This window comes from Actinopolyspora sabaoui (assembly GCF_051225635.1).
GTDB lineage: Bacteria > Actinomycetota > Actinomycetes > Mycobacteriales > Pseudonocardiaceae > Actinopolyspora.
Window position 1 is genome coordinate 1 of sequence record NZ_JBMIHH010000009.1, and the last position, 56,061, is coordinate 56,061.

Genomic DNA, 56,061 nt, shown 5'->3' on the forward strand with positions numbered 1-56,061 from the left:
GGTCGGTGGCCACAGCGGAGGGGACACGCCCGGCATCCATCCCGAACCCGGCAGCTAAGCCCTCCAGCGCCCCAGGTACTGCACCCCCACGGGTGTGGGAGACACGGACACCGCCGACCCAACCCCCACGATGTGGCCCGGACACCACCACGGTGCCCGGGCCACACGTGCATCCCCACCCGCACCACAGGACCCCACCCCGCCGCGAACCCCGCTTTCACCACTGTTCGCATACCATTAGCGTCTTTCCTCGAGTCGCTTTCGGCCCTGCTGTCGATCGGTGCCGACGTTTCGTGGAATGGCGGAGTTGATGAGTCAGAGCAGTGATGCGGGTGGCCCCTCGGCCACACCGGAAATAGGAGAGACCACCGAAACCACCAGAGTTTCCCGGCGTGCCTGGATCGGCCGTTTTCTCGGACCGCTGCTGGCGATCGCCGTCTACTTCGTACTCCCCGGTGGTGAGAACGGAGTCACCGACGCCGGACGCGGTGTCGCGGCGGTCGGCGTGCTGATGGCGGTCTGGTGGGTCACCGAGGCACTGCCGCTGGCCGCCACCGCGTTGCTGCCGATCGCGCTGTTCCCGCTGCTTGGTGTGGGGGATGTCGAAGCCGCCACCACGCCCTACGCCAACGACATCGTCTTTCTGTTCATGGGTGGGTTCATGCTGGCGTTGGCGATGCAGCGCTGGGGGCTGCATCGCAGGATCGCGCTGCGGACCGTACTGGCGGTCGGAACCCGTCCGGTGCGGGTGGTCGGTGGGTTCATGCTCGCCACCGCCTTTCTGTCCATGTGGGTCAGCAATACGGCCACCACCGTCGTCATGCTGCCGATCGGCATGTCCGTGCTGTCCCTGGTGTTCGAGCATCTTCGTGGCGAGTCCAGCGACGAAACCGTGCGGAGCGCGATGAAGGAGCCCGCGGACGACGGCGCCGGAAGGTTCGCGACCTGCCTGATGCTGGCGATCGCCTACGCGGCCAGCATCGGTTCGTTGGCGACGCTGATCGGTACTCCGCCCAACCTGTTCATGGCCGGTTTTCTGTCCGAGACCTATGAGATCCAGATCGGCTTCGGGCAGTGGATGATCTTCGGGCTGCCGCTGGCGGCGGTGTTGCTGCTCATCAGTTGGCTGTTGCTGACCAGGGTGGTCTATCCGACGACCATCACCGACATTCCGGGTGGCCGTGAGCTGTTCCGGAACGAGCTCGCCAAGCTGGGGCCGATGAACCGGGGCGAGCGGGTAGTGCTCGTCGTGTTCGTGTTGACCGCGCTGCTGTGGATTCTGCGTGAACCGCTGACCAACCTGCTGCCGGGACTCGGCCTCTCCGATGCGGGTATCGCGATATTCGCCTCGCTGGTGCTGTTCGCGATCCCGGTCGACGCGCGGCAGGGTGTGTTCACACTGGACTGGGGCTCCGCGCTGAAGCTGCCGTGGGGTGTGCTGCTGCTGTTCGGTGGTGGACTCTCCCTGGCGGACGCGGTCGGTTCCAGCGGTTTCGACGCCTTCATCGGTAACCGGGTCGGCGCGCTCGGCTGGATCCCCACGATCCTGCTGGTGTTGGTCACGGTGGCCGCGGTGATCTTTTTGACCGAGATGACCAGCAACACCGCTACCGCGGCGACCTTTCTGCCGATCCTGGCCGGGATCGCTCTCGGACTCGACATGGATCCGCTGCTGCTCGTGGTGCCCGCGACGGTGGCGGCGAGCTGTGCGTTCATGCTTCCGGTGGCTACCCCGCCGAACGCCATCGTGTTCGGCTCCGGCTACGTGACCATCCCGCAGATGGTCAAGGCGGGCTGGTGGCTGAACCTCACCGCGATCGTCCTCATCCCGCTCGCGCTCTACGGTCTCGGCGCCTGGGCGTTGGGAATCGCCCTCGGCTGACCCTTACCCGTGGCGGTGGGGACGGTCCGCCGACCCCGCCCCACCGCGCGGCGATTTCGCGAGAAATTGACGCCTTCCCACGCCGAGTCCGACTCCCGGTGTTCCTCCCCGAGGTGATCCGGGTTCGGCCGCGCTCTGCCCGGTCTCAACGCAGGCGTCGTGCCCGCAGCACGGTGTCGTGGGTGTGCGGCGTGCCTTCGGGCGGGGGAGTGGTTCGTGCTCGGGTTTCGTTGACCAGCACGATCCAGTCCTCGTCGAGTAGCTCGGCGACGTCGGCGGGCTGGTAGTAGTCGCCCGGATCGAAGCCGTGCTCGTGGTCCGGCGGCAACTCGGACATATCGTGGCTGCCGTGGAGCAACGTGCCGCCGGGTGCCACGGCGGCCAGCAGCCCGCGCAGCGCTTCGTGGGCGGGTTGCCGCTCGAGCGGGAAGTACTGCACCGACACCAGATCGAACGCGTCAGCCGGGGGTGGTGTGCCGGTCGGATCGCCGTGTTGCCAGGAGATTCGATCGGCGAGGTCCGGGGCCGTGGCCTCGGCGGCGCGTCGCAGTGCGGTGCGCGAGATGTCGATAGCGGTAACTCGCCAGCCGCGCCGGGCCAGCCAGCGCGCGTCGGCGCCCTCGCCGCACCCCACTTCGAGCGCCTGCCCGGGGGCGAGCTCGGCCGCCTCGGTGGCGAGCACTCCGTTCACGTTGCCGCTGAAGAGCTGTTCGGTGCCGCTGTACTTGTCTTCCCAGAACTGTTCGTCCATCGTCGTTGCCTTCGGTCGCGGGAGTCGGTGTTCGGTGGCCGTGCTGCCGGGGTCCGTAGCCCGGTAGCGGTGGTGATCACCGCGTATCCGTGACTCGGTTCCGGACATCCGTGGTCACCTCCGACACCACGCTGCCCTCCTAGACGAAACGACGACAAAATTAGTTGCGGAAATCGCAAAGAGTGCGGGTGGAAAGCGTGCCGGCTGCCGTTCCGGTGATTTCGCGCGAAATCACCGGAACGGCAGTACCGCAGCGGGTCGGATCCCTGTCGTCAGACCCTGCTGCGGTAGGCCCAGAGCGCGAGCGGGAAGAACACCACCACCAGCGCGACCATCCACACCAGCGTGGCCGACAGCGGCCCCGCCACCGGCCCGCCGATCATCAGGCCCCTGGCGGCGTCGGCCAGCTTGCTCACCGGGTTCACGCTCACCCAGGCCTGCAACCACCCCGGCATGGTGTCGGTCGGCGCGAACACGTTGCTGCCCATGGTCAGCGGGAACATGAACGACATCGCCACACCGGGCAGTGCCTGCTGGCTCCGGACCAGCATCCCCAACATCACCGAGATCCAGCACACGCACAGCGCGAAACCGATGACCAGCACGATCGCCGCCGCTGCCGAGACCACGTTGGTCTCGATGCGAAAGCCCATCAGCGTGGCCACGATCAGCAGCACCGCTATGGAGACCACATAGCGAACCACATCGCCCAGTACTGCCCCGATCAGTGGTGCCGACCGCGCCACCGGCAGACTCCGGAACCGGTCGAACACGCCCTTGGTGATGTCGTTGTTGAGCTGCATCCCGGTGCCGAGACTGCCGAAGACCATGTTCATGGCCATCACGCCCGGCAGGGTCCGCTGCAGGTACTCCCCGGTGTCCCCGGCGATGGCTCCACCGAGCAGGTAGACGAACATCGCCAGGAACAGGATCGGCTGCAGCGTGACGTCCAGCAGTCCCTCCGGCGACTTGCGGATCTTGAGGACGCTGCGCCCGGCCAGCGTCAGGCCGTGTCGCATCGTGCGCAGCGGACCGACACGGTGTGGTGTGCCGTGTGGCCGTGGGGCGGTCTGTTCGGCCCGCTCGACGGTCGGCGTGCTCATGCCGCGTCGTCCTCCTCTTCGCCTTCCCGCGCCGAGCCCTCGGCGATGGCCGGTTTCCCGGTGATGGACAGGAACGCCTCGTCCAGGCTGGGCAGTCGCAGCGACAGCTCGTCGGCGGTGATCCCGGCCTCGTCCATTCTGCGTACCAACGCCGACATCAACACCGGATCGTCGGCGGGGGTGGTCAGCAACCCGGTGTCGTGGTTCGTCGTGGGTGCCCGCTCGGTGAGTTCCCGCAGGATGGTCTCGGTGGCGGTGACGTCGTCGGGGTCGCTCAGTCGCACCTGCAGCGTCTGGCTTCCGCTGTGACGTTTCAACTCGTCGGCGCGTCCCTCCGCGACCACCCTGCCGTGGTCGATCACGCTGATCCGGTCGGCCAGCTGGTCGGCCTCCTCCAGGTATTGCGTGGTCAGCAACACCGTCACGCCCTCGGAGGTCAACGCGCCGACCATGTCCCAGACCTGGTTGCGGCTGCGCGGATCCAACCCGGTGGTCGGCTCGTCCAGGTACAGCACTTCCGGGCGCCCAACCAGACTCGCCGCCAGGTCCAGCCGTCTGCGCATCCCGCCCGAGTAGGTTTTGATCGCCCGGTTGGCCGCGTCGGTGAGCCCGAAGCGTTCCAGCAGTTCCTTCGCGCGGGACTTGGCGCCGGAACGCGTCATCTCCAGCAGTCGACCGATCAGCACCAGGTTCTCGGTGCCGGTGAGTTCCTCGTCCACCGAGGCGTACTGTCCGGTCAGCCCGATCTTGCCGCGCACCCCGACCGGGTCCCGCAGCACGTCGTGTCCGGCCACAGTGGCGTGACCACCGTCCGGCTGGAGCAGGGTGGCCAGGATGCGTACGCTGGTCGTCTTGCCCGCGCCGTTCGGCCCCAGTACCCCCAGAATCGAACCCGTCGGGGCGGCCAGATCCACCCCGTCCAGTGCCTTGGTCGTTCCGAAACGCTTGACCAGGCCCTCGGCCTGGACCGCCAGTGTCATGCGACCTCCTCTTCTCGGTACCCCAGCATGAACGGATCCACTGACAAAAGACGCACAATCGTCGCACAGCACCGGTGAGGTGCGACACAGCTTCAGTTACCCTTGGTTGTTTTCCGGTAGGTGTGGCGGTATGGGGCGTGAGTCGGCGGACATGCGACAGGGTGATCTCGTAACGGACGAAGCGATGTCCGAACAGCCGGAGTCGCCGGGCAGGCGGAGAGCTCCCGGTGGCCGTCTCCTCACGCTGCTGTTACTGCTGCTGACGGCGTTCGTCTGCGGTGTGGCCCTGGGGAGGTTCGGGGGGCTGGAACGCGGCCAGATCTCCTCGGCGTTGATCGCGTTGACCCCCTACGTCACCGCGGGCGGAGGGGTGTTGTTGCTGCTCACCCTGACGCTGCGGCGCTGGCTGACCGCGCTGGTGGTAGCCGTGGTGACCGCCGTGCTCGCCGTCAGCGTCGCGCCACGGGTGTTTCCCGACGAACAGGCGGGCAGCGGTGCGCAGGGGCACTCGCTGAACGTGCTCAGCGCCAACGTGTACTTCGGTGAGGCCGATGCCGGTCGGCTGGTGCGGCTGGTGCGGCAGAACGACGTGGACGTGCTGAGTATGCCGGAGCTGAACTCCGGCATGGTGGAGGAGCTGCGCCGGGCCGGGTTGTTCGAGACGCTGCCGCACCGTGTGCTCACGCCGGAGCCCGAGGGTGACGGTTCGGGAATCGTCTCGCGCTACCCGCTGCGTGAGCTCTCGTTGGCTTCGAACACCACCATGCGGCAGCCCTCCGCACTGATCGACCTGCCCGGGCAGCGGGACGTGCAGTACGTCGCGGCGCATCCGGTGGTGCCGGTCGGGGGAGACACCACGAGCGCGTGGAAGCGCGAGATAAGCACGCTGCCCGCGCCGACCACCGGTGAGGACCAGCCGGTCCGAATACTGGCCGGTGATTTCAACGCGACGCTGGATCACACGCCGTTGCGGAAACTGCTGGGGCGGGGGTACTCGGACGTCGCCGAGGTGACCGGCGACGGACTGGCCCCGACCTGGCCCGAGTTGGGACGGCCCTGGGCGCCGCCGGTCACCCTGGACCACGTGCTGGTCAGCGGGGACACCGCCGTGCACGACTACCGCACCTTCGAGGTGGGCGGTACCGATCATCGGGCCGTGTTCGCCCAGCTCACGATTCCTTCGGAGTGAAGGTGTATTCCGGCTTGCCGGGGTGCTCGTTTGGCGGAACCTCGGGCACGGCTCTCGCTGCGGGTGCCCCGACCTCGGGTAGCTGCCTACACAACGTCGGGGCCGTCCTCGCGAGAGCCGCACCCGAGAACCCGCGGCGGCGCCGACTGCGAGGGTGGTCGGAGTGCGGCTAGGCGGTGCTGGTGGCCCGGCGATTTCGTGGGAAATTGACGGTGACGGATCCGCCACGCGCCGCTCAGCCGCCGCGGGTGCCGACCGGTGGTTCCGGCCCGCTCACTGCCCGGGGTGGGACTCCGTGACCAGCTCGAACTCGAGCAGGTTGGCCCCGATGGAGACGGGGTCCTTGCTCTCGGTCTCGTGTGCCTCTTTCGCCGGACCGTCGGCCCAGGCGCGAAACGCCTCCTCGGATTCCCATTTGGTGTAGACGAAGTAGCGGTTGTCGCCCTTTACCGGGCGCAACAGCTCGAATCCCAGGAACCCGGGGGTGCCGTCCACGGCGCCGTGGCGTTGCGCGAAGCGGCGTTCCAGCTCCTCGCCCTTGCCTTCGGGGACCTCGATAGCGTTGATTTTGACTACTGCCATAACTCCACACTACGACTCGTCCGGCGGCTTCCGAAGCGGTGAAACCGCTCGGACGGCAACGTGACGCCGAGAACGATCACCGGTCCGTCGCGTGGTCGTTGTCCTCGTCCTCCTCGGTGACGTTGTCCCGCAGTCGGGTGAGTAGTTCGCGAAGCCGGTCGACCTCCTCGGTGTCCAGGCCGGTGCGCAGGCGCTGATCGAACGCGACCGCCGCGGCGCGCATACCGTGGAAGGCCTCCTCGCCGTGCTCGGTGAGCTCGACCAGGTGAACTCGCCGGTTGTGGGGGTCGCGGCGGCGGGTGAGCAGCCCGTCGGTCTCCATGGCGTCCAAGTGGTGAGTCAGCGTCGCGCCACGGATTCCCACGGCTGCCGCGAGTTCGCGCTGATTGGCCGTGGGGCGGTTCTTCAGTGTCATCAGGATCAGCCAGGAGGGGCGGGATCCCCCAGCGGTGCTCAGCGCTTCGTCGAAGGCCCGGCTGACGGTTCGGGCGATTTCGGCCAGCTGCAAACCGAGCGGTGGTCCGGAGGGCGGTGCGGGCATGGTCACATTCTACCGCACTGTTAGCTGTAGAATCGTTTGAAACCTAATGGTTAGTCGTCTATTTTTGGGCTGTAGGGACTCCGCGGGCTCGGACGTGCCGTCGGCCGGGCAGACGGCTGTGAAGGGGTTGCCATGACTACACCCATTCGTGCCATTACCGCTCGAACCGGCGCTGTTCGTCGGTGGCGACTCGGGGCACGTACCAGGAAGGGCGTCCTCGTGCTGCACATCGTCTCGGCGGGGGCGTGGATCGGCATCGACGTGGTGCTGGCGGTGCTCGTCTTCACCGCGCTGCTCACCGAGGACGCGCGTACCGCCGCCGTGGCCTACCAGGCGCTCGGGCTTTTCGCGATCCGCCCGCTGCTCGTCGCGGGGTTGTTTTGCCTGGTCAGTGGCGTAGTGCTCGGCCTGGGCACGAAGTACGGGCTCGTGCGGTACTGGTGGGTCGCGGTCAAACTGGTCATCAACGTGGTTTTCGTGCTGCTGGTTCCACTGGGGCTGGGGCCGACCGTGACCGCGGCCGTGGAGTACGGGCAGGGGATCACCGCGTCGGAGCAGTTCACGTTCGCGATCAACCAGCTGATCTTCCCGCCCGTCGTGTCCCCGCTGGGATTGTTGGTCGCGTTCCTTTTGGCGGTGTACAAGCCGTGGGGGCGGATTCGCGAGCGCCGCTGAAGCCCTTCTTGGGGCGTCAATTTCTCGCGAAATCGCCAGGCCCCTTCGACGCGGGCCGAGCTCCCACCACCCCCGCGGGCCGAGCTCCCACCACCCCCGCGGGCCGCGCTCCAAGCACCCTCGCAGCAGGACCGACCGTCGGGACACGACCATGTGGGTAAGCAGCGGGGGTGTCCGGTGCGTGAGTCGGATGCATTGCGAGGCCGGGCCGCTCGCCGCGTAGGTCGCTACTCAAGAGCCGGCCCAACGCGGCAAGGCGCCGACTCACGTGCCGGCTAACCGGCCAATTACGGAAGCCCCCTCGCGGCTCTAAAGCTCAACGGCGGGGTGGAGTCGGGCTATGCTCCAGGTCCGTTGTCGCCACACCACCAGCGTGGTCAGCACCAGCGGTATCACCAGGAAGCCGCCGAGCACGATGAGATCGCGAACCAGGTGCTCGTTCAACCCACCCGAGATCGTTATGCGCAGCCCGTCCACCAGGTAGGTCATCGGCAGGTAGGGGTGTACCGCCTGGAAGGGCGTCGGCGTGGTTTCCATCGGATAGAGCCCACCAGAGGCGGTCAGCTGTACTATCAGCAGCACCAGCGAGATCCCGTCCCCGATCGCGCCGAACGCGGTGCGCAGCAGGTGGTCGATCGCCACGAACGCGGCGGTGGCGAGCGCCAGTAGCCCGACCGTCGGCCACAGCCGCACGGGATCCAGCCCGAGGCCGAACCCGACCACGGTCAGCAGCACCCCGGCGCCGAGCATCCCCAGCACGGTGGCGGGCAGCCAACCCGCCAGCGCCACAGTGGCGGCGCGGGTCCTGCCCGCGAGGGCGCGCAGGTTGACGGGCTTGAGTAGCAGGTAGGCGAACAGCCCGAACACCCAGAGGGCGATGGCGAAGAAGAACGGTGCCAGCCCCCGCCCGTAGACGTGGGCGGGGTTGAGGTTGCGCTCGGTGATCCTGGTGGGGGAGCCGAGTACTTCGGCGGCCTGGGCCACCTGCCTGGGATTGGTGGGTGGAATCCGCGACAGGCTGTCGTCGACCAGGGTCGACAGTTTCCGGGCCCCCTCGTTGAGCTGTCCCGCACCCGTTTGCAGTGTCCGACTGCTGGAGGTGAGGTTGTTCAGGCTGCCGCGCAGTGCCTCGGTGCCGCTGGCCAGTTGCGTGGTGCCCGAGGCGAGCTGGTCGGCGGGCTCGGTCACCGCGAGGGTTCGCTGCCGCAGCGTTTCGAGGCTGCCACGCAGTGCCACCGCCTCGGAATTGGCCTCGCGGGCCAGGCTCAGCACTTCGTTGGCACGCTGGTCCGCGTTCTCGGTGGTTCCGGACAGCTGTCGCGCGTCGCGCAGGGCGCGCTGGTAGACCGGGTCGCCGGACAGTGCCGGGTATTCGCTCGCGAGTTCCCGCAGGCTCGCCGCGCTCTGATCGGCGCGGTCGGAGATGAAGGCGGTCGCGGTGGCCAGCGTGGTGAGACCCTGCACCACCGAGCCGCTGGCCTCGGCGGCGCCGTTCACGGCGGTGGGCAGTTGTTCGGCGGTCAGGTTGGTCAGGGCGGTGAGGCGTCGGTCCAGCTGGTCGGCCGCGTCGGAGAGCTCGCCGACGCCCCGCGAGATCTCCCCGGTCGACGAGGCGGCGTCCGAGAGCCCGCTGTGCAGTCCTTCCGCGCCCTGTTCACCGAGTTTGGTGCCCTCGACCAGTTGCCCGGCGGCCTGCGATGCGAGTCGCAGTTTCTCGCGTACCTTGTCCACCTCGTCGTACAGTGCCCGCGCGTAGGCGCTGTGCGCGGCCGCGTTGACCTGGTTCTGCAGCTGGGCCTCGACGGTGTCGGCCATGATTCCCGCGATGTAGCCGTTCGCGTCGTTCTTGGTGATGTGCAGCGAGGCCCGTTGCGGGAAGCTGCGGGTGGCGGTGGCGAGTTTGCCGCTGAAATCCCTGGGGACGGTGATCGTGAAGTAGTAGTCGCCCTCGCGGAGCCCGCGCCGCGCCTCACCGGAGTTCACGAAGTGCCAGTCGAACAGGTCCCGCGCGCGCAGTTGCTCGGTGAACTGCTCGCCCGCGTCGATGAACTGCCCGGAGGCGCGCACCGGTCGGTCGTTGTTGACCACGGCCACCGGGACCCGGTCTAGCCTGCCGTACGGATCCCAGTTGGACCACAGGTACAGCGCGCCGTAGAGCAGCGGCACGAGTATCAGCGCCACCAGCACCAGGGGGCGTAGTTTTCCGCCCCGGAACCTGCGCAGTTCCAGTATCGCGAGTTTGACGGTTTTCATCGCGGATCTCCGTCGTCCTCGGAGTCCGGATCGGTCGGTTCCGCCTCGGTCGATGCCCCGGTCTCCTCGGAATCCCCGTCGGAATCTCCCTCAGAATCCCTCTCGGGACCCCCGTGGGGATCCGGCGTGTCGGGTTCCGGTGGCTCCGTCCGCACGGGCTGTTCGAACAGCGCGAGCTGCGCCGGATCGGACGAGATCACCTCGGTGTCGAACGTGTGCGGTTCGGTGGTCTCGTCCTGCCGGGGCAGGAGCACTGTCGCGGCGTTGAGCTCCACCGTGTTCGGCTCCTGGCCGGGGAGCAGATCCGTTTCCGGTGCGGTTCCTCGGTCGCCGTGGGGCGCGACCCCGTTCGGGCCTGACAGTCTGATCACCGGGCCCGCTTCGAAGCGGGGTGGGTCGGTATTGCTCACCAGCACCGTCGTTCCCGCCTCGGCGATCGCCTCCAGCGCCGCCCACACCCTGGTGCGCGCGGCTCCGGGGAGCCCGAGTTCCACGTCGTCGACCAGCAGCCCGGCGGGCAGCGCCGCCATGCCGAGCGCGACGGCCAGCAGCAGCTGTTCGCCGGGGTGCAGCGAGTCGATCAGGGCTTCGGGTTCGGGGTCTATGCCGACCAGGTCGAACGCGTCCGAAATGTCGTCGTTGTCCACCTTTGTGGTGATGCGGCGTTCACGTACGGCTTCCCGCACGCGCCAGCGTCCCTCCAACTCGAATCCGGGGCGCAGCCGTGCCGGTGCGATCAGGGTGCGTGCTCGCTTCGCGCCCTTCGGCAGCGATCGTCCGTCCACCTCGATCGTGCCCGTGATCGGGCGGAGCCTGCCGGACAGCGTCAGCAGCAGTGCGGTTCTGCCGGTTCCGGACGGTCCCGTCACGGTGGCCAGCTCCCCGGGGCGGATCTCGGCGTCGACATTGCTGAAGACCGGCCCCAGCGGTCCGCGCACACTGATTCCGCGTGCGGTGATGGCCACCCCTTCGGTGCTCATCGACCCCCCTGGTGAACGGATCGGCTGCTGATCCAACGTGGACCCCAGTGCGATCCTCGGCAACTCGAGATCCGCCGGATCACGTCCGCGAACCGGTTGTCGGGAAGGTCGTTCGGTGTCGAGCCCCCCGGGGTGATCATTCCTCGGCGGAGCGGGCCGGCTTTCGGGCGAGCAGGAATGCCTGCCGGGTTTCCTCCGGGAAGTCGCTTTCCTCGTCGGGTTCGCGCAGCAGCCGTGCTCGTGGGACGAGTCCGGCGCGGCTCAGCAGCTCGGCGACGTGTTCCGGTCGTCGCCGGTGGAAATCCAGCGAGACCTCGTGGCCGCCCGCCTCGGTTCGGTGCTTGATCCGGTCGCCGACCTGGAAGGCGAGCTGCAGGTATCCGCCGGGCGCCAGCACTCGGTGGAACTCGGCGAACACCGCAGGCAGGTGCTCGTCCGGAACGTGGATGATGGAGTACCAGGCCACGAGGCCACCGAGCTCGCCGTCGCCGTGGTCCAACGCCCGCATCGATCCCTCGGTGAAGCGCAGTTCCGGGTGGCTCCGCCGTGCCGCGGCGATCATTCCCGGTGACAGGTCCATTCCGGAAACGTCCAGGCCGTGCTCGGCCAGATACGCCGCCACCCGCCCCGGCCCGCATCCCGCGTCCAGCACCGGTCCACCCGGGTTCCGCGCGAGCTCGGCGAAGCCGTCGAGCACCGCGCGGTCCAGCGGTTTGGCGGCCAACTCGCCCCGGATCCACTCGGTGTAGGTATCGGCAGCCGCGTCGTAGGACCAACGGGTGCGATGCACGAAGTCGAGTTCATCCACGAACGGGGATCATAGTGCTCGGCAAATTCGTAGGACGAGCCGAGCGCGGGTTCGACAGTGTTCCGGGGCCGCAAGGAAAAGATCACTCGTGTGGGGTGGGGTTCCGTCGTGGTCCCCGTGTTTTCCGAATCTCGAGTTCATTGGTGGGGTTCTCGTCATGGGGTATCGGTACCGGACCGGTACGAAACCGGTAACCGATCGATCGGAGATGCCTGCACTCAAAGTAACTCAGCACTATGGTCGAGACCGCTCCGGCCAGATTCAGCGTCACCCAAAGCCACAGGGGTACTTCCTCGGAGGAGCCCGTAAAGAGCTCCCGGCCGGTTACCAGCAGCATGAGGGAGGTGGTGCCGAACGGTGCGAGCAGTGGGTGGGTGTCGTTTATCCAGAAGCCGGTGCGTACGCCCCAGTAAACCGTGCAGTAGTCGAAGATCAGAAACCATGCGAAGAAGAAAACGGCCGAAAGTGCTGCGGTGAACAGGAGGAGTATCACCACGGGCAGGAGGAATCCCATTCTATCCGGAAGATTGATGAAGCGGCTGTTCGTCAATTTCGAGACACCCGCGACCCACACGAAGGGCCACGAGAGTAAACCCAGGGCGAGCGCTGTACGTCCCAGTTGAAGCAGTGCGCCGCGCGCGAGAGGGGCACGGTAACCGGGTTTGGTGATGCCGAGCATCACCAGGAACGGCAATGGCAGCGCGGTCAAGGCAAAAAGCGCGGTTTGCAGCGACTTCGTTATGGACTCGAACCAGACGTGGTAAGGTGCCTGGTAACGGTGGGTCACGAACATGATCAATCCCAGGCCGAGCACCGATCGCCAGAAAGCGAGTCGGTCCAGAACTCGATCCCTCCCGAGTGGTCCGACTCGGGGCTTGAACAGGAACTTGGCGGTGAACCACGGTAGCAATGCAGTGGCGACGATACGCCCGCTCGACATGTAATCCGACGCGGATGTTGACTCGTGGCCATGTTTCGGACTCACCGTGGACATGAGGCTCCAATGTGCCGCCGAGGTTTTCTCGATAACCTCTGTCAGGAAATCACGAACGCTGTGGCCGGTGAGCCGTTTTACCTATATTCTACCGCGGAGGTTCGTCCGTTCAGGGGAAATTGGAGTCCAGTTCGGGAGAGGGACGGGAGGTAGGGAAAACTCGCCGCACGGGATTTCTTCTACGGGGCTGTCACACGGCGGGGCGAGGTTCGTCCCCCGGGGCGAGAGGCACTGGTGTCACTCCTCGCCGGGCAGTCCGAACCTGCCGTCCTCGGTCTGTTCCAGCAGCCCGTCCACCAGCAGTGAGTCCAGCGCCCGGTCGCGTTGGGCGGCGTCGTGCCACACCGCGTCCAGTTCGGGGCGCTGCACGGGCCCTTCCGAACGGCGCAGCACGTCCAGCAGCAGCCCGCGCACCTGGCGGTCGGTCCCGGCGAAGCGCTGGACCTTCTTCGGCGGTCCGGCGTAGGCGGGGCGACCGGCGTGTTGCCAGGCGCAGTCCGCGACGATGGGGCAGATCTCGCAGCCGGGCGACTTCACGGTGCACACGGTCTGCCCGAGTTCCATTAGCGCCGCCGACAGCCGGGCGGCGTCGCGGTCGTCCGAGGGAAGCAGCGCGTCGACATCGGCCAGGTCCCGGTTGGGTGAGGGGTTACCGGCGTCGCCCTCCCCGTGCACGGCTCGCGCGACGACCCTGCGCACGTTGGTGTCCACCACCGGAGCCCGCTTGCCGTAGGCGAAGGCTGCCACCGCGCGGGCGGTGTAGGTTCCCACCCCGGGCAGCGCCAGCAGGGTGTCCACATCGGAGGGAACGGTGTCGTCGTGTTCCGAGGCGATGGCGCTCGCCGCTTCGTGCAGCCGCATCGCGCGACGCGGGTACCCGAGTTTACCCCAGGCGCGCAGCACTTCGGCCTGGCTCGTCGCCGCGAGGTCGGAGGGCTTGGGCCAGCGCTCCATCCACTCCCGCCAGATCGGCATGACCCTGGCGACGGGGGTCTGCTGCAGCATGGTCTCGCTGACCAGCACACCCCAGCCGTCGACCTCGGAGCCGCGCCACGGAAGGTCGCGGGCCTCGGCCGCGAACCACTCGATCAGATCCTCGGTGTTGATCGTGGTGGTCCGCCCTGGGGCGGAGGTCTTCGTGACGGATCCGGCCGGGTACGCGTTCTGCTCAGTCATGACCCCTCGATAGTGCCACGCCCCGGATCCTCACCCGCCCACGCCTCGGGAGCGACAGCGCCCCGGCATCGCCGCGCGGCGCCGAATCGCCGGCGGCTATCGCGCGGCAGGGGCGCCGTCAATTTCCCACGAAATCGCGGCGCCGCTCAGACGCGGGCCGAACTCCCGCCACCCTCGTAAGCCGAGCTCCTACCACCCTGGCCATCGGCACCGCCGCGGGTTCTCCCGTGCGGCTCTCGCGAGGACGCCGGAGACGTTGTGTAGGTCGCTACCCGATGTCGCCGGACCCGCAGCGAGAGCCGTGCCGGAGGTTCCGCCAAGTGAGTACCCAGGCAACCCACTCCGGGCCTCTCCCGATTCAGGAGGCGGTGTCGACCTCGTTCAGCTCATCGGTGTCGATGTCGTGCACGAACGCCCGCACACTCGTCGTCTCGGTCAGGAAGGGGCTGTTGAGCACCCGCCGGACGGACTGGCGCAGATCCCGCTCGGTGTCGGTGAAGGTCTCCACCGACCAGCTGGGCCGTTGCCCGGTCTCGTCCTCTAACTCCTGCTTGAAGTCGGCCTCGGCGAACGTTCCCATCCCGCAACGGGTGTGGTGCATCAGCATCACCTCGGTGGTGCCGAGCTTGCGCTGGCTCACCGACAGCGAGCGGAGCACGTCGTCGGTGACGATCCCACCCGCGTTGCGCAGCACGTGTGCCTCGCCGGAGTCCAACCCCAGGGTGCGGACGGGGTCGATCCGGCAATCCATACAGGTGACCACCGCGGTGCGCAGCTCGGGAGCTCCGGGGACTTGGCCGTCCCACTTCTCCTCGTGCTTGCTGTTGCGTCGCAGCAGTTCGTCGGTCGCGGTCATCGGGCAGCTCCTCGAACCGGTAACACCGACCCGGTGGTCGGCTGTGCGGGAAGTTGTCGCCGCGTACACGCACACGGACTCTCGTGGTAGAGCATACCCGCCGAGATCGTCGGTGTCCGCGAACGTCTCGCCCGTATCGGCCGGGACTGTCAGCTCCGCAGTGCCCGCAGCGCGCCCCGCAGATCGCCGACCTCGACGGCCTTGATCCCGGCGGGGGGTTGTCCGCTGTCCGGTGGCACCAGCGCGTACTCGAACCCGAGCCGGGCGGCCTCGGCGAGCCTGCGTCCCACCGCGTTGACCCGGCGCACCTCACCGGCGAGCCCGACCTCGCCCACCGCGATCGTGTTCGCGCGCGGCGGCACGTCCAGTTTCGCGGAGGCCACGGCCAGTGCGATGGCCAGGTCGACCGCGGGTTCGGTGATCTTCATCCCGCCGACCGTGGCGGCGTAGACGTCCTGGTCACCGGTCTTGATGTTGCCGCGCTTGTCGAGCACCGCGAGCATCATCGACAACCGGGCCGAGTCCAGCCCGCTGACCGCCCTGCGCGGCATGTTCATCTGGGTGGGGCTGACCAGTGCCTGCACCTCGGCGAGCAGCGGACGTTTGCCCTCCACGACCACCGTCACGGCGGTGCCCGGCACCAGGTTCTGCCGCCCGTTGACGAACAGTCCGGACGGGTCGGTCACCTCGGCGATACCGTCGTCGCCCTGTTCGAAGCAGCCGACCTCGTCAGCGGGGCCGAACCGGTTCTTGACCCCGCGCAGCATCCGCAGCGTGGAGTGCTCGTCCCCCTCGAACTGCAGCACCACGTCGACCAGGTGCTCCAGCACCCGAGGACCGGCCACCGCACCGTCCTTGGTGACGTGTCCCACGAGGATCACCGGCAGACCGCGTTCCTTGGCCAGCGCCACCAGCGCGGTGGTCACGGCGCGCACCTGGGTGACTCCGCCCGGTGTTCCCTCGGCCTCGCCGGACTGCACCGTCTGGATCGAGTCCACGATCAACAGTCCGGGGCGCAGTTGTTCCACGTGCCCGACGACGGCGGAGAGGTCGCTCTCGGCACCGAGGTAGAGCTCGTCGTGCAGCGAGTCGGTGCGTTCGGCGCGCAGTCTCACCTGCCCCGCGGATTCCTCGCCGGTGACGTACAGCGAGCGACCGCCGGAGCCGCCCGCTGCCCAGCGGTACGCGGCCTCCAGCAGAAGTGTGGACTTTCCCACACCGGGTTCGCCCGCCAGTAGGACGACGGCCCCCGGCACGATGCCGCCGCCGAGTACCCGGTCCAGCTCGGCGATCCCGGTGGGAACCGCACGGGCGGACTCCAGATCCACCTCGGCGATGGGGCGGGCGGGGGAGCCGGGCTCGGAGCTGCCGACTTTGGACAGTGCGGCGGGCTGGGCGGAGGCTTCCTCCAACGTGCCCCAGTTCGCGCAGTCCGGGCACTGGCCGACCCATTTGGTAACCGTGCGGCCACACTCGGTGCACCGATAGCCGTTTCCGGCGCGCGCGTTCTTGGTAGCCACGTGGGCAGACTAACCGGCGGTCACGACACGTTCGGGACGGCCCGTGCGCCGCGCGTCGGGGCGACGAGTTTCACTCGCCGCCGGACTGCCCGGTCTCGGTGTGCTGGCCGGAGCCGCCCGACTCGCCGGAGGAGCCCTCGCCGCTCTGACCGGAGCCGGTGGAGTCACCGCCGGACTGCTCGGAGTCGTTGGATTCACCGGAGCCGCTGGACTCGCCCGACTCGCCGGAGCCGTGGGAGCCATCGGAACCGCTCGACTCGCCGGAGTGACCCGACTCACCGTCGGTGCCCGTTCCACCGCCACCGTGCGGGCTGCCGTACTCCGGACGCTCTTCGGGGCTGGGGCCGATCGGCACCTGCAGGGTCACCGCGCCCGCGTTGGCGAAGGTGAACTCGATCGGAATCGTCACCCCCGGCCGGATGCCCTGCGTCAGCCCTTGGAGGGAGATTCGCACCGTCTCGCGCTGGTCGGCGCCGGTGGCCTCGGCAGCGGTGACCTTCTCGGCGTCCGTGGTGTCCGAGACCGCGTAGAGCCTGGTTTCCGCGGGAATCCGCCGGGTTCCGCTGATCTCGACCGACCGCGCGTAGCTACTGCTGACACCGACCAGCCTGTCCTGCTGTTGACCACCGTTGATCAGAACGGTCTCGATCGGTGCGTTCGACCCCTCCGGGTAGACCGCTTCCCCTTCCGGGTAGCTCAGGGTCGTGTTCCGAACGGCCATGGTCCTCGCGTCGGCGCTCGCACCGTAGATGGCGGCGACCTGCTGTGAGGTCTCGGCCTGCTGGCCGGTGGCGCAGCCGGAGAGCGCGGCGACGGCGCCCAGGCCGACGACCGCGGGTACCAACCGCTGGCGAACTGCCTTGCTGTGCTGTGGGCGGCTCACGGATGCAGCGTCCTTCCTGCTTGCCGGACAACCGGACATGAGCCTAAACCGTGGTCGTCGGCGATGTTGGTCGCACCCCGGCGGATGTGCCGTGCGTCCCGTTCGCGGTGTCCTCCTCGGGCATGGAAACCATGCCTTGTGCACCGGGGAAGCCGGGCCGCATGCACGGGGGGAGTCGGGTTGTCAACCCCCTAATCGTCGTCTGACCTGCAACGAAGACGTCGAGCCCGTCGAAGTGTCGTTGCTGACCATGCTAGGATGGACGCAGCGAAAGGGGCAGAGGACACATGGTTTTCAAGGTCGGAGAGACCGTCGTCTACCCGCGTCACGGCGCTGCGTTGATCGAGGCAGTCGAGACACGTGTAATCAAGGGCGAAGAAAAACAGTACCTCGTACTTCGGGTCGAAAAAGACAACCTCACCGTTCGTCTTCCCGCCGAGAACGCCGAGCACGTCGGGGTGCGAGACGTGGTCGGCCAGGAGGGTCTCGATCACGTTTTCGACGTGCTGCGTTCTGATCATACCGAGGAGCCCACCAACTGGTCGCGTCGGTACAAGGCGAACGTCGAGAAGCTCGCCTCCGGTGACGTGAACAAGGTGGCCGAAGTGGTGCGTGATCTCTGGCGGCGCGAGCAGGATCGCGGGCTGTCCGCGGGCGAGAAGCGGATGCTGATGAAGGCCCGGCAGATCCTGGTCAGCGAGTTGGCGCTGGCGGAGGGCACCGACGAGGGCAAGGCCGAGAGTCTGCTGGACGAAGTCCTGGCGACCACGGTCTGACGACTGTCCGAGCGGTGTGGACACTGTAGCGCTGGTCCCGGCTGCCGGGCGGGGTACCCGTCTCGGTGCCGGTGTTCCCAAAGCACTGGTTCGGGTACTCGGACGGTCCCTGTTGTCGCACGCGGTCCGTGGTTTGTTGGATTCGGGGAGTGTGGGTCACGTCGTAGTGGCCGCCGCACCGGACCAGCTCGACCCGATGGGTCGCGAGGTGCGAGACCTCGGTGAGCGGGTGCATGTCGTTCCCGGGGGTGGTGAGCGCACCGACTCCGTTCGTGCGGCGTTACGTGCCGCGGACCGGTTGGTGCCTTCAGCGGAGATCGTGCTGGTGCACGACGCGGCTCGTGCTTTCACTCCTGTTCGGGTGATCCGCGATGTGGTCGCCGCGGTCGACCGGGGCGCTCGCGCCGTGGTGCCGACGCTGCCCGTGGCGGACACGATCAAGCGGGTCGACGACGAGGGCGTGGTGGCCGAGACCGTGGACCGCTCGCCGCTCCGCACGGTGCAGACCCCGCAGGGATTCGCCGTCGACGTGCTCCGTGAGGCTTACTCGGCGGCCGGGGACGTGGCCACCGACGATGCCGGGCTGGTGGAGCGACTGGGGTATCCGGTTGAAACGGTCGACGGTCACACCCACGCCCTGAAAGTGACCACTTCCTTCGATCTGGCCGTGGCCGAGGCCGTGCTGGCCACCGCGCCCGCCGAACTCCCCGAATCCCGGGTGGACACTCCCGGTGGCTCGGACGACACGGAAAGTGGCACCTCCGAGAGGTGTGGTGACGAGTCGTGACTGCTGAACCGTCCTCGGTCGGGCTACCCCGGATCGGTCAAGGTGTCGACGTTCATCCGGTCGTGGTGGGCAGGGCGTGCTGGATGGCCGGACTCCATTGGCCGGACTGTGACGGCTGCTCCGGACACTCCGACGGTGACGTCGCGAGTCACGCTCTCTGCGACGCGGTGCTCTCGGCAGCGGGGCTGGGGGATCTCGGTTCGGTGTTCGGCACCGCCGACCAGCGGTGGTCCGGGGCACACGGCGTTGATTTCCTGGCGCACGTGCGTGGCCTGCTCGCGAGCGAGGGGCGCAGGCTCGGCAACGCCTCGGTGCAGGTGATCGGCAACGCTCCCCGAATAGGCAAGCGCAGGGCGGAGGCCGGTGCCGTGCTCGGCGAGGCGCTCGGTGGCGAGGTCTCGGTTTCCGGCACCACCACCGACGGGCTCGGACTCACCGGAAGGGGCGAAGGGATCGCCGCCATCGCCACCGCGTTGGTTTATTGAATCGGCGACTCGGCTGGCGTGGCGGTGCTGGTGGCGGAACCTCGCGCACGGCTCTCGCTGCGTTGTTGGTTCGGTCGCTCTGGCGCGGTGGTCGGGTAGCCGGCACGTGAGTCGGCACCTTGCTGTGTTGGGCTGGCTCTTGAGTAGCGATCTACGCGGCGAGCGGCCCGGCCTCGCAATGCATCCGACTCACGCACCGGGGACACCCCCGCTGCTTAATCGCATGGTCGCGTTTCGACAGCGGTCTCGGGGCGTCAATTTCCCACGAAATCGTCGGGCCACCAGCGCCGAGGAATAGCCGCGCTCCGACCACTCCCGCAGTCGCCCCGCCGCGGGTTCTCCGTCGAGTGCCTCGCGAGGACATCCGGCACGTGGCGTAGGTGCCTACTCGATGTGCCGGATCCCGCAGCGAGGTGCCGTCGGAGGTTCCGCCACCGGCACCGCTACGCCGACCGAGCCGCCGACCGTGGAAAAGTGGTGATGTTCACCGCATCGGCGGGACGATGAGGTGGTGTGCACCAGTACCGTGGAGCTGTGACCGTGCGCGCAGTGCTCTTCGACTTTTCCGGCACCCTGTTCCGGCTGGAGCAGGACGAGTCCTGGTTGGCCGGGGTGACCGACGAGGCCGGGAAGCAGTGGGATCTCGAGGCCCAGACCGAACTGATGCGGCGGATGACCGCCCCCACGCAGCAGGTGGTCAAGCTCTCCCAGGAGTACCAGCAGGCATGGGACGAGCGGGATCTCTACCCGGACCAGCACCGCAAGGTCTACCTGGAGGTGCTGCGCAGCTCGGGCCTCACCGATCCGGCGCAGGCCGAGGCGCTCTACTCGCGGCTGATCGACCCTGACTGCTGGACGCCCTACCCCGATACGGCCCCCGTGGTGCGGCGGCTGCACGAGGCGGGCATTCGCAACGCGGTCATCAGCAACATCGCTTTCGACATCCGTCCCGCGCTGGATCGTGTCGGTATTGGCGGGCTTTTCGACTCGGTGCTGATGTCCTACGTCGAAGGTGTGATCAAGCCGGATCCGAAGTTGTTCCTGCGTGCCTGCGAGCGGCTCGGGGTCGAGCCGGAGGAGGCACTGATGATCGGTGACAGTGTCGAGGCCGACGGTGCCGCCACCGAGGTGGGCTGCCGGTTCGCGCACGTCGAACCGGCCCCGACCACCGAGCGGCCGGACGCGCTGCTGCGGGCCGTCGCCGAGCACGGCGTGTCGCTGTAATCCCATCGCTCGCTGTGACCCGACCGGATTTGTGATCCGCACCGGGCTTGCCCGTACCATCACGGTGTGAGCCTGTACCTGCATGACACCGCGAGCCGCACCACACGTGAGTTCCAGCCCCGGCAGGAGGGCTTGGCGACGTTGTACCTGTGTGGGGCCACGGTTCAGGACCTGCCGCACGTCGGTCACGTGCGCAGCGGGCTCAACTTCGACGTGCTGCGGCGCTGGCTGACCCACCTCGGCTACGAGGTGCGGCTGGTGCGCAACGTCACCGACATCGACGACAAGATCCTGGCCAAGGCCGCCGAGGCCGGGCGTCCCTGGTGGGAGTGGGCCGCCACGCACGAGCGCGCGTTCGAGAGCGCCTACGATCGGCTCGGTTGCCTGCCGCCCTCGGCCACCCCCAGGGCGACCGGGCACATCACGCAGATGGTCGAGCTGGTGCAGCGGTTGCTCGACCGGGACCACGCCTACGCCGCCGACGGCGACGTGTACTTCTCGGTGCCTTCCTTCCTGGAGTCCTACGGCAGGCTGTCGGGGCAGCGTCCCGAGGAGATGCAGCAGGCCGAGGAGGCGGTCCCGGCGGGCAAGCGCGACCCGAGGGATTTCACGCTGTGGAAGTCGGCGAAACCGGGTGAGCCGAGTTGGCCCGCCCCGTGGGGGCGGGGTCGGCCGGGTTGGCACCTGGAGTGCTCGGCGATGTCGACCCACTACCTGGGTGAGGAGTTCGACATCCACGGCGGCGGGCTGGACCTGGTGTTCCCGCACCACGAGAACGAACTGGCGCAGTCCAACGCGGCGGGTGACGGGTTCGCCCGCTACTGGCTGCACAACTCCTGGGTGACCGCCAGTGGCGAGAAGATGTCGAAGTCGTTGGGCAACACGCTCGGCATCGCCGCGCTGCTGCAACGGGTCCGCCCCGTTGAGCTGCGGTATTATCTGGTCGTACCGCATTACCGGTCCACGGTGGAGTTCTCCGACGAGGGGCTCGAGGAGGCGGTCGCGACCTTCCGAAGGATCGAGTCGTTCCTGCATCGGGTGGTTCAGCGCACCGGCGAGGTCTCACCTTCCGAGGTGACCGACGAGTTCGCCGCGGCCATGAACGACGACCTGGGGACGCCGCAGGCCATCGCGGCCGTGCACAACGTGGTTCGGGAGGCCAACTCCGCGCTGGACGCCGGTGCGGACGAGGCGGCCCGCGAGGGTGCGGCACGGGTACGTGCGATGCTCGACGTTTTCGGGCTCGATCCGCTGGCGCCGCACTGGGCTGGCCAGGAGGGTGCTTCCGACGAGACGCACCGGGCGCTTTCCGCGCTGGTGGAGGATCTGCTCGAACAGCGTGGTCAGGCACGGGCCGACCGCGATTTCGCCACCGCCGACGCGGTTCGGGATCGGTTGCACGCCTGCGGTATCGCCGTCGAGGACACCCCCGACGGTCCGATGTGGACTTTGAAGGACGGATAGCTCGTGCCGGGAAACGACAAGCGCAGGGGCGCGGTACGCAAGTCGAGCACCAAGAAGGGCATGGTCGTCGGATCCGGTGGCCAGCGCCGCAAGGCTCTCGAGGGTAAGAAACCCACCCCCAAGGCCGAGAACAGGTTCAACCATCCCGCCAAGCGCAAGGCGGACGCGCGCAAGCAGGCGCAGCAGCAGCGGGACAAGCGCCGCAAGGAGTCCGACAGCGCGGGTGAGCTCGTGGCGGGCCGCAATCCCGTGCTGGAGTGCGTCCGCGCCGGGGTGCCCACCACCGCGCTGTACGCGGCGGAGGGCATCGACACCGACGAGCGGGTGACCGAGGCGGTCCGGCTCGCCGCGGACCAGGGAATCTCCGTGGTGGAGGTGCCGCGTGGCGAACTCGACCGGATGACCTCCGGCGCACTGCACCAGGGACTGGCGCTGCGCATCCCGCCCTACGAGTACTCCGAGCCGGAGGACCTGCTCACCGCGGCTCGTAACTCCGGGCTGCCGCCGCTGCTGGTGGCCGTGGACGGGGTGACCGATCCCCGCAACCTCGGCGCGGTGGTGCGTTCGGCGGCGGCGTTCGGCGCGCATGGCGTGCTGCTGCCGCAGCGGCGCAGCGCCGGGATGACCGCGGTGGCGTGGCGTTCCAGCGCGGGCACCGCCGCTCGGATACCGGTGGCGAAGGCCACCAACCTCAATCGCACGCTCAAGAACCTCAAATCCGAGGGGCTGATGGTGGTCGGCCTGGACGCCGATTCCGACGTCACCTCCGACGAGCTGGAGCTGGCCACCGATCCGCTCGTGGTCGTGGTTGGCTCCGAGGGGCGGGGTCTGGCCCGGTTGACCAGGGAGAACTGTGATCAGACCGTGTCGATTCCGATGAGCTCCGGGGTCGAGTCGCTGAACGCCTCGGTCGCGGCCGGGGTGGTGCTCGCCGAGGTCGCGCGCAGGCGCAGGTTGAGCTGAAGCCCCGCTCCGGACGTCGGGCGGCACCCCCGACCGGGGTCCGAACTCGCCGTTTGTTCCACTGTGGATGGTGGATCACAGTGCGGGTGTGGGGCGGTCGGGTTGTGTCGGTCGTCTCACCGTCGAAATCGTCGGTTCCGCGCATGTGGTCGAGACGGCTCGGTTAGAGTCTGACGGACAGCAGGCTGGCAGCCGCGCTGCACGCTGAACCGAGCTCGGACCCACATGTCGTTCGCAACTCCGCTTTTCCTCTGGTACTTCCTGCCCACGGTGCTGCTCGCCGTGCTGCTGGCGCCGCGTTCCTGGCGCAACGCGGTTGTGGCGGTGGCCAGCCTGGTGTTCTACGCCAGTGGTGCGGGCGGCACCACGATGCTGCTGCTCGGCTGCATCGTCGTGAACTTCTTCGTGGGCAGGAACCTGGAGCCCGACGAGTGGCGGTTGGACGGCAGCCGCCGCAGGCTGCTGCTCACCGCGGCCGTGGTGTTCAACCTGGCCGTGCTGGGGGTGTGGAAGTACGCGGGCTTCGCCAGCGAGCAGGCGGCGGTACTGGCGGGGTGGTTCGGTGGTCACCTGCCGACGTTCGAGATCATCCTGCCGATCGGGATCTCGTTCTACACGTTCCACCACATCTCCTACCTGGTCGACATCTACCGTGGTGAACGTCCGGCGCTGCGGGAGCCGGTGGCCTTCGTGGCCTACATCGCGATGTTCCCGCAGCTGGTGGCCGGGCCGATCGTGCGTTACCACGAGATCGCCGACCAGCTGCCGCAGCGGCGGACCCACCGGCTCGACGACATGGCGGCGGGCTTCCCCCGGTTCGCCTGGGGCCTGACGAAGAAGGTGGTCATCGCCGACAGCCTCGCCCCGGTGGCCGACGCCTGCTTCGCCACCTCGGGGTCGGAGATGACGTTCGCGATCGCCTGGCTTGGCGCGATCGTCTACACGATGCAGCTGTACTTCGACTTCTCCGGCTATTCCGACATGGCGATCGGGCTGGGGCGGATGTTGGGGTTCCGGCTGCCCGAGAACTTCGCCCGCCCCTATTCCTCGGTGACGGTCACGGAGTTCTGGCAGCGCTGGCACATGTCGCTGTCGCGCTGGTTCCGCGACTACGTCTACATTCCGCTCGGCGGCAACCGCGACGGCACGTTCCGCACCTACCGGAACCTGACGATCATCTTCGTACTGACCGGGTTCTGGCACGGCGCGGCCTGGACGTATCTGGTGTGGGGGCTGTTCCACGGCGCGCTGTTGGTGATCGAGCGGGCCACCGGGGCCTACCGGATGCCGGTCCGGCCCGGGACGCGCGCGGCCCGACGAGCGGCGACGATGCTGCTGGTCACGTTCGGCTGGGTGGTGTTCCGCGCGCCGGACCTGGGCACCGCCGGGATGATGCTCGGCCACATGCTGCTTCCCGATTTCGGCGGGGTGACGGCGGTGGTCGACGCGGCGCTGACCAACCAGCGCACGCTGCTCCTGCTGGTTGCTCTGCTGGTGGTGCTGCTGCCCGCCGACGACGCCACCGGCACTTACATCGAGTCGGCCCGTGGGCGCACGGCCACCGGTGTCCGGGTCGGGGTGATGACGGCGGGGACCGTCTACTCCGGACTGCTCGTGGCGGCGGGCTCGTTCAGCCCGTTCCTGTACTACCAGTTCTGATCGAAGTCTTCCGGTCGGGTTGTCGAGCTACTCGCTTGGCGGGTCGGTGAAGGACGGCAACTCTCGACAGCCTTACTCAGCCCCGGTGCCGGGCCGCCGTCCGTCTTTCCTGCAGAGCCGTAGGCGAGCCCGGGGGCTCGGGTCCCGCGTGGACCCGTAAGGCTGCGAGTCCCCCCCTCGATCTCGGGTGTGTCGTGAATTGGACACAGTTCTGCCGGGATCGAGGGGGAGGTGAAGCTTCTCGGTATACCGGAATTGTGACTTCGGAGCTTCACCCCGCGCGGGGTGTTACACCCGCGCCGAGCCGGGGGTTACGGGCAGAGCGGCGGTGATGGGCCGATAGTGCCCGAGCATGAGCGTCAGGGCTTACCAAGGACACGGCCGGGTTCGCCTAGATCGTGCGTTGCCTGACGCGCGGACTTCACGCCCTCTGACGGCGGCCCGCACGGCTGTGAACCGTGGCCAGGACTTGTAACCCTGCCCACACGCTGCCTGGACCGCATGCGAAGGGAGCCTATTCCGTGCTAGACTCAGCACTGCTTTATTTCTTTCTTGGCAGATGGAATATAGCACGGGCCCTCTGATTCCGATCAGGGGGCTCTTCTGCGTGTGTAGGCGGTCATGGCGATTCTTCGTTCGTCATCTGGCCGGGAACTCTGGCGCGGCTGCCACTTTTCGGCTATTTCCAGGAACCGACCTCGGTACGGCTGGTGCGGCACGGCCTCGCTCCCGGACGAACGGCCCAAGACCAGTCTTCAAAGGCTCCGGAGAGAAGGAAAAACCCCAGTGGTGGGTCTTTGAGCTGTCCGTGTTTCACTCGGCACCTCGCGCAGTATCTTTTGCCAGTCGTGCCGAGGAGCGACGAACCGAAATGTTGGGTGCGCGGGCACGAGCAGCAGGTGAGGATAGCTGGCCGTGTGGGTCAGATTCCCAGCGGGGGAGAGCCCGTAGCAGGTCTCGGGCTGTTTTAGTCACCGACTTGCCATGAGTGAGCACCAGTCTCATGGGGACCCGCTTGAACTCTGCCGCACATGTTGGGCGAGCCTGTCATTGCCGCCTTCTGGACTGCGGAGACGACTCTCCTCTCGAATATCCGGCCCGGAAGGCAAAGCCCCGTGGTGTCGGTCCGAGCAGACCCTGCGCCTCGGCGCTCTGACGCGGCCACCACGGGTTTCTCGCCAGTGTCTGCCACTTTCCGGAATTCACGCTGCGGGCGGGACGAACTGAACAGGGGCGATCACTGCTGGTCAGCGAATATCGTCGGTCGTCCAACTAACTGTTCGTTCGGAAAAAGCGGATCGGGCGAAACTAGAGCATTCGCACGATGATGTGTTGTTGACCGCTATTGGAAGTGGTCATCTCGATATTGATTTTGTCGGGGTTGGTGTTGTCGGTGATTTTCCAGCCTTTGTCGGTTCCCCGGTGCTTCACTTGACCGAATCCGACGAGACGCAGGGTGAAGCGTGATGATCCGTAGAAGCAGTCCCCGCTATTATCGCGCTCGATGTGCTGCCCTCCCCAGGAGGGGAGACGGTCTCCCGGAGCGAACTTGTGGTTGTTGAAGAGGTCGGGGTGGGATCCTTGATCGCCGTTGTCGTACACGCACCTGACATTTTCGATGATGGTTATTCTCTCATTCTCACCGAGGTTTCGTACCTGCATTTTGAAGTTGCTGTCCGATACGGCCGAAACTGGCTTCTCGACCGCAGTCGCGGGCGGGGGTACGGTGTCCACGAGAGCGGCGTAGCTCATTGCCACGACGATTTTCTTCAGTGGGATCATCCTGTTTTTCTCACAAGTCCGGTTGGTGATGAGACGGGTGGTTCGAATAAGGGGCGGCATCCGCCGGCGAACGAGGAAACCGCTCGACGGATGCCGTCCGGACGCTGGAGAGATTACTCGGTCAGAGCATCTTCACCCCGATGTACTCCCAACCCTGCCCAGTGTCGCTGATGCTGACGCTGAGCTTGTCGGGGTTCGAGTTGTTCTCGACGCTCCAGCCGCTGTTGGTGCCCTTGAAATCCACCGAGCCGACACCGATGACGCGCAGGGTGAAGTACGAGGACTCGAAAAAGCAACTTCCGCTGTTCTTCTGTTCGATGTACTGTCCACCCTGATTCGGAATACGGTCACCCGGCTGATACCTTCCGTTGAAGAGGCTGAGGTTGGATCCCTGCTCGCCGTCGTCGTACATGCACTGGACTTTTTCGACGACCGCGACCTTTGCTGTTTCGCTGAGGTTCTGGACGTACATCTTCGATCCGTAACCCGGAATGGGCGCGGACTGCGCCGAGGAAGCCATCGCGGCTCCGGGGGCGGCGAACATCAGCGCGACGAAGCTCAACGCAGCAAGAGTTTTCTTGGTGATGGACACAAGGTCCTCCTGGCTTTCCGTGGATTTGCCTGCTTCTGGCCTCGAAGGCCGAATACGAGATAACTATTTCTCCGCCGTCAGGTCAAGGATCACAGGAAGCCTGCCCTCTTTTGGGGCATCGAAATACTCTATCGATGATTCGTCGATCACTCGAAAGCGATTTATGTATCTCGCCGCCGCCGAAGTGCGCGGCCGGAGTGATTTTATGGAGGATGAATGAATTTATTTCGGGTTCGGGTCATCGGCGAAATGCACTGTCGCAGCCGACGAAATTGCCGGCGCTGGGTGAGGCAGGCTCTGCTGGTGCACCGCGCTACAGAGGGTGGAGTGACGAGTCCAGCGTGCTCACTGTGGTGGCGGACTGCTGTCTCCAACCTGACCGGAAGGTGTGCGGGCGAAAACGTAACCTTACTGAGGAACAACGACGCCGCCTCGACACCGAACGAGCAACGTGCGATCAGTTTTCCCGTTCATCCTCAGTGAGGGGGCGAGTCTGACCACTGTCGAACACGACAGCGAACGGGTTTGCTGTATGAGGAGGGAGCCATCGTCACGGGCCGTGGTTAGCGCTTCGCGTTTTAGCCGGACAGCGCGAGGGCCAAGGGACTGCATGAGATCGCGCTGGCAACCACCAGCGATGTGGAAGCGTTCTTGGACACTCCGCTCGACCCGAACGCGAACGAGACGATGCTGACCCACGCTTCCCGCCCGTCGAAGAAGCACCCCTGGCCGGACGGATAACCCCGATCATTCGCCGAAGGGCACGGTTGCGGTAGGGGCCGCGTCGGGACAGGTGCCCGCACAACGCCCGTAGTCCACTGTTTCCCGCTTTGGTATTGGGGCCAGGCGGGCCAACAGCAGAACGAGCAGCGCCAGCAGCAGGGTCAGCGCCGTGATCGCCACCCCTCCCGTTCCCGCAGGGCCGTATCCAGCGCGTCTCGCAGTCGCCGGGCTTCGGCGAGGGTGAACAGTGAGACCGCGCCCCGAACGGGCGTCAGCAGCGCGATGCCGGAGGCGCTGGGTTTGAGCCGTAGCACCGTTCGGCCGTGGTGCTGCTGGTGACACGGAATGTCGCGCCAACTGGACGGAGGCATCTCGGTGGGGCTGTCGGTGTCGAGCTGGGCCAGTTCGCACAGCCAGGGCTCGTAGCGGTTCCCCGGGCTGGGTGGGTGGGCCTCACCGCTGCCGATCAGATACTGGAAACACACCGGGCAGTAGTGGTGCCACCCGCCCAGCCCGGGGACCGCTCTTCTCCGAGACAGCAAACTCGGCACCGACAGCCCTGTTCTCGCCGTCTCCCCGCACCGCTTCACCGCCTTCCTCGACGTGGTCAAAAGCGACCGTCTCGACGGCTGAACCGCTGCCGTGGAGTCCCACTCGGTATCGCCGAGCGGGACTTTTCGCGTCGCCCTCCGCGATACGAGGGAACCGGATTTCCGCCGCACGACGGCGCGGCGGGCACGTACCGGTGAGAGTGAACGACGATCAGGTGTTGGTCACCGCGACGAAGGCACCCGCGGTCGTCGCGGTCTGGACCGCCAGCCGCACCTGCTCCACGGCCTTGCCGACGGCCTCGCGCACCGTCGTGTCGCCGTCGTTCTCGTCCAGGCTGCGCGCCACCTCGCGGGCCTCGGCCTCCGGCAGCACGTCTTGCAGCAGCTCGGCGGTGCGCAGCAGTTCCGCCAGCGCCACGACCTCCCGCGCCGAGTCCGAGCCGGTCGCGAACTCCCGCAGCTCGTCGACTGTGGACTGCTGCGCGCCCGGTTCGACGACGTAGTGCCGAACGGGCCAGAACCCCCAGCGCCGCTTGCGTTGTTCGTGGACGAGACCGCGCTCCATCAGGTTCCGCAGGCAGGCATCCCGGACCCGACCGGCGTTGCCGCCGATCCAGTCCGCGGCCTCGACCGGTTCGTTCGCTTCGAACTCCTCGGCCAGTCCTTCGAGCACGGTCGTGGGGCGTTCGCCGCTGCCGGTGGTTCGTATCGAACCGTTCCGGATGTTCACCCGCCCCGCCAGCACGAGTTCGAGCAGCTCGGCCCCGGCCAACGTGAGTCCGGTCGTCTCGTCACCGGTACCGCCCTCGTGCGCCCAGGCGGTCAGTAGCAGCAGCCGTTCGGCCAACGGCATGGTAGGCATCCGTGCCCCCGAATTCCGGGACGTCGTCAGTTCTTGCGTTCCGTGCGCATCGCGGTGGCCAGCGCGATGCCCACCGCCAAACCGATCGCGGCCGCGATGGCGGGGTTGCCGAGGAAGATACCCACGAATCCTCCCACCACGGCGCCCAGCACCGCGCCGCCCCCGATCACCGCGTTGTTGTTGCTCTGGCTCACAAGAGGCCCTTCTCGTGCGGATTTGGTGAGCGCGCTCACACTGTGAGTGTACGAAAGACGGGCGAGGTGAGGCGAGAACCCCGCAAGCGCTGCCTCACCCCGCGACTCAGCGAGCCGTCGACCCGCTTCAGTGGGACATGGCCTCGCGACGCGAGTTCACGAGGTCACCCACGGACATGCCGGAGAGCTCACTGCCGTCGTGCTTGGCGGTGTAGCCCGCGCCGACGTAGTCGGTGACCATGTTGCCCGCGGCGAAGGCCGCGGCCGTGGCGGCGACGGCACCAGCGGCCACGGCGGCCGTCAGCACGGGGGAGACGCCCTCGACGCTGTCCATCGGCTCGATGGCCCCGGCGGAAGCCGTCACCTGCTGAGTTGCGGCGTTCTCGATGCGATTCATTCGTCTGCTCCTCCGGAAATAAGGCGAACAAATTGTGAACACCCTGCGATGTTCACCTGTTTCAGGTTAGTTTCCCGCGGGGGCGTTACCAACCACCAAATTGCTGATTTTCGTAGTCGACGGTGCAGTGCGTATGGATGTCCGAGCGAGCACGAAACAGCCGTTTCGCCCTCGCTCGAACCCGGTGTTTTTTCAGTCGCGCGAATGGGCTCCCAGTTCGGCGGGAGTGGCGTTGTCGAAGGCAGGCGAGAGCCCTGTTGTTCCGGCTATGACGGCCGCGAATCCGGATCTGTCGGAAACGAAGGTGTCCGGGTCGGCCATTTTCGCCGCCCGCTGCATGTAATCCTCCCGGTCCCGTTGCCCGTCGTAGAAGAAACGAACGTACTCGGTCATCCCCAGCAGGAACTCGCGTATTCCTTTCTCGTACCACCGCAACGCGCTGTCCGACCCTTCGGAATCACGCAGCGCGGTGTCCAGTGCCTGTGCCAGCGGGCTCGCACTCAGAATTCCCAGGCACACCCCGGTGGACAGCAGCGGGTCGATGAATCCGGACGCGTCGCCCACACTCACCCATCCCGGGCCGTGCAGCCGTTCGGCCACGTAGGACCAGTCCCGGGCGGTGCGGAACCGGCTGACCGGCTCCGCCTCGCTCAACAACCCGGCCAGCCGGTCGGTGTGCCGCATGCGATCAGCGAACAGCTCGTCCGGGGTCAGCGAGGTGTCCCGCAGCTGGCCGGTGGGGGAGACGTAGCCGACGCTGAGCCGGTCCTCGCCGAGTGGGATCGCCCAGAACCAGCCGTCGTGGTCGGAAACCCGTTCCACCAGGATGTTGCCGCGCTGGTCGTCGGGAAGGCGCCCGCAGTTGCTGAAGTAGTTCCAGACGGCGATGTTCTTCAGGTCCTCGTGCCACCGCTGCTCGGCGTAGTGCCGGGCGACGGTCCTGGACTGCCCGGAAGCGTCGACCACGAAGCGTGCCCCCACGACGTGCCTGCCGCCGTCCGGGCCCGTGTACTCCACCCCGGTGACCTCGCCGTCCGATTCGACGGGACCCTTGACGGTGGCCTCGAACTCCACGGTCGCCCCCAGCTCGGCGGCCCTGGTCAGCAGCAGTTCGTCGAACTGGTCACGCCGGACGTGATAGGAGTACTCGTACGGGCCGCCCTCGGCGAACTTGATGTCCCAGAGGCCGCGCTCCTTCCCCCACACCAGGCTGAGGCCGTACTTGCGCTCGAATCCCATTTGGTCGAGGCGCTCCGTCAGCCCGAGCCGCTCGATCACGTCGAGCATTCCGGTGATCAACGATTCCCCAACGTGATAGCGCGGGAAGCGCTCACGTTCGAGCACCACCACGCGGTGACCGGACTGCGCGAGCAGCCCGGCGGTGCTCGCACCCGCCGGTCCGCCACCGATGACCACGACGTCGAATTCCGCCCCGGCCGCACTGTCACTCACCGCCGCACTGTCACTCACCGCTGCCCTGTCGACCACCGTTGTCGCCTCCGTACCGGCCGTTCCCGTGCTGTGTTCCCGTGCCGCGTTTACTGTCCTGAATGCGCTGCCCGGCGCTCGCTACCCGTGCGTTCTCGTCGTTCGTGCCGGAAACGCGCCGCTCACCGTGGTACCGAGCACGAAGCCGTGCCCCCGGGCATGCGGTGCCTGTTGCGCGCCACGAGTTCGTAGAGGCGCGCCGCGACCCATCGGGTCGGATGGTGCAGCAGCAGAAAGGCGAGCGGTCGGAACCGACCTCCCACCGCCGCGAAGTACCGTCCGAAAGCGACGGAACCGCCGGAGACCGTGCCGTTGGTATCGATCCAGAGGATCTCGTGGTTCGCTCGCTGCGGCGTGACGCCGAACCGATCCAGATCGAGTGACTGCCAGCTGGCCACGACGGCCGGGTGAGTGACCCACCTGCCGAGTAGTTCGATCGTTCGGCTGCAGAAGCCGCAGTCACCGTCGAAGATCAGGTAAGGGGTGGGTGTGCCCCCGGAACGGGATTCGGTCATCGTCACACCGCCTGCGCGTCGAGCGGACTGGTCGGCTCGTGGGGGATCGTGCTGTACAACCCGTAGGCGATGGCGACCGCCTGCGAACGGTTGCGGACCCGCATCTTGCGAAGAATGTGCAGCACGTGGGATCGAACGGTCGCGGTACTGATGCACAGCTGACCGGCTATCCCCTCGTTGGAGTGGCCGAATGCCAACAGTTTGAGCACTTCCCATTCCCGCTCGGTCAGGCTGCATCCGGTGTTGGTCCGCTCCGGTGCGCACAGCAGCGTCCCGACCATCGAGTGCATGTCGGTGACCAGCTTCGGAGGGGCGAACGGGTGGCCGACCCGTACGGAGAACAACGCGGCGATGATCTCCTCTTCCGTCGATTCGGAGGACAGCGCTCCCCTGGCGCCGCAACGCAACGCGAATCCCGCCGCCTGCCGCTCCTCCGAGGAAGCGATCACGATCAACCCGCCGGTTTCGTTCCAGCCCGGCACCCGTTCGGTGAAGCGCTCGATGTCGAGATCGGCCCGGTCGGCGCTGACCACGCCGATCCTGGGACGCAACCGCTCGGCCTTGGCCAGGAAGTCCTCGTGCGCGTCCGGATACTCGACACGCTCGATACCGACGGTTGTCCTGATCCTCTCGTTGAGGCTGATCGCCGGGATGTCGCCCTGTCGGTCGATGAGTACGATCACGTTCTCATCCTCTCTGCGTGAATTCGTTCGGGTTCTCCATCCGATTCACGGTGTCCCTGCTCGAGTCGGTGGTTCTCGGAGAGAAAGAGCATGGTCGGTTCCTCGCTGAGTTCGTATCCCCCGGATGCGGCGACGAGGAACTGCGTGCTCCGCGCGTTCGGCGCGTGCGGGTAGCGGTGAGTAATGTAGTTGAGCAGGGTGAGGTACGGAACTGTCAGGGCCATGTCCCGCTTGGCCGCGCTCTCGCCGCTGAAACGCAGAATTTCCGCGACGATGTCGAACAGCGTCTTCTCCAGGCGGCGATGGGGGTGCCACACGATGTGGTGCGGTTTGCGCTCCTCGATGTGGCCGATCTCCGACCAGTCGGTGACCTCGCCCGATGGCAGGGTGTCCCGGTAGAGCAGGTGATAGTCGTGGATGCCGGGATTCGGCGCGAAGAACCGCCAGTCGGGAAAGATCAGGTTGAATTGGTCGAGCCGACGGATCCGGTCCTCGCGCCGGAACGGATCCTGACACAGGATCGTACCGACGAGCCAGGAACCGAAAACGCCGTACAGCGCGGTGCGCAGCAGTGTTCGCCCTGTCATCACGCATCACTTCTCTCGGCGGTGGGTGCGGTTCGTTCCGGCGGTCCGTCGATCGACCCCGCGCTGCCGCTGTGCCGAGCCATCCGCTCGATGACTCGGACCACCCGCTCGGCGTGTTCGGGTGAGCTCACGAGCGTGTAATGGTCGGCGTCGTCGACGACCGTGTGGCTGGACTCCTCGGACAGTCCGGCGAGTTCACGTTGCAGCTGACCGTGCACGGGATCGTTGCTGATCTGCTTGCCCGCGGTCACCACCGACAGGGCGCATCCGCCGGGCAGCGGCAGCTCCCTCGTCTCGTGCTGTATCGAGTCCCGCCAGGCGTGCAGTTCGCGCAGCGCCGCCCGCCACGCTCCCGGTGTGCTCATCCGCTCGCGGACGGCGGTGGCCGCGCTCGAGGGGAGCTCGTCCAGCGGACTGTCCATCCTGCTGTGCCGCAGCAGGCCGAGCCGTGCCTTGGCCCACCACGTGTACATGGTCTGTTCGAGCCACGGCAGCCCGCGCTGCTGTCGCGGGGAGCGTTCGAGTTCCTCCGGGTGCGTCGCGTCGACCAGCACCACACCGGCCGTTCGGTCCGGGTTGCGGTGGGCGAAGTGCCGCACGAGCAGGCCGCCGAAGGAATGCCCGACCAGGATGTACGGCCCCGGCGCCCCGGACAGTTCGATGGCGGTTTCGAGTTCGGCGACCATCCGGTCGGCCGTGCGCGGGTGGGGAGTGGGTTCGCTGAAGCCGTTGCCTGGGCGGTCGTACCGCAGGGTCCGGGTGTGCTCGGCGATGCGCGGGGCGATCCACTCCCATTCCTGGCTGGGGCAGGTCATGCCGTTCTCGAACACGACGGTGGGACCGTGTTCCGGTTCGCCCTCGGTGCGCAGGTGGAGGAGGTGCCCGTTCACCTCGACGAGTTCGCCGGGAGGGCGGGACCACTCGCGGTCCCTGCGCTGCATCAACTCCTGGTAGCAGCTTCCCCCGACGAGGCCGACTCCGGCGAGCAGCCCGATTCCGCCCGCCCACAACGCGGATGATTTGCCCATTCAAGCGCCTTTCGAACTCATGAGTCGCGGCGTTTCCGGTTCCTCGGTCGACGAATCGCTCGGCTGTCGCTCGTCGTCGGTGATGTCGGTCCTGACCAACGTCCGGTAGAGCTCGTCGGTGGCCAGAAGCTCCTCGTGGGTGCCTCGCGCGCGGATGCTGCCCTGCTCGACCACGAGGATGCTGTCCGCCTCGATCACAGTGGACATTCGGTGGGCGATCGCCACGACGGCGCGGTTCTCGGCTATGCCGTGAATGGTCTCGCGCAGTGCGCTCTCTGAGTTGGAGTCCAGCTGCGCCGTGGCTTCGTCCAGCAGCAGCAGGTCCGGGTTGGTGAGCAGCATTCTCGCGATCGCCACGCGCTGTCGCTGGCCGCCGGAGAGCTTGCTGCCGTGCTGGCCCACCTCGGTGCTCATGCCCTCCGGCAGCGCGGCGATCACCTCCTCCAGATCGGCCAGCCGAACCGCCTCGTCCAGTTCCTCCCGAGTGGCGTCCGGATTGGCGTAGCGGATGTTCTCCTCGACGGTTCCGGAAAGGATCGCGGGATCCTGCTGCACGTATCCGACCCGGCCGCGCAGTTCGGTCAGCTCCAGCTCGCCGACTTCGGTTCCGTCCAGGGTGACGGTTCCGGAATCGGGGCGGTCGAACCTCGTCAGCAGCGTGAGGATCGTGGATTTTCCCGAGCCGGAGGGGCCGACGAGGGCGGTGAGTCCGCTGCGCGGTATCCCGAAGGTCATCCCGTGCAGCACTTCCGGCCCGCTTTCGTAGCCGAACCGCACGTTCTCGAACCTGGCCAGCGCGCCCGCCGTGCCGGTGCGGGGAGCGTTCGGGTCGGTGCCGCCGGTCTCGGTAGCCCCGGTCTCGGTAGCCCTGGTCTTGGTGCTTTCTGTTTCGGTGCCGCCGGTTTCGGGCTCGTCGTTCGAGGTGTTCGATCCGGTGCCCTGGTCCGCCGTGCCGCTTTCGGACGCCTCCGCAGGAGAATCGCGCTCCTGTCCGATCCGCAGCACCTCGTCCAGCCGCGTGATCGCGGCCAGTCCCTGCTGCAGTTGCCCCAGCGCCGTCGAGACCGCCACCAGCGGCGTGATCAGGTAGAACAGGTAGAGCACGAAGCTGGTGAACTCGGCCACGCTCATGCCGCCGGTCGCGACCCGGCTCATCCCCACCGCGAACACCACGGCGAACGAGACCTGTAGCCCCACGCTGACCGTGGGGGCCAGCATGGCGTTCAGCTTGGTCACGCCGAGCCCGGTGCGGTACGCCTCGTCCATTCTGGTGCCCAGGCGTCGCTGTTCGCGTTCCTCGGCGCGGGAGACCTTGATCGTCGTTATCGCGGACAGTGCGCGGTTCAGATCGGCTCCCAGCGCTCCCACCCGGCTGCGGTTGAGTTGTGCCGCGCCGCGCAGCTTCCGGGCGAGCAGCAGTGTGATCGCGGCCGCGACCGACAGGCAGAGCAGCGTCAGACCGAGCAGCAGCGGATCCAGCACCACCATGATGAGGATGCCGCCGAGCACCATCAGCGCGCTGACCACCATGGTCGCCAGGCTCTGCGCGAGGGCCGCCTTCAGCAGCGAGGTGTCGGTGACGACCCGCGCGTGCAGGTCCCCGCTGGGGCGCTCCTCGTGCTCCCGCCTGGTGGCTCGCAGCAGCCTTCCGGTGAGGGTGTAGCGGACGTCGCGCACCACCGATTCCCCGGTGCGTCCGACGAGATAGCTCTGCAGTCCCCCGATGAACGCGTCGAGGCAGAACAGCACGATCAGCAGCGCGATCGGCGGCCACAGTCCGCCGCCGCTTTCGACGGTGTCGACCAGCCAGCCGATACCCATCGGTTGTGCCAGCGAGGCGAGGGCGGCGACGACACCGAGCGCGATCGCCACGGACAGAATGCCGCGGTAGGGACGGACGAGATCCCGTACTCGCAGGGAGGTTCCGTTTTCCTCGGCCGACAACGGGATCACCTCTTGGAACCGGTCAGGCGGGCGACGAGTCGGGATTTGGAGCGGCCGCGAATCGGCCCCAGATTCCGGGAGGTGTAGGCCACCGCCGGGTAGGTCCCCAGGAACGCCCAGAGGAAACGGTTGAGTCCCATGAACACCGCGTTGCCGCCGTGGAAGCTCAGTCCGGAGGCGAGGATTCCGCGCGCCACCGGCTTCGGCGCGATCAGTACCAGCGGGAATCCGGTCTCGCCCGTGATGGTCACCCAGGCCAGCAGGCGGGCCGCCCAGGGTTTGTTCTTGAGTAGTTCGTAGACCCGGCTGTGCCCGTACATGTGGGTGCGGAAGATGTCGCGCACGGCGGTTCCGTTGCGCCAGACGGGCGAGACCAGTTTGGAGATACCCGCGACACCGTAGGACAGGCAGGACTGCAGTGCGATGAAGTGCAGGCAGGCCTGCTGGGCACGCTCGTCGGAACGGGCGAGTCTGCTCGCGAGCAACGAGGTGTAGGTGATCATCGATATGTGCTCCGAACCGTCCGATCCGTACGGGGTCCGAAGGTGCAGTGCGTAGTTCGAAGCGGTCAGCACCGCCGTCGCGGTCGTCTTGGCCGCTGACGGTGCGCGCGGTACGAGCAGCACGACCGAGCCCGCGGCGCGTGCGGCGAAGACCACGTTGATGCCGGGGGACTTCATCAGCGGGGTGAGCAGATCACCGACCCGTCCCGCGAGAGCCTTGTGCCGGGTTCGTGCCACGTCCCAGCTCAGCAGGTCGTCGTCGGCGAAGCTCTTGCCCGCGGCCAGGTACTCCAGGGACGAGATCAGGGTTCCGAACGCGGTCAGCTGCTCGACGTTGTCCAGTGTCGCCTCGAGCCCCTCCGTGTCGACGGCGTCCTCGTGTCCGCGTTCGCGTACCAATGTCGGTCCTTCGGGTCGTTTCAGTACCGGGGCTTGTGCTGTTCGGGTGCTGTCTCCGGGGGCCGTGTTGCTCGGTGTCACGTGCCGTTCCGGGGGAGGGGAGAGACGGGGTACCCTGGCGGGTACCCCGAAAGGCGACTCAGCCCAGCAGAGCGGTACGCCGTTGCAGCAGCTCCCCGCTGGACATGCCGGTCGGGTCCTGACCGGTGGAGGCGGCGTAGGATCCGGAGCCGCTCTCCACCGCGTCGGATGCGACACCGGCCGCGAAGGCCGCGGCAGCCGCGGCGGTGATGGCGGCCGCCGTGAGCACGGGGGCGGTCGATTCCGTGGTGTCCAGTGCCTTGACCGCGCCGTCGTGCGCCTCGGGCACCTGGACGTTCGCGACTGACTCGATACGGTTCATAGTCACTCCCATTTTGTTGGGAATCGGATAATTGCGCGAGTCAAGTTAGCGAAGCGGGAAGATACTGTCGTCCACCAAAATGCCGATATATGAGCTCTCGTGTCCACCGTGAAGCCCGATGATGCCCGGTTTCGTTCACATTCCGAGCGCCGGGTGTCGTTTTTCGGGATACCCGACGACTTGCCTCTCGCAAGGAAGACAAAACCGCACTGTCAAGCGCTTACAAAGTATAGTGTCGTAGATCACATTTAAAATTTTAATCAGGTTTCCGATTGGCGATACCCTTCGTGTTCGAACGCTTTCGCAGAGTGTTGGTCGCGGATTTTGTATCGCGTTTTCGGGTACGAGATTCACAAAGTGTGATCGCTGTTTACCGTTAGTTGTTTCGTGGTTTCAAGCTCGGGCCGATTCGTGTTTTATGGAAAGGGTTCGTTGGTCGCCGACAGAGCTCGGCGATCCGAAGTCGTGAACGTGTCGACGAATCGAGGAAGCGGGATGAGTGCACACCCGACCGAGATACTGGTGGAAGGCTCCGGGGGGACCGGCGTGGTGCGTCGGACGATGTTCCCCTCCGGACTGTGCGTGGTGACCGAAGAGGTGTCCGAGGTTCGTGCGGCGAGCGTCGGCGTCTGGGTCGGAGTCGGATCCAGGGACGAGAGCGCCGGGGTCAACGGCGCGACCCACTTCCTCGAACACCTGCTGTTCAAAGGGACCGAGCGCCGCGGTGCGCTGGACATCGCCAGGGCGATGGACGCGGTCGGTGGCCAGTCCAACGCGGTCACCATGAAGGAGCAGACCTGCTACTTCGCCCAGGTGCACGACGCCGACGCGCCGACCGCGCTGGAGTTGCTCGGCGACATGGTCACCTCGTCCACGATCGGGGACCAGTCCTTCGAGAACGAACGCCAGGTGATCCACAGTGAGCTGGCCCGTCGCGCCGACAATCCGGCGCAGTCGGTCAGCGACACCTTCGAACGCGCCCTGTGGGGCGACTCCCCGCTCGGCAGGCCGGTGCTCGGCTCCCCCGAATCCATCGCCGCGCTGTCCAGGGACGACGTCTCGGAGTTCTACCGGACGCGTTACGTCCCGTCGAACACGGTGGTCTCGGTCGCGGGCAATGTCGATCACGATCGGATCGCCTCGCGGGTGTCCGAGACCTTCGGCGACTGGTGCGCGAAACCCGCCGAGGCCGTTGCCGAACGCACTCGTTCCGCCGTGTACCCGGAACACCCCGGTGTGTTGGTGCGGCGGCGGGAATCGCAGCAGGCGAGCGTCGTCCTCGGCTGTTCGAGCCTGACCAACACCGACGAACGACGGTTCGCGCTCGGTGCGCTCAGTTGCGCACTCGGCGGCGGGCTCTCCTCCCGGTTGTTCCAGCGGATTCGGGAGCAGCGCGGCCTGTGCTACACGGTGTCGACCTCCGGTGCGCACTACGCCGACACCGGCCTTTTCGGCGCGTTCGCGGCGACCGCGCCGGAACACGTCGACGAGCTGATAGCGGTGCTGAGCGAGAACTTCGACGAGGTGGCCGCTCACGGCATAACCGACGAGGAGCTCGCCGTGGGCAAGGCGCAGCTCAAGGCGGTTCTCGTGCTCGGCAGCGACACGGCCAACGCCAGGATGACCAAGATAGGTCGTGGGCTGCTCGACGGTGACGTCATCGACATCGATCGGGCCCTGGCGCTGGTGGACGCGGTCGATCAGGACAGCGTCCGCGAGGTCGCCGCCGACGTGCTGAACCGGCCGCGTGCGCTGGCGGTGCACGGACCGTTCGAGGCCGATCGCACCTTCCGGATCTCGCATCGAGAGCCGGCCAACTCGAACTGAGATCCGCCGAACCCGAACCGGGAGCCGCCACCGCGCTGCCACTCCGCCGTTCCCGCCATTTGCTTGAACCGAGTTCAAGTACTAGCCTCTCGTTCAAGTGAACGGAGGAATGGCAGTGGACAAGAGCTCATCGCACGAGATGCCCCCGGCCGAAGCCCTCGGGCGGGCGGGACGTATGAGCGAGCTCGCCCGGGACGGCTCCCGCTGGTTCGGTTACATGCTGATCCTGCTCGGGCTCGTCACGACCGGTTTCTTCATCGGCCAGGCGCTGGCCCAGGGCTGGATCGCCGCCGCGTTCGCGTGGTTGTACGCGGCATGCGTCGCCGGTCTGTTCTGGTACGTGAACCGGCAAGGGGTGGTGAGCAGGCCGACCGCGCTCATCACCCGCCGGGTCACTTACGCCTACGTGTCGCTGGTGATCCTCACCAGCATTGTCAACAGCACCTGGTTGGACGACGGGACGCTTTGGCCGTGTGTGGTCGCGCTGCTGCCCGCGCTGCCGTGCTGGTCGGCGGCCTGGTGGGTGCTACGGCGATGAGCGAGTCGGGGAGTCATCCGCGCCACGCCCTCGACCAGCTGATCCACACCCCGGTGCGACTGTCCATCGTGTCCGCGCTGGCCGAGGCCGAGCAGGTGGAGTTCCGCTTCCTGCGGGACAGCATCGAAGTCAGCGACTCGCTGCTGGCCAAACACCTCGCCACGTTGGAGGAAGCGGACTACATCACGGCGGTCAAGGGACACGTGCTGCGCAGACCGCGTACGTGGTACTCGCTCACCGCCACCGGCAGGCGGGCCTTCGACGACTACTTGGCCGCCCTGCGCCGAATTGTCGACCACCATGCCGAGGAGGAGAGGTCTTGACGACCGAGCAGGTGTCCGAGGAAGACCCGCCGCACACGGCGACGACTTCGATATCCGTGCACGGCCTGACCAAGTACTACGGTTCCGTGCTCGCCGTCGACGAGCTGGACCTGGAGGTCCGTTCCGGCGAACTGTTCGGGGTGCTCGGTCCCAACGGGGCGGGCAAGAGCACCATGCTGGAGATCCTCGTGGGGCTGCGCGAGCGCAGCTCTGGAACCGTGGAAGTGCTCGGTTCGGACCCGTCGAACGATCGCGAACGGCTCCGGCGGCTCGTGGCCGTGCAGCCGCAGCAGGCCGAGCTGTTCCCGAACCTCACCGTTCGCGAGACGCTGCGGCTCTGGGCCTCCTTCCACGAGAACCCGGAGGAACCGGAGGCGGTGATCGAGTGCGTCGGGCTCACCGGCTCGGCGGACCACAGGGTGCACAAGCTCTCCGGCGGTCAGGAAAGGCGACTGCTGGTCGCCACGGCCCTGATAAGCAGGCCCGAACTGATCGTGCTCGACGAGCCCTCGACCGGACTCGACCCGAACGCCCGGGCCGATCTCTGGGACGTGCTGCTCGCCTACCGCGATCGCGGCGGGACCGCGCTGCTGTCCACGCACTCCATGGAGGAAGCCGAATCCCTCTGCGACCGCGTGGCCGTCGTGGACGGTGGAAAGGTCGTCGCCTGCGGCGCCCCGGCCGAGCTGGTCACCCAGCACGCCCCGCACGACGTCGTCAGCTTCCGCCGCGCCGGAGCCCCCGACATCGAGGACGTTCGCGCGATTCCCGGAGTCGAGGAGACCGAACTGCACGGCAACCGGGTACTCGTGCACACCTCCCGCGCCGACGAGGTCACCACCGAGCTGATGTCGATGACCCCCGCGCCGCAGAACCTGGTCAGACGCACGGGCGGTCTGGACAGCGTGTTCCGCGTGCTGACGGGACGAACCCTGGACGACGAGAAGGACGGTTGACTCCCGATGACCGGCAACAGTTTCCGCACGCTGGCGTTGGCCAACGCCCGAGAACTGGTCAGAGACCGCAAGACCGCGTTCGCGGCTATCGTGATGCCGCTGTTCTTCCTGGTGCTGTTCCTCGCCGTGGGCCACTTCGTCAACCGCTCCAGTGAGTCCGACGCGATCAGGATGCTCCTGCCGACGGCGCTGTTCTTCATGCTCGGCTCCATGGCCTTCTTCGGAACCGTTTCGCCCACAGTGGACCTGCGGCAGCGCAGGACCCTGCGGTTGCTCAGCACCACACCATTGCGCAAGATCACCTTCCTGCTGTCGCTGGTCCCGGTGCGCGCGCTCGTGGCGCTGGGCTACGTGGTGCTGGTCGTCGCGTTCGCCACCGCCTTCGACTACGTCACGCTCGCCGGGATACCCGTGCTGCTCGTGTCGGCGGTGTCCGGTGTGGCGTTCTTCCTCTCGCTCGGCTTCGTGCTCGCGGCGGTGCTGCCCAGCGCCGAGGCCGCCAACAACACGCTGAGCCTGGTGCTGATCCTGATGGCCTTCCTCGGGGGCGCCATCCTCCCGCTGCGTTCCATGCCCGAGGGCGTGCGGGACGTGCTCGGCTGGCTGCCGCCCGCGCGGCTGGTCGACACCTTCCGGCACACACTCGCCGGTTTCCCCGCGCAGTTCCCCGCCTGGTCGAGCTGGTTGCTCATGCTCGGTTTCGCGGCGGTGCTCACCGCACTCGCCACCCGGGTGTTCAGCTGGGACACCGACAACCGCTGAGCCGCGGTCGAACGAGGTTTCCGCCGGGAACGCCACCCGAGCAGACCGGCGGGTCGTTACGGTGTGAACGTGTCCGGCAAGCAGTCCAGCGCTCCTCGTACGTCCGATCGTGCCGCCCCGTCGGCGGCTCCGGTGGAACTACCCGCCGTGCACGAGGCATGGCTGCCCAGGGAACACCCGCTGCACCGCCCTCGGCACGGTGCCAAGCAGTACCTCGCGCTGGCCTGCGCCCTGCTGTTCTTCGCCGCCCCCGTGCTGTCCTGGACCCTCGGTGCCCGGGCGGAACGGCTCGAGAACCGCGAACTCGCCTCCTTCCCCGGTGTCACCGAGGGGTGGGGGTTCTTCACCGGGCTGAACGACTGGGCGAGCGATCGCCTGGCGTTCCGTTCCCATGCGGTCGACGCCGTCGAAGGCATCAGCGAGGGAGTGTTCGGTGAACCCGCGCCACACGGCTCCGGCTCCGGAAGTGGCCCCGTCGGAGGCGGGGGCGGGGAGCGACAGCGTTCCTCGAAACCCGACCCCGAGCTTTTCCCCGACGTGGTCCGGGGCAAGGAAGGGTGGCTCTTCCTGGGACACGACGTGTCGTACAAGTGCCTGCCCGACATGGAACTGGACCGCGTCATCGCCGGGCTGCGTCGCTGGCGTTCGGTGGTGGAGGCCTCCGGCCGCGAGTTCCGGCTGGTCATCGCCCCCGACAAGTCCACCGTGTACTCGAAGTACATGCCCGACGAGTACGTGGGGCGTGACTGCATGCGAGAACTGCGCTCGGAGTTCTGGCGACGGGTGCCCGAAGCCACCGGTGCGATCGACATGCGCCCCACGCTGCGCGAGCTCGACCGGCGCCGCGACGAACCCGTCTTCACCAAACTGGACACCCACTGGCGACACGCCGGCGGGCTGGCGATGGTTCGACGGTTGGCGGAGTCACTGCGGCCCGGTGTGACCGACAGCTGGAAGGTGGAGCCGGGCAGGACCTACCAGCACCGCGCGGACATCCCCGCGCTGGTGGGCAAGAACCGCGAATGGACCGTGCGGTCCTATTCACTGGCGCCGGACGGCGGGGCCGACAACACGCGGTTCGTCGGCAGCGACTTCCACGAGCCGCTGCACCTGGAGTCCAGCGCACGACCGGGGATGATCGACGAACCCACCAGGATGATCGCGGACTCGTTCACCCAGTTCGCCAGCCCCTACCTGGCGGCGTCCTTCGCCGACCTCACCATCGCGCACCCGAACAACGTGCTCACCGACCCCGAGGGAACGGGACGCATGCTCGCCGAGGGCGAGGTGGTCACCTTCGAACTGTCGGAGCGATTCCTGGCCGGTGGGAGGTACGCGATGCTCGCCCCGGACATGGCCGAGCGGGTCGGCCAGATACTCAAACGCAACCCCGTGTGAGGGGCCATCGGCTCGGCCTGTGTGGCGGAGCCGGTGGCGGAACCTCTCGCACGGCTCTCGCTGCGGGGAGGCCCGACATCGGGTAGTTACTACACAACGTCGGGCCTTCCTCGCGAGAACCGCACGGGAGAACCCGCGGCGGTGCCGGTTGCGTAAGTGGTCGGAGTGCGACTTGCGGGGGTGGTGGGAGCTCGGGCCCCGAGGGTGGTCGGAGCTCGGCCCGCGTCGAAGGGGCCCGGCGATTTCGTGGGAAATTGACGGCCACCCCGCCGTGCCACCACACCGGGGCGTCAATTTCGTGGGAAATTGACGGCTCACGGGGCTACACCGCCCCAGCGGGGCGTCAATTTCTCGCGAAATGTACGTGGGGCGGGGCGGCGACCGACCGCGCGAGATCGACCGCGCGAGGCCGACCGCGCGAGGCCGACCGCGCGAGCGAGTGCCGCCCCGAGCTCTCGGTCACACGGCGACGGCGGCGTTTCCCCTGGTCAAACGGTTCACACGCAGACCGCCAACCACCCGGCACACCAGGTAGATGCCGAACGAGACGGTAGTGACGAACACGCTCACCGGCACGCCCGGAGCCAGCGACAGCAGAATCCCCCCGACGGCCGCGAGCTCGGCGAAAACCACGGACAGCAGCGTCGCCGTCACCGGGCTGGCCGTCACCCGCATGGCCGCCGCACCGGGAGTGACCATCAGCGCCATCACCAGCAGCGCTCCCACCACGTGCACCCCGAGCGCGGTGGCGATCCCCACCAGCAGCGCGAACACCGGTGTCAGCAGCCCGGTCGGCACGCCCCGCGCCGCGGCCACCTCCGAGTCGACGCTGGCGAACAGCAGCGGGCGGTACAGCAGGGCGGTCACCAGCAGCACCACCAGCGCGGCTATCCCGAGCAGGGTGACGTCGGCCGAGCTCACCCCGACGATCTGCCCCACCAGCAGGGTGAACTTGTTCGAAGCGCGTTCGGGATTCATCCACAGCAGCAGCACCCCCAGCCCCAGCCCGAACGAGAGCACCGCTCCGATCACCGAGTCGCGCTCGGTCTCGCGTTGCCCCAGCAGCCCGAGCAGCAGCGCCGCGACCACCGCCCCGGCCAGCGCACCCATCGTCACCCCGACACCGATCAGCAGTGCGGCGGCGGCTCCGGTGAACGCGAGCTCGGCGGTGCCGTGCACGGCGAAGGACATCTTCCGGGTGACAACCAGCGGCGCCAACACGCCGGAGACCAGTCCCAGCGCCGCCGCGGCCAGCAGGGCCTGCTGCACGAAGGGGTAGCCGAGCAGCTCGCCGGTGAGTCCGAAGTCGAATATCCTGCTCAGCGCGTCCAGCAGCCGGTTCATGCCTCGCCCCCCTCGTGCACGTGGTGGTCCTGCTCGCTCTCGGCCCCCGCCACGACGAGGCGCCCGCCCACCCGGGCGACCTCGACCTCGGTTCCGTACAGCTCTGACAGCGTCGCCGAGTTCATCACCTCGTCGGGGGTGCCGATCCGGAATCCGCCGTTGACCAGGTAAAGCACCCGGTCCACCAGCGGCAGTACCGGGTTGATCTCGTGGGTCACGAACAGCGCCGCCGCGCCGGTGGCCCTGGTCTGGCGGCCGATCAGTTCACTGACCCGGCGCTGGTGCGAGGGGTCCAGCGAGAGCAGCGGTTCGTCGCACAGCAGCACGTCCGGTTCGGACACGATGGCCTGCGCGATCCGCAGCCGTTGTTGTTCCCCGCCGGAGAGCAGCCCCAGCGGGGTCTTGGCGTAGTCGGTGGCCTCCACGGCGCGCAGTGCCTCACGCACCCGGCGTGCCCGCGCGGCGCGGTGCCGCAGACCGATGCCCCAGCGGTGTCCGTCCAGCCCGAGCCCGACCAGATCGTTGCCGCGCATGGTGAGGCTGTTCTGCAGCGAGCGCTGCTGTGGGATGTAGCCGATCCGGTCGTTGCCCCGGTGCGCGGGTTCACCGGCGATGCGTACCGAGCCCCCGCTCAGCGGGGCCAGCCCCAGCAGCACGCGCAGCAGGCTGGTCTTGCCCGCACCGTTCGGGCCGAGCACGGCGAGGAACTCGCCGGGGGCCACGTCGAGGTTCAACCCCCGCCACAGCTCGCGCGAGCCGTAGGACAGCGCCGCGTCGCGCAGGCGCACGGCGGGCGCCCGCTCCTCGGCGATGGTGGTTTCGTCGGGTCCTGCCGCCTCGGCGGGGTGCTCGACAGGCTCCGTCGACGGCTGAGGTCGCCGCAATTACTGCCCCCCGGTTCCCGCGGTGTTGTCGTCGAGCGCGGTGTCCAGTGCGGTTACCCGGCCGGACAGCCACTCCGCGTACGTCTGGTCGTCGGGCAGTGTCTCCGGCATGGCGACCACGGGGATGTCGTTGTTCCGGGCGCGCTCGGTGATCCGCTCGGTCAGCGGGGAGGTGGTCTGCGGGTTGTGGATCAGCGCGGCCGGCCTGCCCGAGCCGACGAGTTCCTGCAGCTCCGCCACGGTGGCCGCCGCCGGGTCGTTGCCCGCTTCCACCGTGCGCACGAACGAGTCGGGGGTGATGTCGGTCAGTCCCGCGCTCTCCAGCAGGTGGTCGGCCACGGGGGCGGTGGTCATCACCTCGGTGTCGCGGTGCTCGTTCCGCAGCTCGGTGATGCTTTGCTCGATCTCGTCGAGCCTGTCGCCGAACTCGGTGGCGTTGCGGTCGAATTTCTCGGCCTGCTCCGGGCGGAGCTCGCCGAGTCGAGTGGCGATGCGGTCGGCGACGAGCCGCGCGGTCTCCGGGTCGTACCAGACGTGTTCGTTGCCGGAGTGCTGGTGGCCGTGACCGGATTCGGCGTGCCCGTGCTCCTGCCCGGACTCGGTGTGCTGGTGTTCCGCCTCGGTGTGCCCGTGGCCCTGCTCGGATTCCGCGTGCCGCTGGGCGGAGCCGGTGGTGGGGGAGCTCGATTCGTTCTCGGAGTGTCCGCTCGATTCGGAGTGCCCGGCTGATTCGGAGTGCCCGCCCGACTCGGTCACGCTCACCGCTTCGACGCCGTTGGTGGTTCCGTCGCCGTCGCTGAGCAGTTGGCTGACGAAGGCGTCATAGCCGCCGCCGTTGTAGACCACGAGGTCGGCGCGGTCGATCCGGGCGGCGTCGCGCGGGGTGCTCTCGTACGAGTGGGGGTCGGCCGCTGCACTATTGATGATCGATTCGACCTCGGCCGCGTCACCGGCGACGGCCTTCGCCACGCCCGCCCACATGTCCGTGGAGGCCACGACGGTGGGCTTGCCGCCCTCCGAGGTGCCTCCGGTGCCGCTGCTACAGGCACCGAGCAGCAGCGTGGCGGCCGTCAGCCCGGCTAACGCCGTTACGCCGCCCGCGCGACGGCTTCGCCGGGCACTCCCGAGGTGGCAACTACGCGGTGTGTTCACGAAGACTCCTGCTTGCCGGATCGTGTCAACCGACTCGACCGCTAATGGAAATCATTGTCAATTGGAGTCTACGCGCCGTCGCGGGTGGGCTTCCACCCAGTACCCGTTCGGATGACATGAGTACGGACACCCGTGCCCGGTGGTTCCCCGCTCGAGGGGGCACGCGAGTTCGATCGCGGGATCCTCAGCCCGTCAACCTGGCCCCCGTGCGCGGGTCGAACAGGTGCAGCTCGTTCGGGTCCCGCGTCACCACCGAGACCCGTTCGCCCAGCGCGGGCGGCTCGCGACCGTCGATGCGCACCACCAGTCGCGTGTCGGAATCGGCCGTGTCCGGACGTGCGTGCACCAGCGCGTCCGCTCCCAGCTCCTCCACCAGTTCGACGGTCAGCTCCGCGCCGTCCCCGCCGGGGGAGCCGAGCTGTAACGACTCCGGACGCAAGCCCACCGTGACCTCCCCGAGGCCGCGCGCGGACGCCTCCGAAACCGTCTCGCGGGGCAGCGGCACGCTCTGTCCGTCGAAGCTCGCACCCCCCTCGGTGAGTCGTGCCGTACGCAGGTTCATGGCCGGGGAACCGATGAACCCGGCGACGAAGGAGTTGGCGGGCCGTTCGTAGAGTTCGCGCGGGGTGTCGACCTGCTGGAGCTTGCCGTCGGCCAGCACGGCCACCCGGTGCCCCATGGTCATCGCCTCCACCTGGTCGTGGGTCACGTAGACCGTCGTGGTGCCGAGCCGTCGCTGCAGTGCGGCGATGTTGGCCCTCGTCTCCACGCGCAGCTTCGCGTCCAGGTTGGACAGCGGCTCGTCCATCAGGAACACGCTCGGATCCCGCACGATCGCCCGGCCCATCGCGACTCGCTGGCGTTGCCCGCCGGACAGTTCCCGGGGCTTGCGGTCCAGGTACTCGCGCAGGTCGAGCATGTCGGCGGCCTGGGTGACCTTCTCCCGGATGACGTCCTTCTTCGTCTTGCGCAGCCGCAGCGCGAAACCCATGTTCTCGGCCACCGTCATGTGCGGGTAGAGCGCGTAGGACTGGAAGACCATCGCGATGTCCCGTGACTTGGGAGGAACGTTCGTGACGTCGTTTCCGCCGATGTGGATGGCACCCTCGTCGACGTCCTCCAGCCCGGCGACCATGCGGAGTGCCGTGGACTTGCCCGATCCGGAAGGGCCGACGAGCACGAGAAACTCGCCGTCACCGATCCGCAGGTCCAGTTCGTCCACCGCGCGAACCGGTTTCGTACCCGGGAACACCCGTGAAGCGCCGTCGTACGCGACCTCGGCCATGTGTGACACACCTTTCACCGAAGGATTGGTCTGGACAAATTATCCTTCGGTGGATCGTGCCGCCACCCCCGAATGTCGGAAAGAATTCGTTTTCCTCGCTCGGCCGGTTGTTCCGGTTAACCGGTTCTCCCTCTCGACGGGGGCGCGTCCGCCTCCCACGTTCAACCCTGGACCGCGGGAACGCGATACGGCGCGGCCCACCCTCGTCGCCCCCGTCACCAGGGGCGAGAGTGGGTGAGAGGTTCAGCCGAGCGGCTCCCCACGGCGAGGGAGTGGAAAACTTCGGCAAAATGGTTGTGGGATCTGGGTCATCAAAGCTTCACCCACACTTACTGAACCGTTACGGTTCCCGCATGGTGCGGTCTACGAATTCGAGGCGACCCGCGACACTGGCGTCGCTCGCCGCGGAACTCGGCGTTTCCCGGACTACGGTCTCCAACGCCTACAACCGTCCCGACCAACTTTCCCCGGAACTGCGCAAACGCGTACTCGACACCGCCCGCCGACTCGGTTATCCCGGTCCGGACCCGGTGGCACGCTCGCTGCGCACCCGCAAGGCGGGGGCGGTCGGACTGCTGCTCACCGAGAACCTCTCCTACGCGTTCCGGGACCCGGCGGCCGTCGGTTTCCTCGAAGGGCTCGCGTTGGCCTGTGAGGACGCCGACCACGGGCTGCTGCTGATACCCGCGAACCCGGAACACGAGGACGTGGCCTCGGTGCACAGCGCGGGGGTCGACGGTTTCGTGGTGTACTCCGTGCCCGACGACGACCCGCATCTGGCCGCTGTCATGGAACGTCCCGTTCCCACCGTGATCTGTGATCAACCCAGCCTGCCCGAGATCGACCGGGTGGGCATCGACGACGGCGCCGCCATCAAGGATCTGGCCAGGCATCTCATCGAGCTCGGCCACCGCAAGATCGGCGTGGTGTGCATGCGGTTGGCCCGCACCCGCAACGACGGACCGGCCTCCCCCGAACGGCAGTCCAGGGCCAACTTCCACGTGCAGCGTGCCAGGCTCACCGCGTTGTCCGAGGCGTTCGCCGAGGTCGGGGTGGACTGGGAGCAGGTTCCGGTCATCGAGCGTTTCGACCACACCACGGAGTCGGGGGGTTCGGCCGCCGCCCGTCTCATGGAGCTCGACCCGGAGATCACCGCGATCATCTGCACCTCCGACATCCTCGCGCTGGGCGCGCTCACCGAGGTCAGAAGGCAGGGCAGGCGGGTGCCGCAGGACATCACCATCACCGGCTTCGACGGGATCGACGACGCCGATCGGATGGATCTGACCACCGTGCGCCAGCCGGTGCTGGAGAAGGGCAGGGCAGCGGGCAGGCTGCTGCTGGATTCGGGCGAATCGACCGGGAAGCCGCGCGAGGTGCTGCTCGACACGCAACTCGTCACCGGTTCCACCGCGGGCTCGCCCCGCTCGGTGGAGGAGCGCTGGTTCGGGCCCTGACCCGTTCGCGGCAACCCCCGAGCTCGTTGCCGGGCGTTCGGCACGGTGGTGGCGGGCCCGCCCCGGAGTCCGCCCACCGAGCGGGGCGGGCTCCGGTCAGCTCCGCACCGAGTCGTTCTGTACCGAGTCCCCGCCTGCCGAACCGGTCACAGCTCCCTTGTCGAGCAGTTTGTAGGCGTTCCGCGAGACCATCAGCAGTTCCTCGGTGGGCAGCTGGGAGTCCGGGAGTTCACCGGCCGCGGTCTCGTAGGCGTCGTGCAGCTCGATCAGCGCGTTTCGCAGCAGCTCCGGATCGGGACGCCGCAGTTCGGTGAGCTCCCGGACCCGTGCCAGCGAGTTTCGCAACCTGGCCAGCCAGGCTCCGTGCGGGGCGAGCCAGGCCACCAGGACCGCCACCGCCGCACCGAGCAGGGTCGCCCACAGCCTGCTGCTGGCCAGCTGGGCCGGGCTGGCCTGGGTCATCATCCCGCTGACCAGTAGCGCCACCGGGGTGGCGAACAACAGTCCGAGCGCGTAGTTGACGGGCATGGTCGCCTCGACGGCCCACTGGAACGCGGCCAGCAGCAGGATGATCACCCACACCGCCGGATGCAACGACAGCAGCACCAGTCCGATCAACACACCCCCCACCGTTCCCGCGACACGTTGCAGCATTCGCGGTACCGAGCGCGAGGTGCTGGTGGCCTGCAGGACCGACACCGCCGAGACCCCGGCCCAGTAGATGTGTCCGGTGTCGAGCAGGTCGGCCAGGATGCCCGCCAGCAGCGCGGCGATGCCCACCCGCAGCGCGAACGGCACCAACCAGCTGCCGGAGCCCTTGCCCGGCCGCACCGCGGCCAGCAGTACTCCCCGGATCGTGCACCAGCGGGAGGGCGGTAGTGCCGGTGCGGCTGCCGACTCCTCGCGGGCGTAGCCCGGGGCGGCGGGGGATTTTCCCTCGCGGATCCTGGCGGCCGTCTCGCGCAGCGACCGGATCGTCTCGCTCGCCGCGCGCCCGGAGCTGCCCAGCACCTCGCAGATCTCGGTGGTCTGGATCAGCGCTTGGTGTTCCGCCGCGTCGCGTTGCTTTCCCCCCACCAGCGCCAGGCGTGTCCAGGCCGTCTCCACGGCCACCGCCGAGCGGTGCCTGGCGAGCACGTCGGAGCGGTTCGACAGGTAGGCGGCGGTGGCTTCCAGGGCGGCCGCCACCGCCCTGCGCTGCGGGCGCAGCCCGGCGGCCACGGCCTCCACGATGCAGACGAGCCAGGCGAACGCGCCGCTGACCGCGCAGACGGCCAATTGGGGCGCCACCTCGGCGGGAGTGAGGGGGAGGTTCGCGCAGGCGCCGGTGGCGAACGAGAAGATCAGCCCGCCCGGAGCGCCGAGTTTGACGGCCGTGGTGGCGGCGGTGGCCAATGCTCCGACCACGGCGGTGCCGGTCACCACCAGCAGTCGATGCTGCCACGGTGCCACGTCGGCCAGCGCGATCGCGTCGCCCAGCCCCACGGCGATCACCATTCCCGCCGCGACCGCCGCCAGCGAGCGGGTCTGGTTGCGGTACGGCTCGCTGCGGCAGTAGACGCTGGTCAGCGCGCCGAACACCGCTCCGGCGACCAGGTCCAGCCGGTCGAGTCCCAGCAGCACCAGCAGCGGTGTCAGTACCGACAGGAACGCGCGCAGCGCAGGCCATGCGAGGGGAACATGCCGGTTTATGTGAATGGTCTCACGCAAATGACGTGTCAGTATTGACGAAGACACGTTCTATCGTAATACACAAGTGTTTTACTAGTGAAGTAATGGTGGTATGAAACGTACGCCGGACATCATCAGCGCCGCACGCGGGCAGTGGAAGGAGCTCCAACCCGAGCTGGACACCTCCAGCATGGAGGTCGTCGGGCGGGTGCTCCGCGCGGGCGCGGTACTACGGCAACGACTGGACACCGTCCTCGGTGACGAAGGACTTAACCGGGCCGAGTTCGATCTGCTCTCCGCGCTGCGTCGCAGTGGGGAGCCGGTCACCCCGGGGAGGCTGAACAGCCTGATGGTCGCCTCCGGAGCGGCGACCACCAAACGGGTGAGGCAGCTGGCCGAACGTGGTCTCCTCGAACGCATCCGGGACCAGCACGACCGCCGCAGCGCGCGGGTACGGATCACCGAGCACGGTGCGGAACTCATCGACAGGGCTTTCGCCCGCAACCTCGAAGCCGAGCGCGAGCTGCTGGCCGGGATGAACACCAAACAGCGGGAGGCCGTCGCCGGTGGGCTGGCGGAACTGTTGCGCTCCCTGGAAGGCTACCCGGCGCCCGCGCCACCGGCGCAGCCCGACTGAGGATCTCCGCACGGGTGCCGCTGGAGATCGTTCGGCGGAACCCGCTCAGTAGTTCCGCCACGCCCCCCGCTCGTACCGCACGATTCTCGGATGCATCAGAGTGGATGGTTTCACCTCGGCGATCCGGTCCCGATCCGGCGGGAACACGGTCGCCGCGCGCAGTGTCCGCGCGTCCAGCGTGCGCAACTCCGGCACGTCCTCGGGCAGTCGCGGTGACGGCGCCGACTCCCCCGAAACCCCCAATTGGAATCCCCACTGGCCGAAGCTGGGAATGGGGCGGGAGTACGGCACGGTGGCCAGCCCCGCCTGCCGCATCGACGCCTCGACGCACCAGTAGGCCTCCGGCGCGAAGTACGGCGACCCGGCCTGCACGTTGACTCTGGCTCCTTCGGCCATCGAGCGGCGCACCAGCGAGTAGAACTCCGTGGAGTACAGCTTCGCGGTCTCGGTGGAGTCCGGATCCGGCATGTCCACCAGCACCGTGTCGTAGCGCCGCCGGTTGTCGCGCAGCCAGCTGAACGCGTCCGCCGCCACGGTGTTCACCCGGGGATCGTCGAAGGCGTGCTCGTTCAGCGAGGTCAGCCGCGGATCCTCGCGCCCCAACCGCAGCACCGCCGGGTCCAGCTCGACCAGGGTCACCCGCTCCACGCCCGGATAGCGCAGCACCTCGCGCAGCGCGAGGCCGTCACCGCCACCCAGGATCAGCACCTCGGAGTGATCGCCCACCATGGCCGGATGCACCAGCGCCTCGTGGTAGCGACGCTCGTCCACCGAGCTGAACTGCAGATCGCCGTTGAGGAACAGCCGGGTGTCGGTCCTGCCGGACAGCGATCTGGAACTGGTGAGCACGATCTCCTGGTACTTCGACCGCTCCGCGTGCACCACCGGATCGTCGTAGAGCGCCTGGCGCGCCGTCGTCTCGAACCGGCCGGACAGCGCGAACGCTCCGCCCAGCACCCCGCCGATCAACATCACCGCTACCGTCAGCAGCACGACGAGCCGCTTTCCCAGCTCGACGCGGTACACAGTCAGGATCAGCCCCAGACCGGCCGCCGCGTTGAGCAAGCCCACCAGCAGGGCGCCCCGAACCTGGCCCAGCAGCGGCAGCAGCAGGAACGGAAAGGCCAGCCCACCGATGAGGGCTCCCACGTAGTCCGCGGCGAACATGTCGGCCACCGCCGAGCCCGCCTCCTGCCGCCGGATCCGTTGCAGCAGCACCATCAGCAGCGGAATCTCCGCGCCGATCAGTGTACCCAGCACCAGCGAGGTCACGATCAGCATCGGCATGTACATGCTCAGCCACGCGAAGGCGGCGTACAGCCCGAGCACGCTGAGCCCGCCGAGCAGCGCCAGCACCAGCTCCACGGCCACGAAGGAGACCGCCGCCCAGCGTTGCAGCGGTTTGGCGAGCAACGCGCCGATGCCCATGGCGAACACCATCAGCGACAGCACGATGGAAGCCTGCCCCACACTGTTGCCGATCAGGTAACTGCCGAGCGCGACCAGCGCGAGTTCGTAGACCAGCCCACAGGCCGAACAGACGAACACCGCGAGCAGCACCGCGAACCGCGCCATGCCGGGGCGCCGGTACCGGTGCCGTCGCGTCGTCGCGGTGTCCTCGCCCGCTCCCTCCGGGGCGGAGTCGTCCGTCCCGTCGAGCTGGTCGTCCTGCGCGGTGCTGCTCATGGTGTTTCGCTGCTTTTCGACGGGGAGCGGTCGGTCACCAGATCGCCGCGGCGATGATCGTCGCGATCACCACGTGCGACGAGGCCGAGACCCAGGTTCCCGGGTGGATGGACTCGGTGGACAGCTCGTCACCGAGCTTTCCCGGCGTGATCGCGTCGATGAGCAGGAAGGACAGGCCCATCAGGATCAGACCGAGCAGGCCGTAGGCCAGCGTGCCGATCAGTCCGTACACCAGGTCGTTCGAGCTGGCGGCGATCGCGGTGGTGAGGATGATTCCCACACCGATGAGCCCGGACACCAGCAGGATGGCCGCGTTCGCGTTGCGGTGCACCCAGATGAGGTCGCGGAGCTTGCCCGGAGTGGCCAGGTCCACGAGCACGTAGCCGAGGACCATCAGTACGGCCCCGACGATGCCGTAGGCGATCGCCGCGGACAGGCCGAAGAGCAGTTCCTGGAACAACTGTTGCGCCTTTCGGGTCGGGATGTGAACGGATCACCGGTCACTGTTGTCGTGGGTCGTGGCCGGATCCTCGTGATCGGGTCCTCGTGGTCGGATTGTCGTGATCGGGTCACTGTTGTGGTGGCCACTGCCGGCCGGGAGATTGACCGGGTGGGGGAGGTTGCGGAGGTTGTTGCCCGGGTGGTGGTCCCTGCCCGGGAGGACCGCTCGGCGGTCCGTCCGATCCGTTCCCGCCCCGCTGCCGTACGACGCCCACGGTGCCGAGCACGATCCCCAGCACCGTGACGATTCCGAGCATCACCAGCCACACCCAGCGCCACAGCCCGGGAACCCCGGTGTCGGCACTCGGCAGCGGTTCCGCGGCGCGGGTCTCGGTCCGGCTCTCGGCCGGACGGGCGGGCAGCGATCCTTCCTGGGTCAGCAGCAGCGGCAACGCGATCGCGGCCTGGCCGGTGGTGTCCACCGGCGCATCGATGAACCGTTCGGCCGTGATGCCGAGCTCGGCGAAGTCCGAGTCGTACGGCAGGTCCATGTCCGAGTCGGGGGCCTGGGCCACCTCCAGGTCGACGGCGCTCCACTGCTCGCTGGTCGTCGAGGTGTAGGCCACAGTGGCCCTGACCTCGACCCACTTCTCGCAGGTGCTGGCCGGGGTGTTCGGTCCGCGACTCGACCCCTGGTCGTAGTCGCTCTCCGACAACTCCTCGTACGGGGAACTGTCCGAGGAGGACGACAAGTAGCCGTCGCTGCCGTCGATCAGTTTCCAGCCGAAGCAGATCCCGTAACGCTGCTCCTCCTCGGCGAGTTCCTCGGACAGCTGCCGGGACTCGGTTTCGGTGAACCCGGAGAGAGGCGCCCCCGAGTAGGTCTGCGACCGGACATATCTGCTGCTCTCATCGCCGTGGAACGACTCGGAACCGCCGTTTCCTCCTGTACCCAGGACTATCAGGGTGAGGACCAGGCCCGCGATCCCGAAGAACGCCAGCAGTCCGAGCGTCTTTCCGGTCTTGTTGTCGTTCGTTCCGCTGTTTCCCTCGCTCATTTGCCCGATCCCGGTCCGCCGCCCCGGAAGGTCTGCCCGTGAGGTCCGCCCCAGCCCCAGACACCGCCGACGACGTGGTGATAGTGGTTGTTGGCCTCGTCGAGCTCCATGACGTGGATGACCGAGCCCCGGTTACGCGGCTGCACGATCACGGCGTCGTCGCTGTAGCGCAGGTAGATGCCGCTGCCCTCCGCGTACTGCGAGACCGGCTCCCACGTGTCGGTGATGTCGTCGGCCACGGTGGACGGTTCGAGTTTCGAGGTGTAGGCCTTGTTGTCGTCGTCCCCCGGTTTGTCCAGCTGGACGGCCCTGGTGTAGTTCTTCGCCACGTAGGCCCGTGGCCCCGTGCCGGTCGAAAAGATCATGACCATCGCGATGAGCAGCGCCAGAAACGCCGTCATACCCGCGATGACGAACCAGAATTTCGGTTTCATCGCCTCGCCCGGTTCCTCCCGTCAGGCCGAAGCCGGATAGATACGCACGTCGTAGCGGGTGAGTTCCTCGCCAAGGGTGGCTTCCCAGTCGGCGCCGTCGAAGGACTCGAAACCGAGCATCGTGCCGTCGGAGGCTTCGTAGTCGTGGTAGCGCACGTTGCCGGCCTCGTCGAGCCCGGTGGTCGCCTCGCTGCTGAACCGTGCCGTGCCGGACTCCTCGGAACGGAACTCGCGTTCACCGAAGCCCAGTTTGGCCGGTCCCGGCGTCGGCACCTCGTCCGTCTCCACCGGTGTCCACTGGGTCAGGACCAGGTCGGGGTCCTCCTCGACTCCCAGCCACACCTGGGTCCCCTTGGCGTCGTCCAGCAGGTGTTCCGCCCAGCGCCAGCTGCCCTCCGACAGTCGCAGCGTTCCCCGCACCGTGTAGGACATTCCCCGGATCTCCACGATGTCGCCCGCGGTCAACGAGCGTGGATCCCCGCGCAGCGCGTCCTGGTCGGTGGTGTCGAACGGGTCCTTCGGCGCCCGTTCGTCGCGTCCGGAGCTGCTCTGCCCGGAACGCCGTCCCCGGAGCACCAGTGCGATCACGACCGCCACCAGTGCTACCAGCAGTATCAGGATCGGAAGGATCACGAATATGTTCAATCACGCCCCCTGAGCGATTCCCGAGCACCACCGGCCGATCGGTAGCGTATCGGTAATGGGGCGCGGTTGTCCGCCGTTCGGGCGAAATCTTGCGCTGCCACGTGTGAAGCTTGGCACAGCGGGGTTCCCAGTCGGCCTTCGGCGTAGGGCGGAACGGCCTCACCGTGCGGTCTCGTCGCTCTCCTGACCGGCTCCAGGTCGACACCGCTCCAGTACTCGCTGTCCGCCGCGGTGTAGGCCACTGGCACCCTTACCTCCACCCGGCCCTCGCAGGTTTCGGCCGGGTGGCCGGCCCACGAACGGAGCCCCGGTTGTAGTTTTCCCCCGCGTCCTCCCCACTGGACCCGGGTCTACTCATTTGCCCGACCCCGGTCCGCCGCC

The 56,061-nt window shown here is 67.5% G+C and carries 56 protein-coding genes, 1 rRNA gene and 1 pseudogene (1 of these 58 only partly in view); 20 read left to right on the plus strand and 38 right to left on the minus strand.

Annotated elements, in window-relative coordinates; translation table 11 throughout:
* Position 1 precedes the first annotated feature (1 nt).
* Both rrf and ACOQFL_RS16905 read left to right on the plus strand, forming a co-directional pair.
* Positions 2 to 119 (plus strand): 5S ribosomal RNA (gene rrf / locus ACOQFL_RS16900).
* A gap of 191 nt (positions 120 to 310) precedes the next feature.
* Positions 311 to 1,882 (plus strand): SLC13 family permease, encoded by a 1,572-nt coding sequence (locus tag ACOQFL_RS16905; protein ID WP_435545151.1) that lies wholly within the window; start codon positions 311 to 313, stop codon positions 1,880 to 1,882.
* A 145-nt stretch (positions 1,883 to 2,027) separates the two neighbouring features.
* On the opposite strand, the gene ACOQFL_RS16910 is transcribed toward ACOQFL_RS16905, so the two are convergent.
* The 3 genes from ACOQFL_RS16910 to ACOQFL_RS16920 form a co-directional block, all read right to left on the minus strand.
* Positions 2,028 to 2,633, minus strand: coding sequence for a class I SAM-dependent methyltransferase (locus ACOQFL_RS16910; protein ID WP_435545359.1), 606 nt, complete (start codon positions 2,631 to 2,633; stop codon positions 2,028 to 2,030).
* 272 nt (positions 2,634 to 2,905) lie between these two features.
* A complete protein-coding gene (locus ACOQFL_RS16915; protein ID WP_435545152.1) occupies positions 2,906 to 3,736 on the minus strand; it encodes an ABC transporter permease in 831 nt (276 codons plus the stop codon).
* Complete coding sequence (locus ACOQFL_RS16920; protein WP_435545153.1) at positions 3,733 to 4,716, minus strand: ATP-binding cassette domain-containing protein; 984 nt, start codon at positions 4,714 to 4,716, stop codon at positions 3,733 to 3,735. The genes ACOQFL_RS16915 and ACOQFL_RS16920 overlap by 4 nt, the downstream gene beginning before the upstream one ends.
* A 130-nt stretch (positions 4,717 to 4,846) precedes the next feature.
* Here ACOQFL_RS16920 and ACOQFL_RS16925 point away from each other — a divergent pair, with 130 nt between their 5' ends.
* Positions 4,847 to 5,905 (plus strand): endonuclease/exonuclease/phosphatase family protein, encoded by a 1,059-nt coding sequence (locus ACOQFL_RS16925; RefSeq protein WP_435545154.1) that lies wholly within the window; start codon positions 4,847 to 4,849, stop codon positions 5,903 to 5,905.
* Between the two features lie 273 nt (positions 5,906 to 6,178).
* Here ACOQFL_RS16925 and ACOQFL_RS16930 read toward each other — a convergent pair whose 3' ends face one another.
* On the minus strand, positions 6,179 to 6,487 hold the full coding sequence (locus ACOQFL_RS16930; RefSeq protein ID WP_435545155.1) for an antibiotic biosynthesis monooxygenase family protein: 309 nt from the start codon (positions 6,485 to 6,487) through the stop codon (positions 6,179 to 6,181).
* Between the two features lie 76 nt (positions 6,488 to 6,563).
* Positions 6,564 to 7,028: a MarR family winged helix-turn-helix transcriptional regulator gene (locus ACOQFL_RS16935; protein WP_435545156.1), complete on the minus strand. Its 465-nt coding sequence runs from the start codon at positions 7,026 to 7,028 to the stop codon at positions 6,564 to 6,566.
* Positions 7,029 to 7,160: 132 nt separating this feature from the next.
* On the opposite strand from ACOQFL_RS16935, the gene ACOQFL_RS16940 reads away from it, so the two are divergent.
* On the plus strand, positions 7,161 to 7,703 hold the full coding sequence (locus ACOQFL_RS16940; RefSeq protein WP_435545157.1) for a hypothetical protein: 543 nt from the start codon (positions 7,161 to 7,163) through the stop codon (positions 7,701 to 7,703).
* Positions 7,704 to 8,012: 309 nt separating this feature from the next.
* Here the strand turns inward: ACOQFL_RS16940 and ACOQFL_RS16945 are convergent, their stop codons facing one another.
* From ACOQFL_RS16945 to ACOQFL_RS16980, 8 genes are all read right to left on the minus strand, one after another.
* Positions 8,013 to 9,956: a YhgE/Pip family protein gene (locus ACOQFL_RS16945; protein WP_435545158.1), complete on the minus strand. Its 1,944-nt coding sequence runs from the start codon at positions 9,954 to 9,956 to the stop codon at positions 8,013 to 8,015.
* Positions 9,953 to 10,936: an ATP-binding cassette domain-containing protein gene (locus tag ACOQFL_RS16950; RefSeq protein WP_435545159.1), complete on the minus strand. Its 984-nt coding sequence runs from the start codon at positions 10,934 to 10,936 to the stop codon at positions 9,953 to 9,955. The genes ACOQFL_RS16945 and ACOQFL_RS16950 overlap by 4 nt, the downstream gene beginning before the upstream one ends.
* Before the next feature lie 136 nt (positions 10,937 to 11,072).
* The gene (locus ACOQFL_RS16955; RefSeq protein ID WP_435545160.1) at positions 11,073 to 11,744 is read right to left on the minus strand and encodes a class I SAM-dependent DNA methyltransferase; all 672 of its coding nucleotides are present in this window, start codon (positions 11,742 to 11,744) and stop codon (positions 11,073 to 11,075) included.
* An 82-nt stretch (positions 11,745 to 11,826) separates the two neighbouring features.
* Positions 11,827 to 12,738, minus strand: a complete 912-nt coding sequence (locus ACOQFL_RS16960; protein ID WP_435545161.1) for a hypothetical protein — start codon at positions 12,736 to 12,738, stop codon at positions 11,827 to 11,829.
* Positions 12,739 to 12,975: 237 nt separating this feature from the next.
* Positions 12,976 to 13,914: an HhH-GPD family protein gene (locus ACOQFL_RS16965; protein WP_435545162.1), complete on the minus strand. Its 939-nt coding sequence runs from the start codon at positions 13,912 to 13,914 to the stop codon at positions 12,976 to 12,978.
* A gap of 358 nt (positions 13,915 to 14,272) precedes the next feature.
* A complete protein-coding gene (locus tag ACOQFL_RS16970; protein ID WP_435545163.1) occupies positions 14,273 to 14,770 on the minus strand; it encodes a beta-class carbonic anhydrase in 498 nt (165 codons plus the stop codon).
* A gap of 149 nt (positions 14,771 to 14,919) precedes the next feature.
* Positions 14,920 to 16,290: a DNA repair protein RadA gene (gene radA, locus ACOQFL_RS16975; RefSeq protein ID WP_435545164.1), complete on the minus strand. Its 1,371-nt coding sequence runs from the start codon at positions 16,288 to 16,290 to the stop codon at positions 14,920 to 14,922.
* A 70-nt stretch (positions 16,291 to 16,360) separates the two neighbouring features.
* Positions 16,361 to 17,173, minus strand: coding sequence for a copper chaperone PCu(A)C domain-containing protein (locus ACOQFL_RS16980; protein WP_435545165.1), 813 nt, complete (start codon positions 17,171 to 17,173; stop codon positions 16,361 to 16,363).
* 287 nt (positions 17,174 to 17,460) lie between these two features.
* Here ACOQFL_RS16980 and ACOQFL_RS16985 point away from each other — a divergent pair, with 287 nt between their 5' ends.
* The 7 genes from ACOQFL_RS16985 to ACOQFL_RS17015 all read left to right on the plus strand — a co-directional run bounded on the left by ACOQFL_RS16985 (position 17,461) and on the right by ACOQFL_RS17015 (position 24,531).
* On the plus strand, positions 17,461 to 17,949 hold the full coding sequence (locus ACOQFL_RS16985; RefSeq protein WP_043576289.1) for a CarD family transcriptional regulator: 489 nt from the start codon (positions 17,461 to 17,463) through the stop codon (positions 17,947 to 17,949).
* A 16-nt stretch (positions 17,950 to 17,965) separates the two neighbouring features.
* Positions 17,966 to 18,736, plus strand: a complete 771-nt coding sequence (gene ispD / locus ACOQFL_RS16990) for a 2-C-methyl-D-erythritol 4-phosphate cytidylyltransferase (protein ID WP_435545166.1) — start codon at positions 17,966 to 17,968, stop codon at positions 18,734 to 18,736.
* On the plus strand, positions 18,733 to 19,221 hold the full coding sequence (gene ispF, locus ACOQFL_RS16995; protein ID WP_435545167.1) for a 2-C-methyl-D-erythritol 2,4-cyclodiphosphate synthase: 489 nt from the start codon (positions 18,733 to 18,735) through the stop codon (positions 19,219 to 19,221). The genes ispD and ispF overlap by 4 nt, the downstream gene beginning before the upstream one ends.
* A gap of 534 nt (positions 19,222 to 19,755) precedes the next feature.
* A complete protein-coding gene (locus ACOQFL_RS17000) occupies positions 19,756 to 20,445 on the plus strand; it encodes an HAD family hydrolase (protein ID WP_435545168.1) in 690 nt (229 codons plus the stop codon).
* A 66-nt stretch (positions 20,446 to 20,511) separates the two neighbouring features.
* Positions 20,512 to 21,909, plus strand: coding sequence for a cysteine--tRNA ligase (gene cysS / locus ACOQFL_RS17005; RefSeq protein WP_435545169.1), 1,398 nt, complete (start codon positions 20,512 to 20,514; stop codon positions 21,907 to 21,909).
* A 3-nt stretch (positions 21,910 to 21,912) separates the two neighbouring features.
* The gene (rlmB, locus tag ACOQFL_RS17010) at positions 21,913 to 22,872 is read left to right on the plus strand and encodes a 23S rRNA (guanosine(2251)-2'-O)-methyltransferase RlmB (protein ID WP_435545170.1); all 960 of its coding nucleotides are present in this window, start codon (positions 21,913 to 21,915) and stop codon (positions 22,870 to 22,872) included.
* Positions 22,873 to 23,097: 225 nt separating this feature from the next.
* Positions 23,098 to 24,531 carry an MBOAT family O-acyltransferase gene (locus ACOQFL_RS17015; protein ID WP_435545171.1) on the plus strand — a complete coding sequence of 478 codons (1,434 nt, stop codon included), beginning with the start codon at positions 23,098 to 23,100 and terminating at the stop codon, positions 24,529 to 24,531.
* A 1,308-nt stretch (positions 24,532 to 25,839) separates the two neighbouring features.
* On the opposite strand, the gene ACOQFL_RS17020 is transcribed toward ACOQFL_RS17015, so the two are convergent.
* The 3 genes from ACOQFL_RS17020 to ACOQFL_RS17030 form a co-directional block, all read right to left on the minus strand.
* Entirely contained in the window at positions 25,840 to 26,313 is a 474-nt protein-coding gene (locus tag ACOQFL_RS17020) for a hypothetical protein (RefSeq protein ID WP_435545172.1), read from the minus strand.
* Between the two features lie 121 nt (positions 26,314 to 26,434).
* On the minus strand, positions 26,435 to 26,905 hold the full coding sequence (locus ACOQFL_RS17025; protein WP_435545173.1) for a hypothetical protein: 471 nt from the start codon (positions 26,903 to 26,905) through the stop codon (positions 26,435 to 26,437).
* Positions 26,906 to 27,789: 884 nt separating this feature from the next.
* Entirely contained in the window at positions 27,790 to 28,170 is a 381-nt protein-coding gene (locus tag ACOQFL_RS17030; protein ID WP_435545174.1) for a hypothetical protein, read from the minus strand.
* A gap of 22 nt (positions 28,171 to 28,192) precedes the next feature.
* On the opposite strand from ACOQFL_RS17030, the pseudogene ACOQFL_RS17035 reads away from it, so the two are divergent.
* Positions 28,193 to 28,261 (plus strand): annotated as a pseudogene (locus ACOQFL_RS17035) (DUF397 domain-containing protein); the annotation flags it as partial.
* A gap of 129 nt (positions 28,262 to 28,390) precedes the next feature.
* Here the strand turns inward: ACOQFL_RS17035 and ACOQFL_RS17040 are convergent.
* From ACOQFL_RS17040 to ACOQFL_RS17090, 11 genes are all read right to left on the minus strand, one after another.
* Entirely contained in the window at positions 28,391 to 29,032 is a 642-nt protein-coding gene (locus tag ACOQFL_RS17040; protein ID WP_435545175.1) for a GOLPH3/VPS74 family protein, read from the minus strand.
* Between the two features lie 35 nt (positions 29,033 to 29,067).
* Positions 29,068 to 29,274 carry a hypothetical protein gene (locus ACOQFL_RS17045; RefSeq protein ID WP_435545176.1) on the minus strand — a complete coding sequence of 69 codons (207 nt, stop codon included), beginning with the start codon at positions 29,272 to 29,274 and terminating at the stop codon, positions 29,068 to 29,070.
* An 88-nt stretch (positions 29,275 to 29,362) separates the two neighbouring features.
* Positions 29,363 to 29,632, minus strand: a complete 270-nt coding sequence (locus ACOQFL_RS17050; RefSeq protein WP_092929793.1) for a hypothetical protein — start codon at positions 29,630 to 29,632, stop codon at positions 29,363 to 29,365.
* 192 nt (positions 29,633 to 29,824) lie between these two features.
* Positions 29,825 to 31,084, minus strand: coding sequence for an NAD(P)/FAD-dependent oxidoreductase (locus ACOQFL_RS17055; protein ID WP_435545177.1), 1,260 nt, complete (start codon positions 31,082 to 31,084; stop codon positions 29,825 to 29,827).
* Positions 31,085 to 31,242: 158 nt separating this feature from the next.
* Positions 31,243 to 31,635, minus strand: a complete 393-nt coding sequence (locus ACOQFL_RS17060) for a thiol-disulfide oxidoreductase DCC family protein (RefSeq protein ID WP_435545178.1) — start codon at positions 31,633 to 31,635, stop codon at positions 31,243 to 31,245.
* Between the two features lie 2 nt (positions 31,636 to 31,637).
* Positions 31,638 to 32,318: a response regulator transcription factor gene (locus ACOQFL_RS17065; protein WP_435545179.1), complete on the minus strand. Its 681-nt coding sequence runs from the start codon at positions 32,316 to 32,318 to the stop codon at positions 31,638 to 31,640.
* Entirely contained in the window at positions 32,315 to 32,905 is a 591-nt protein-coding gene (locus ACOQFL_RS17070; RefSeq protein ID WP_435545180.1) for a hypothetical protein, read from the minus strand. The genes ACOQFL_RS17065 and ACOQFL_RS17070 overlap by 4 nt, the downstream gene beginning before the upstream one ends.
* Positions 32,905 to 33,933: an alpha/beta hydrolase gene (locus ACOQFL_RS17075; protein ID WP_435545181.1), complete on the minus strand. Its 1,029-nt coding sequence runs from the start codon at positions 33,931 to 33,933 to the stop codon at positions 32,905 to 32,907. The genes ACOQFL_RS17070 and ACOQFL_RS17075 overlap by 1 nt, the downstream gene beginning before the upstream one ends.
* Positions 33,934 to 35,877 (minus strand): ABC transporter ATP-binding protein, encoded by a 1,944-nt coding sequence (locus ACOQFL_RS17080; RefSeq protein ID WP_435545182.1) that lies wholly within the window; start codon positions 35,875 to 35,877, stop codon positions 33,934 to 33,936.
* Positions 35,878 to 35,882: 5 nt separating this feature from the next.
* Positions 35,883 to 36,779, minus strand: a complete 897-nt coding sequence (locus tag ACOQFL_RS17085; RefSeq protein ID WP_435545183.1) for an HTTM domain-containing protein — start codon at positions 36,777 to 36,779, stop codon at positions 35,883 to 35,885.
* A 139-nt stretch (positions 36,780 to 36,918) separates the two neighbouring features.
* Complete coding sequence (locus ACOQFL_RS17090; protein WP_435545184.1) at positions 36,919 to 37,182, minus strand: hypothetical protein; 264 nt, start codon at positions 37,180 to 37,182, stop codon at positions 36,919 to 36,921.
* Between the two features lie 495 nt (positions 37,183 to 37,677).
* Between ACOQFL_RS17090 and ACOQFL_RS17095 the strand changes: the two genes are divergently transcribed.
* From ACOQFL_RS17095 to ACOQFL_RS17120, 6 genes are all read left to right on the plus strand, one after another.
* Positions 37,678 to 39,009, plus strand: coding sequence for a M16 family metallopeptidase (locus tag ACOQFL_RS17095; protein WP_435545185.1), 1,332 nt, complete (start codon positions 37,678 to 37,680; stop codon positions 39,007 to 39,009).
* A 115-nt stretch (positions 39,010 to 39,124) separates the two neighbouring features.
* A complete protein-coding gene (locus ACOQFL_RS17100; protein ID WP_435545186.1) occupies positions 39,125 to 39,547 on the plus strand; it encodes a hypothetical protein in 423 nt (140 codons plus the stop codon).
* The gene (locus ACOQFL_RS17105) at positions 39,544 to 39,870 is read left to right on the plus strand and encodes a winged helix-turn-helix domain-containing protein (RefSeq protein WP_130468921.1); all 327 of its coding nucleotides are present in this window, start codon (positions 39,544 to 39,546) and stop codon (positions 39,868 to 39,870) included. The genes ACOQFL_RS17100 and ACOQFL_RS17105 overlap by 4 nt, the downstream gene beginning before the upstream one ends.
* Positions 39,867 to 40,826 (plus strand): ABC transporter ATP-binding protein, encoded by a 960-nt coding sequence (locus tag ACOQFL_RS17110; protein ID WP_435545187.1) that lies wholly within the window; start codon positions 39,867 to 39,869, stop codon positions 40,824 to 40,826. Before ACOQFL_RS17105 ends, ACOQFL_RS17110 begins: the two co-directional genes overlap by 4 nt.
* A gap of 6 nt (positions 40,827 to 40,832) precedes the next feature.
* Positions 40,833 to 41,588, plus strand: coding sequence for an ABC transporter permease (locus tag ACOQFL_RS17115; RefSeq protein WP_435545188.1), 756 nt, complete (start codon positions 40,833 to 40,835; stop codon positions 41,586 to 41,588).
* Between the two features lie 69 nt (positions 41,589 to 41,657).
* Positions 41,658 to 42,986 carry an alginate O-acetyltransferase AlgX-related protein gene (locus ACOQFL_RS17120; protein ID WP_435545189.1) on the plus strand — a complete coding sequence of 443 codons (1,329 nt, stop codon included), beginning with the start codon at positions 41,658 to 41,660 and terminating at the stop codon, positions 42,984 to 42,986.
* 459 nt (positions 42,987 to 43,445) lie between these two features.
* Here ACOQFL_RS17120 and ACOQFL_RS17125 read toward each other — a convergent pair whose 3' ends face one another.
* The 4 genes from ACOQFL_RS17125 to ACOQFL_RS17140 form a co-directional block, all read right to left on the minus strand.
* Positions 43,446 to 44,330, minus strand: coding sequence for a metal ABC transporter permease (locus ACOQFL_RS17125; protein WP_435545190.1), 885 nt, complete (start codon positions 44,328 to 44,330; stop codon positions 43,446 to 43,448).
* A complete protein-coding gene (locus ACOQFL_RS17130) occupies positions 44,327 to 45,142 on the minus strand; it encodes a metal ABC transporter ATP-binding protein (RefSeq protein WP_435545360.1) in 816 nt (271 codons plus the stop codon). The genes ACOQFL_RS17125 and ACOQFL_RS17130 overlap by 4 nt, the downstream gene beginning before the upstream one ends.
* 72 nt (positions 45,143 to 45,214) lie before the next feature.
* Complete coding sequence (locus ACOQFL_RS17135) at positions 45,215 to 46,366, minus strand: metal ABC transporter solute-binding protein, Zn/Mn family (RefSeq protein ID WP_435545191.1); 1,152 nt, start codon at positions 46,364 to 46,366, stop codon at positions 45,215 to 45,217.
* Positions 46,367 to 46,550: 184 nt separating this feature from the next.
* A complete protein-coding gene (locus tag ACOQFL_RS17140; protein ID WP_435545192.1) occupies positions 46,551 to 47,651 on the minus strand; it encodes an ABC transporter ATP-binding protein in 1,101 nt (366 codons plus the stop codon).
* Positions 47,652 to 48,004: 353 nt separating this feature from the next.
* On the opposite strand from ACOQFL_RS17140, the gene ACOQFL_RS17145 reads away from it, so the two are divergent.
* Positions 48,005 to 49,108 (plus strand): LacI family DNA-binding transcriptional regulator, encoded by a 1,104-nt coding sequence (locus ACOQFL_RS17145; RefSeq protein ID WP_435545193.1) that lies wholly within the window; start codon positions 48,005 to 48,007, stop codon positions 49,106 to 49,108.
* A 96-nt stretch (positions 49,109 to 49,204) separates the two neighbouring features.
* Here the strand turns inward: ACOQFL_RS17145 and ACOQFL_RS17150 are convergent, their stop codons facing one another.
* Complete coding sequence (locus ACOQFL_RS17150) at positions 49,205 to 50,845, minus strand: FUSC family protein (protein ID WP_435545194.1); 1,641 nt, start codon at positions 50,843 to 50,845, stop codon at positions 49,205 to 49,207.
* Positions 50,846 to 50,891: 46 nt separating this feature from the next.
* Here ACOQFL_RS17150 and ACOQFL_RS17155 point away from each other — a divergent pair, with 46 nt between their 5' ends.
* A complete protein-coding gene (locus ACOQFL_RS17155; protein ID WP_435545195.1) occupies positions 50,892 to 51,416 on the plus strand; it encodes a MarR family winged helix-turn-helix transcriptional regulator in 525 nt (174 codons plus the stop codon).
* A gap of 45 nt (positions 51,417 to 51,461) precedes the next feature.
* On the opposite strand, the gene ACOQFL_RS17160 is transcribed toward ACOQFL_RS17155, so the two are convergent.
* The 6 genes from ACOQFL_RS17160 to ACOQFL_RS17185 form a co-directional block, all read right to left on the minus strand.
* Complete coding sequence (locus tag ACOQFL_RS17160; protein WP_435545361.1) at positions 51,462 to 52,991, minus strand: polyamine aminopropyltransferase; 1,530 nt, start codon at positions 52,989 to 52,991, stop codon at positions 51,462 to 51,464.
* Between the two features lie 145 nt (positions 52,992 to 53,136).
* Complete coding sequence (locus ACOQFL_RS17165; RefSeq protein WP_435545196.1) at positions 53,137 to 53,562, minus strand: DUF350 domain-containing protein; 426 nt, start codon at positions 53,560 to 53,562, stop codon at positions 53,137 to 53,139.
* A gap of 109 nt (positions 53,563 to 53,671) precedes the next feature.
* Positions 53,672 to 54,601 (minus strand): hypothetical protein, encoded by a 930-nt coding sequence (locus ACOQFL_RS17170; protein WP_435545197.1) that lies wholly within the window; start codon positions 54,599 to 54,601, stop codon positions 53,672 to 53,674.
* Entirely contained in the window at positions 54,598 to 55,035 is a 438-nt protein-coding gene (locus ACOQFL_RS17175) for a DUF4247 domain-containing protein (RefSeq protein ID WP_435545198.1), read from the minus strand. The genes ACOQFL_RS17170 and ACOQFL_RS17175 overlap by 4 nt, the downstream gene beginning before the upstream one ends.
* Positions 55,036 to 55,056: 21 nt before the next feature.
* Positions 55,057 to 55,668, minus strand: coding sequence for a DUF4178 domain-containing protein (locus ACOQFL_RS17180; RefSeq protein WP_435545199.1), 612 nt, complete (start codon positions 55,666 to 55,668; stop codon positions 55,057 to 55,059).
* Positions 55,669 to 56,034: 366 nt separating this feature from the next.
* Positions 56,035 to 56,061, minus strand: partial view of a DUF4247 domain-containing protein gene (locus ACOQFL_RS17185; protein ID WP_435545200.1) — the final stretch only. 411 nt of this gene lie beyond the right edge of the window; 27 of the gene's 438 nt are visible here — the last part of the coding sequence; its start codon lies beyond the right edge, outside the window; the stop codon is at positions 56,035 to 56,037.

Bases quoted from the DNA above. Each gene is read 5' to 3' on its own strand.
- ACOQFL_RS16905 (WP_435545151.1), top strand. From the start codon at position 311: ATGAGTCAGAGCAGTGATGCGGGTGGCCCCTCGGCCACACCGGAAATA.
- ACOQFL_RS16910 (WP_435545359.1), bottom strand. From the start codon at position 2,633: ATGGACGAACAGTTCTGGGAAGACAAGTACAGCGGCACCGAACAGCTC.
- ACOQFL_RS16915 (WP_435545152.1), bottom strand. From the start codon at position 3,736: ATGAGCACGCCGACCGTCGAGCGGGCCGAACAGACCGCCCCACGGCCA.
- ACOQFL_RS16920 (WP_435545153.1), bottom strand. From the start codon at position 4,716: ATGACACTGGCGGTCCAGGCCGAGGGCCTGGTCAAGCGTTTCGGAACG.
- ACOQFL_RS16925 (WP_435545154.1), top strand. From the start codon at position 4,847: ATGGGGCGTGAGTCGGCGGACATGCGACAGGGTGATCTCGTAACGGAC.
- ACOQFL_RS16930 (WP_435545155.1), bottom strand. From the start codon at position 6,487: ATGGCAGTAGTCAAAATCAACGCTATCGAGGTCCCCGAAGGCAAGGGC.
- ACOQFL_RS16935 (WP_435545156.1), bottom strand. From the start codon at position 7,028: ATGCCCGCACCGCCCTCCGGACCACCGCTCGGTTTGCAGCTGGCCGAA.
- ACOQFL_RS16940 (WP_435545157.1), top strand. From the start codon at position 7,161: ATGACTACACCCATTCGTGCCATTACCGCTCGAACCGGCGCTGTTCGT.
- ACOQFL_RS16945 (WP_435545158.1), bottom strand. From the start codon at position 9,956: ATGAAAACCGTCAAACTCGCGATACTGGAACTGCGCAGGTTCCGGGGC.
- ACOQFL_RS16950 (WP_435545159.1), bottom strand. From the start codon at position 10,936: ATGAGCACCGAAGGGGTGGCCATCACCGCACGCGGAATCAGTGTGCGC.
- ACOQFL_RS16960 (WP_435545161.1), bottom strand. From the start codon at position 12,738: ATGTCCACGGTGAGTCCGAAACATGGCCACGAGTCAACATCCGCGTCG.
- ACOQFL_RS16965 (WP_435545162.1), bottom strand. From the start codon at position 13,914: ATGACTGAGCAGAACGCGTACCCGGCCGGATCCGTCACGAAGACCTCC.
- ACOQFL_RS16970 (WP_435545163.1), bottom strand. From the start codon at position 14,770: ATGACCGCGACCGACGAACTGCTGCGACGCAACAGCAAGCACGAGGAG.
- ACOQFL_RS16985 (WP_043576289.1), top strand. From the start codon at position 17,461: ATGGTTTTCAAGGTCGGAGAGACCGTCGTCTACCCGCGTCACGGCGCT.
- ACOQFL_RS17015 (WP_435545171.1), top strand. From the start codon at position 23,098: ATGTCGTTCGCAACTCCGCTTTTCCTCTGGTACTTCCTGCCCACGGTG.
- ACOQFL_RS17020 (WP_435545172.1), bottom strand. From the start codon at position 26,313: ATGATCCCACTGAAGAAAATCGTCGTGGCAATGAGCTACGCCGCTCTC.
- ACOQFL_RS17040 (WP_435545175.1), bottom strand. From the start codon at position 29,032: ATGCCGTTGGCCGAACGGCTGCTGCTACTGACCGCCTGGGCGCACGAG.
- ACOQFL_RS17050 (WP_092929793.1), bottom strand. From the start codon at position 29,632: ATGAATCGCATCGAGAACGCCGCAACTCAGCAGGTGACGGCTTCCGCC.
- ACOQFL_RS17060 (WP_435545178.1), bottom strand. From the start codon at position 31,635: ATGACCGAATCCCGTTCCGGGGGCACACCCACCCCTTACCTGATCTTC.
- ACOQFL_RS17070 (WP_435545180.1), bottom strand. From the start codon at position 32,905: ATGACAGGGCGAACACTGCTGCGCACCGCGCTGTACGGCGTTTTCGGT.
- ACOQFL_RS17075 (WP_435545181.1), bottom strand. From the start codon at position 33,933: ATGGGCAAATCATCCGCGTTGTGGGCGGGCGGAATCGGGCTGCTCGCC.
- ACOQFL_RS17090 (WP_435545184.1), bottom strand. From the start codon at position 37,182: ATGAACCGTATCGAGTCAGTCGCGAACGTCCAGGTGCCCGAGGCGCAC.
- ACOQFL_RS17095 (WP_435545185.1), top strand. From the start codon at position 37,678: ATGAGTGCACACCCGACCGAGATACTGGTGGAAGGCTCCGGGGGGACC.
- ACOQFL_RS17105 (WP_130468921.1), top strand. From the start codon at position 39,544: ATGAGCGAGTCGGGGAGTCATCCGCGCCACGCCCTCGACCAGCTGATC.
- ACOQFL_RS17115 (WP_435545188.1), top strand. From the start codon at position 40,833: ATGACCGGCAACAGTTTCCGCACGCTGGCGTTGGCCAACGCCCGAGAA.
- ACOQFL_RS17125 (WP_435545190.1), bottom strand. From the start codon at position 44,330: ATGAACCGGCTGCTGGACGCGCTGAGCAGGATATTCGACTTCGGACTC.
- ACOQFL_RS17140 (WP_435545192.1), bottom strand. From the start codon at position 47,651: ATGGCCGAGGTCGCGTACGACGGCGCTTCACGGGTGTTCCCGGGTACG.
- ACOQFL_RS17145 (WP_435545193.1), top strand. From the start codon at position 48,005: ATGGTGCGGTCTACGAATTCGAGGCGACCCGCGACACTGGCGTCGCTC.
- ACOQFL_RS17155 (WP_435545195.1), top strand. From the start codon at position 50,892: ATGAAACGTACGCCGGACATCATCAGCGCCGCACGCGGGCAGTGGAAG.
- ACOQFL_RS17160 (WP_435545361.1), bottom strand. From the start codon at position 52,991: ATGGCGCGGTTCGCGGTGCTGCTCGCGGTGTTCGTCTGTTCGGCCTGT.
- ACOQFL_RS17170 (WP_435545197.1), bottom strand. From the start codon at position 54,601: ATGAGCGAGGGAAACAGCGGAACGAACGACAACAAGACCGGAAAGACG.
- ACOQFL_RS17175 (WP_435545198.1), bottom strand. From the start codon at position 55,035: ATGAAACCGAAATTCTGGTTCGTCATCGCGGGTATGACGGCGTTTCTG.